The sequence below is a fragment of the Myxococcales bacterium genome, assembly GCA_012513515.1.
Classification (GTDB): Bacteria; UBA10199; UBA10199; order 2-02-FULL-44-16; family JAAZCA01; genus JAAZCA01.
The window spans coordinates 1-57,671 of the sequence record JAAZCA010000019.1; the positions used below are offsets into that span (position 1 = coordinate 1).

Annotated in this window: 48 protein-coding genes, 2 tRNA genes and 1 pseudogene (1 of these 51 running past the window's edge); 23 read left to right on the forward strand and 28 right to left on the reverse strand. The window is 51.6% G+C overall.

Going from position 1 to position 57,671, the window contains the following annotated elements; genetic code table 11:
• The first annotated feature begins 297 nt into the window (after window positions 1-297).
• Entirely contained in the window at window positions 298-981 is a 684-nt protein-coding gene (locus GX659_03765) for a hypothetical protein (GenBank protein NLD27906.1), read from the forward strand.
• Window positions 982-1,526: 545 nt separating this feature from the next.
• On the opposite strand, the pseudogene GX659_03770 reads toward GX659_03765, so the two are convergent.
• The 3 genes and pseudogenes from GX659_03770 to GX659_03780 form a co-directional block, all read right to left on the reverse strand.
• A pseudogene (locus tag GX659_03770) lies at window positions 1,527-1,953 on the reverse strand (hypothetical protein).
• A 328-nt stretch (window positions 1,954-2,281) separates the two neighbouring features.
• Window positions 2,282-2,356: transfer RNA gene (locus GX659_03775), tRNA-Pro, on the reverse strand.
• A gap of 114 nt (window positions 2,357-2,470) precedes the next feature.
• Entirely contained in the window at window positions 2,471-3,079 is a 609-nt protein-coding gene (locus GX659_03780; GenBank protein ID NLD27907.1) for an XTP/dITP diphosphatase, read from the reverse strand.
• A gap of 101 nt (window positions 3,080-3,180) precedes the next feature.
• Here GX659_03780 and GX659_03785 point away from each other — a divergent pair, with 101 nt between their 5' ends.
• Window positions 3,181-3,828, forward strand: a complete 648-nt coding sequence (locus tag GX659_03785; GenBank protein ID NLD27908.1) for a hypothetical protein — start codon at window positions 3,181-3,183, stop codon at window positions 3,826-3,828.
• Window positions 3,829-4,108: 280 nt separating this feature from the next.
• On the opposite strand, the gene GX659_03790 is transcribed toward GX659_03785, so the two are convergent.
• The 12 genes from GX659_03790 to GX659_03845 form a co-directional block, all read right to left on the reverse strand.
• Window positions 4,109-4,945, reverse strand: a complete 837-nt coding sequence (locus tag GX659_03790; GenBank protein ID NLD27909.1) for a glycosyltransferase — start codon at window positions 4,943-4,945, stop codon at window positions 4,109-4,111.
• A 6-nt stretch (window positions 4,946-4,951) separates the two neighbouring features.
• Window positions 4,952-6,361: a replicative DNA helicase gene (gene dnaB / locus GX659_03795; GenBank protein ID NLD27910.1), complete on the reverse strand. Its 1,410-nt coding sequence runs from the start codon at window positions 6,359-6,361 to the stop codon at window positions 4,952-4,954.
• Window positions 6,362-6,373: 12 nt separating this feature from the next.
• Window positions 6,374-6,817, reverse strand: a complete 444-nt coding sequence (locus GX659_03800; protein ID NLD27911.1) for a 50S ribosomal protein L9 — start codon at window positions 6,815-6,817, stop codon at window positions 6,374-6,376.
• 34 nt (window positions 6,818-6,851) lie between these two features.
• Window positions 6,852-7,880 carry a DUF2232 domain-containing protein gene (locus tag GX659_03805; GenBank protein ID NLD27912.1) on the reverse strand — a complete coding sequence of 343 codons (1,029 nt, stop codon included), beginning with the start codon at window positions 7,878-7,880 and terminating at the stop codon, window positions 6,852-6,854.
• A gap of 12 nt (window positions 7,881-7,892) precedes the next feature.
• Window positions 7,893-8,192 carry a 30S ribosomal protein S18 gene (locus GX659_03810; protein ID NLD27913.1) on the reverse strand — a complete coding sequence of 100 codons (300 nt, stop codon included), beginning with the start codon at window positions 8,190-8,192 and terminating at the stop codon, window positions 7,893-7,895.
• Between the two features lie 2 nt (window positions 8,193-8,194).
• Entirely contained in the window at window positions 8,195-8,638 is a 444-nt protein-coding gene (gene rpsF / locus GX659_03815) for a 30S ribosomal protein S6 (protein ID NLD27914.1), read from the reverse strand.
• A gap of 71 nt (window positions 8,639-8,709) precedes the next feature.
• A complete protein-coding gene (locus GX659_03820; GenBank protein ID NLD27915.1) occupies window positions 8,710-9,273 on the reverse strand; it encodes an aminoacyl-tRNA hydrolase in 564 nt (187 codons plus the stop codon).
• Window positions 9,270-9,959 (reverse strand): 50S ribosomal protein L25, encoded by a 690-nt coding sequence (locus GX659_03825; GenBank protein ID NLD27916.1) that lies wholly within the window; start codon window positions 9,957-9,959, stop codon window positions 9,270-9,272. Before GX659_03825 ends, GX659_03820 begins: the two co-directional genes overlap by 4 nt.
• A 68-nt stretch (window positions 9,960-10,027) precedes the next feature.
• Complete coding sequence (locus GX659_03830) at window positions 10,028-10,978, reverse strand: ribose-phosphate pyrophosphokinase (protein ID NLD27917.1); 951 nt, start codon at window positions 10,976-10,978, stop codon at window positions 10,028-10,030.
• 114 nt (window positions 10,979-11,092) lie between these two features.
• A tRNA-Gln gene (locus GX659_03835) sits at window positions 11,093-11,164 on the reverse strand.
• Window positions 11,165-11,195: 31 nt separating this feature from the next.
• The gene (gene spoVG, locus GX659_03840; GenBank protein ID NLD27918.1) at window positions 11,196-11,495 is read right to left on the reverse strand and encodes a septation regulator SpoVG; all 300 of its coding nucleotides are present in this window, start codon (window positions 11,493-11,495) and stop codon (window positions 11,196-11,198) included.
• 9 nt (window positions 11,496-11,504) lie between these two features.
• Window positions 11,505-12,368 (reverse strand): 4-(cytidine 5'-diphospho)-2-C-methyl-D-erythritol kinase, encoded by an 864-nt coding sequence (locus GX659_03845; protein ID NLD27919.1) that lies wholly within the window; start codon window positions 12,366-12,368, stop codon window positions 11,505-11,507.
• A 329-nt stretch (window positions 12,369-12,697) separates the two neighbouring features.
• On the opposite strand from GX659_03845, the gene GX659_03850 reads away from it, so the two are divergent.
• The 10 genes from GX659_03850 to ftsY all read left to right on the forward strand — a co-directional run bounded on the left by GX659_03850 (window position 12,698) and on the right by ftsY (window position 30,374).
• Complete coding sequence (locus GX659_03850) at window positions 12,698-13,165, forward strand: hypothetical protein (protein ID NLD27920.1); 468 nt, start codon at window positions 12,698-12,700, stop codon at window positions 13,163-13,165.
• 138 nt (window positions 13,166-13,303) lie between these two features.
• Window positions 13,304-15,649 (forward strand): hypothetical protein, encoded by a 2,346-nt coding sequence (locus GX659_03855; GenBank protein ID NLD27921.1) that lies wholly within the window; start codon window positions 13,304-13,306, stop codon window positions 15,647-15,649.
• A gap of 101 nt (window positions 15,650-15,750) precedes the next feature.
• The gene (locus GX659_03860) at window positions 15,751-18,708 is read left to right on the forward strand and encodes a hypothetical protein (GenBank protein NLD27922.1); all 2,958 of its coding nucleotides are present in this window, start codon (window positions 15,751-15,753) and stop codon (window positions 18,706-18,708) included.
• 17 nt (window positions 18,709-18,725) lie between these two features.
• Window positions 18,726-19,913, forward strand: coding sequence for a hypothetical protein (locus GX659_03865; GenBank protein NLD27923.1), 1,188 nt, complete (start codon window positions 18,726-18,728; stop codon window positions 19,911-19,913).
• A gap of 265 nt (window positions 19,914-20,178) precedes the next feature.
• The gene (locus tag GX659_03870; GenBank protein ID NLD27924.1) at window positions 20,179-21,657 is read left to right on the forward strand and encodes a hypothetical protein; all 1,479 of its coding nucleotides are present in this window, start codon (window positions 20,179-20,181) and stop codon (window positions 21,655-21,657) included.
• 167 nt (window positions 21,658-21,824) lie between these two features.
• Window positions 21,825-23,267, forward strand: a complete 1,443-nt coding sequence (locus tag GX659_03875; GenBank protein NLD27925.1) for a hypothetical protein — start codon at window positions 21,825-21,827, stop codon at window positions 23,265-23,267.
• The gene (gene glgA / locus GX659_03880; GenBank protein ID NLD27926.1) at window positions 23,264-24,484 is read left to right on the forward strand and encodes a glycogen synthase; all 1,221 of its coding nucleotides are present in this window, start codon (window positions 23,264-23,266) and stop codon (window positions 24,482-24,484) included. The genes GX659_03875 and glgA overlap by 4 nt, the downstream gene beginning before the upstream one ends.
• A gap of 20 nt (window positions 24,485-24,504) precedes the next feature.
• A complete protein-coding gene (locus GX659_03885) occupies window positions 24,505-25,659 on the forward strand; it encodes a hypothetical protein (protein NLD27927.1) in 1,155 nt (384 codons plus the stop codon).
• A gap of 124 nt (window positions 25,660-25,783) precedes the next feature.
• The gene (gene smc, locus GX659_03890) at window positions 25,784-29,371 is read left to right on the forward strand and encodes a chromosome segregation protein SMC (GenBank protein ID NLD27928.1); all 3,588 of its coding nucleotides are present in this window, start codon (window positions 25,784-25,786) and stop codon (window positions 29,369-29,371) included.
• Between the two features lie 76 nt (window positions 29,372-29,447).
• Window positions 29,448-30,374, forward strand: coding sequence for a signal recognition particle-docking protein FtsY (ftsY, locus tag GX659_03895; protein NLD27929.1), 927 nt, complete (start codon window positions 29,448-29,450; stop codon window positions 30,372-30,374).
• Between the two features lie 103 nt (window positions 30,375-30,477).
• Here ftsY and GX659_03900 read toward each other — a convergent pair whose 3' ends face one another.
• Window positions 30,478-30,828, reverse strand: coding sequence for a hypothetical protein (locus GX659_03900; protein ID NLD27930.1), 351 nt, complete (start codon window positions 30,826-30,828; stop codon window positions 30,478-30,480).
• Window positions 30,829-30,973: 145 nt separating this feature from the next.
• Here GX659_03900 and GX659_03905 point away from each other — a divergent pair, with 145 nt between their 5' ends.
• Window positions 30,974-31,735 carry a type III pantothenate kinase gene (locus GX659_03905; GenBank protein ID NLD27931.1) on the forward strand — a complete coding sequence of 254 codons (762 nt, stop codon included), beginning with the start codon at window positions 30,974-30,976 and terminating at the stop codon, window positions 31,733-31,735.
• Between the two features lie 146 nt (window positions 31,736-31,881).
• On the opposite strand, the gene GX659_03910 is transcribed toward GX659_03905, so the two are convergent.
• Entirely contained in the window at window positions 31,882-33,639 is a 1,758-nt protein-coding gene (locus GX659_03910) for a hypothetical protein (protein ID NLD27932.1), read from the reverse strand.
• Window positions 33,640-33,892: 253 nt separating this feature from the next.
• Between GX659_03910 and GX659_03915 the strand changes: the two genes are divergently transcribed.
• The 4 genes from GX659_03915 to GX659_03930 all read left to right on the forward strand — a co-directional run bounded on the left by GX659_03915 (window position 33,893) and on the right by GX659_03930 (window position 40,150).
• Window positions 33,893-35,053, forward strand: coding sequence for an NAD(P) transhydrogenase subunit alpha (locus GX659_03915; GenBank protein ID NLD27933.1), 1,161 nt, complete (start codon window positions 33,893-33,895; stop codon window positions 35,051-35,053).
• A gap of 23 nt (window positions 35,054-35,076) precedes the next feature.
• Window positions 35,077-35,367: an NAD(P) transhydrogenase subunit alpha gene (locus tag GX659_03920; GenBank protein NLD27934.1), complete on the forward strand. Its 291-nt coding sequence runs from the start codon at window positions 35,077-35,079 to the stop codon at window positions 35,365-35,367.
• Entirely contained in the window at window positions 35,364-36,770 is a 1,407-nt protein-coding gene (locus tag GX659_03925; GenBank protein ID NLD27935.1) for an NAD(P)(+) transhydrogenase (Re/Si-specific) subunit beta, read from the forward strand. Before GX659_03920 ends, GX659_03925 begins: the two co-directional genes overlap by 4 nt.
• A 149-nt stretch (window positions 36,771-36,919) precedes the next feature.
• The gene (locus tag GX659_03930; protein ID NLD27936.1) at window positions 36,920-40,150 is read left to right on the forward strand and encodes a CehA/McbA family metallohydrolase; all 3,231 of its coding nucleotides are present in this window, start codon (window positions 36,920-36,922) and stop codon (window positions 40,148-40,150) included.
• A gap of 301 nt (window positions 40,151-40,451) precedes the next feature.
• On the opposite strand, the gene GX659_03935 is transcribed toward GX659_03930, so the two are convergent.
• On the reverse strand, window positions 40,452-41,195 hold the full coding sequence (locus GX659_03935; protein ID NLD27937.1) for a transposase: 744 nt from the start codon (window positions 41,193-41,195) through the stop codon (window positions 40,452-40,454).
• A gap of 271 nt (window positions 41,196-41,466) precedes the next feature.
• On the opposite strand from GX659_03935, the gene GX659_03940 reads away from it, so the two are divergent.
• From GX659_03940 to GX659_03965, 6 genes are read left to right on the forward strand one after another with little or no spacing between them, the layout of a single operon-like run.
• The gene (locus tag GX659_03940; GenBank protein NLD27938.1) at window positions 41,467-41,877 is read left to right on the forward strand and encodes a metal-dependent transcriptional regulator; all 411 of its coding nucleotides are present in this window, start codon (window positions 41,467-41,469) and stop codon (window positions 41,875-41,877) included.
• Window positions 41,874-42,101: a ferrous iron transport protein A gene (locus GX659_03945; GenBank protein NLD27939.1), complete on the forward strand. Its 228-nt coding sequence runs from the start codon at window positions 41,874-41,876 to the stop codon at window positions 42,099-42,101. Before GX659_03940 ends, GX659_03945 begins: the two co-directional genes overlap by 4 nt.
• 3 nt (window positions 42,102-42,104) lie before the next feature.
• On the forward strand, window positions 42,105-44,204 hold the full coding sequence (gene feoB / locus GX659_03950; protein ID NLD27940.1) for a ferrous iron transport protein B: 2,100 nt from the start codon (window positions 42,105-42,107) through the stop codon (window positions 44,202-44,204).
• Between the two features lie 9 nt (window positions 44,205-44,213).
• Window positions 44,214-44,375 carry a hypothetical protein gene (locus tag GX659_03955; protein ID NLD27941.1) on the forward strand — a complete coding sequence of 54 codons (162 nt, stop codon included), beginning with the start codon at window positions 44,214-44,216 and terminating at the stop codon, window positions 44,373-44,375.
• A 21-nt stretch (window positions 44,376-44,396) separates the two neighbouring features.
• Window positions 44,397-47,465, forward strand: coding sequence for a hypothetical protein (locus tag GX659_03960; GenBank protein ID NLD27942.1), 3,069 nt, complete (start codon window positions 44,397-44,399; stop codon window positions 47,463-47,465).
• A 14-nt stretch (window positions 47,466-47,479) separates the two neighbouring features.
• Window positions 47,480-49,648 carry a DUF3808 domain-containing protein gene (locus GX659_03965; GenBank protein NLD27943.1) on the forward strand — a complete coding sequence of 723 codons (2,169 nt, stop codon included), beginning with the start codon at window positions 47,480-47,482 and terminating at the stop codon, window positions 49,646-49,648.
• Window positions 49,649-49,658: 10 nt separating this feature from the next.
• Here GX659_03965 and GX659_03970 read toward each other — a convergent pair whose 3' ends face one another.
• From GX659_03970 to secF, 10 genes are all read right to left on the reverse strand, one after another.
• A complete protein-coding gene (locus GX659_03970) occupies window positions 49,659-50,285 on the reverse strand; it encodes a hypothetical protein (GenBank protein NLD27944.1) in 627 nt (208 codons plus the stop codon).
• 76 nt (window positions 50,286-50,361) lie between these two features.
• Entirely contained in the window at window positions 50,362-51,033 is a 672-nt protein-coding gene (locus GX659_03975; GenBank protein ID NLD27945.1) for a hypothetical protein, read from the reverse strand.
• A 20-nt stretch (window positions 51,034-51,053) separates the two neighbouring features.
• A complete protein-coding gene (locus tag GX659_03980) occupies window positions 51,054-52,214 on the reverse strand; it encodes a Na/Pi symporter (protein NLD27946.1) in 1,161 nt (386 codons plus the stop codon).
• A 130-nt stretch (window positions 52,215-52,344) separates the two neighbouring features.
• Window positions 52,345-52,548, reverse strand: a complete 204-nt coding sequence (locus GX659_03985) for a hypothetical protein (protein NLD27947.1) — start codon at window positions 52,546-52,548, stop codon at window positions 52,345-52,347.
• Between the two features lie 89 nt (window positions 52,549-52,637).
• Complete coding sequence (locus GX659_03990) at window positions 52,638-53,393, reverse strand: 7-carboxy-7-deazaguanine synthase QueE (GenBank protein ID NLD27948.1); 756 nt, start codon at window positions 53,391-53,393, stop codon at window positions 52,638-52,640.
• A gap of 55 nt (window positions 53,394-53,448) precedes the next feature.
• A complete protein-coding gene (locus tag GX659_03995) occupies window positions 53,449-54,009 on the reverse strand; it encodes a DUF366 family protein (protein NLD27949.1) in 561 nt (186 codons plus the stop codon).
• A complete protein-coding gene (gene queC, locus GX659_04000; GenBank protein ID NLD27950.1) occupies window positions 54,006-54,710 on the reverse strand; it encodes a 7-cyano-7-deazaguanine synthase QueC in 705 nt (234 codons plus the stop codon). The genes GX659_03995 and queC overlap by 4 nt, the downstream gene beginning before the upstream one ends.
• On the reverse strand, window positions 54,685-55,056 hold the full coding sequence (locus GX659_04005) for a 6-carboxytetrahydropterin synthase (GenBank protein ID NLD27951.1): 372 nt from the start codon (window positions 55,054-55,056) through the stop codon (window positions 54,685-54,687). Before GX659_04005 ends, queC begins: the two co-directional genes overlap by 26 nt.
• A 1-nt stretch (window position 55,057) precedes the next feature.
• Window positions 55,058-56,761, reverse strand: a complete 1,704-nt coding sequence (recJ, locus tag GX659_04010) for a single-stranded-DNA-specific exonuclease RecJ (GenBank protein NLD27952.1) — start codon at window positions 56,759-56,761, stop codon at window positions 55,058-55,060.
• A 5-nt stretch (window positions 56,762-56,766) separates the two neighbouring features.
• Window positions 56,767-57,671: the 3' portion of a protein translocase subunit SecF gene (secF, locus tag GX659_04015; protein ID NLD27953.1), read on the reverse strand. 4 nt of this gene lie beyond the right edge of the window; only the last 905 of its 909 coding nucleotides appear in the window; the start codon falls outside the window, past its right edge — the gene reads right to left on this strand; its stop codon occupies window positions 56,767-56,769.

Here is a 57,671-nt window from a genome sequence, read left to right on the forward strand (position 1 = left end):
CATTTTCGGAGCATTCCGGGGAGCCGCCGCCGTAATCGCAGCGTTCATCAAAAGATGCTCGCTGCTCAACGTCGGCGTCAACTACAGCCACCATAAATCTACCGCTGTCCCCTCCATGACCGCTCCTAAAAGAGCCGCGAATCCGACAACGGGCGCGATTAGCTACCCGATTAGGCCCTTTTTGTCCAATGATAATTTCAGCCCCTCTTTCGACGGAAGAGCCTCTGAAATCAAGCAGTTGACAGGGAAAAGCAAACGCAATAAGCGGCGTTAAACTATTTACACAAGGGGGCCTAGATGAAACAGTTCCTCGCAATAGCGTTAGCGACCGCGATTTTGGCTATCGGCAGCCAGGCATCGGCCGGAGGATCGGATTTTCCGGAGGAGGGATGGCACAAAGGCGTATATCTGCTTGCCACAGGTGGGATGATGCAGATGACGAATGACAAGAGCTTGCAGACGAACAGGAAGTTCAACGGAACTTTTGACCCCGCTTTCGGTCTCACCTTCGGCTGGGATATCGCCGACTGGATCGGGCCGATGCTTCAGATAACCTACGCTACGACTACTGCCGAAGTTGGTGATGGAGGGGCAACGTATCCAACCGAAACCGCTCGCCAGCATGCGATCAACATGGGGCTTTTCGCCAGGGCGACGCTCCCGTATTTTACGCAGGCCAGCTGGCAGCACAACACGGTCAAAATTCTTCCATATGCTAAGCTGGGCGGCGTGGGACATGCGATGTTCGTCAATGCTCCAAATGGTAACAATAAACAGGGGGCTTATGGCGTCGGCGTCGGCATGGGGCTCGGATGCGAATTCTTCATCTGGAAGGGGTTGGTGTTTGCTATCGACGCGACCGAGAATATCATATTACAGGGGTCACATAGCCGCGACATAGCCGGCGTGAGCACCAAGATCCTGGACGGCGGAACTAAATTCCAGTTCCAATTGCTTGGCATGCTCGGATGGCATTTCTAAAAAACGCGTCACGCCAACACAAAAACAGCGGGCACTGAAGGGATCCGCTGTTTTTTGTTTCTTCGATTGTCAGGCTAAGATCGAGGTTGAGTTTGAGCGCAAGAGCTTCTCAGCCCTAATCTGTCTTTTCAAAATTTTGCGCCAGCATTTCTTTAAATGCGAAAACCCGTGTATCGTATATCGTGACAAGTTTTGCTAGCGCAAAACTTTTGCGCGCCCACCAGGAATCACCCGCCATAAACGCTCGCCAAATAAACCCTTGGCTCGCACTCCGGGTACCCGCCGCTGTAATCACGGCGTCCGCATAATTCGCATCCGCCACTCAACAACGGCGTGCGAACCAGCCAGCTCCTCACCAGGATGAGCACAAAAAAGTGGGGCGGACAAATCGTCCACCCCACTTTTTGCGCGCCCACCAGGAATCGAACCTGGGACCCTCTGCTTAGCTTCCTACTCTTGGTTTCCCAAGCATCATCTTCATTGAATGACGACAACTTGTAGGCTGGACTAGATCTTCACCATTTCAGGTGCTGCACGTATAGTCTCTACGGAACCCTGCGATAATCGAAAGCCATTTTTACAAATTTCCTCCGGTTATTCTTGGGAGTTTTTACCCTCAAGCATGCTGTTCCTCGAAATTTTTTAGGATCTATATTCTATATAATAACACTCATCCGTGTCAGGACAGTAAATACAGTAAAGATCGACAGATTTTTTATCTACAATCTCTGTGTGGCTTCCTTTCCTGTCCGTCCAATTGCTGCGAAAATTGATTTCGAGTTTCCCTTCGGTATCAAGAGACTTGTAGTTTACCTGTACCATTTTGAACTTTCCATCTCTGTAAACAACTATGTCAAATGGGACATATTCTATAAGCGGTATCAGTACCTGATATCCCCGTTGATTTAAATCTGCTTGAGCCTTTAAAACTCCCAGGTCGCCCTTGTCCTCCGTATGATGCGTAGAAAACAACCTCCAAAGAAAGTCGCTATACAATACAAAAGGACAGGACAACCACAGGTTTCCTCGGGATTGCCATCAGCATTATCTGTTAAGGTTTCCCCGATACGGTGCAGTCCACTTTGCAGGTTGTGTTTCCCCACAAAGGCTCCTGTCGTTAAAGGCAGATGCTCTATCCCCTGAGCTACGGGCGCGAATTACATCTATTAATTCATATTTTCAAAGACCAGCGACTTCTCCCGACGACGGCTTGATTTTTCTAAAAGAAAAATCAACCGCCGCGTCGAGGGCCCCGCCGCTTTTTGGCGGGGTTGATTCCAAAGTCCCGAAAGAGGCCGGGTCGGGGTGACTGGATTCGAACCAGCGACTTCTTGCTCCCAAAGCAAGCGCTCTAGCCAAGCTGAGCTACACCCCGACCCGATGTCTTTCGGGGTGCTCGATTCGACATATGACTTTTTAATACAAAAAAGTCATGTCGAATCGGCACAAGCGCTCTAGCCAAGCTGAGCTACACCCCCGAAAACGGGGATTATCCATTCCCTTTTTCCGACAAAATTTCAATCAAAATCGCCCTTATTTGCTGCAGAGCGCGCCCCCTGTGGCTTATGCTGTTTTTCACCCGCAGATCCAGTTCTGCCATGGTTTTGCCGAATTCGGGGAGATAGAAGAGGGGGTCGAAGCCAAAGCCGCCGCTTCCAGCAAAATCGCGCGCTATAATCCCTTCACAAATCCCTTCACTCTCCCACGTTCTGCCGTCTGGAGAGATGAGCGCCATAAAGCAGACAAACCTCGCAGTGCGCCTGCCGCAGGGAATCGTTCGCATTTCATCGAGCAGCTTTGAGTTGTTGGCCGCATGATCCCCCTGCTTGCCGGCATAGCGCGCGGAATGAACGCCTGGGGCGCCTCCCAGCGCATCGACCATTAATCCTGAATCGTCGGCGAGGGATAAGATTCCGGTTGCAAGGGCCGCCTCGCGCCCTTTCTTCATCGCATTTTCGCGAAAGCTGTCACAGTCCTCGAGAGTTTCGGAAAGATCAGGGAAATCGTCATACGAAAAAATCTGCACATCGAGCCCCATCAGAAGATCCTCTATTTCTCTAAGTTTTCCCTTATTTCTCGTCGCAACGAAAAGTTTCATGACGGCGAAACTAACAGATAGAGAGTTTCAAGGCAAGGAGGGTGGAAAGGGCCAACAGCCCCTTCTTGCCTTTTGAAAAGTTCCTGATAAAAATGACACCGATGAAGAAGGTCCTCTCAATCGCGATAGTCGCAGTGTTATCGATGCTCCTGCAGACCGATTCTGTGCAAGCGCGCCCGGTAAAGAGGTTTCACACCGGCCCTTATCTCGTTTTCGAAGCCGGCGCAGTTCAGATGAACTATGATAAAAATGAGGCCGATGGCATAGATGTGGGAAGGGATTTCGAACCATCGATAGGGTTTCTCTTCGGATGGAACCTCAATGACGAATTTTCAGCCGAACTTCAGGGGCGCTATGCCACAAATGCCAACGGGGCGAGGCGTATCCACGCAGGAAGCGGAAACATATACGGGAAATACACCTTCATCTTTGACCCTCTCGTCGATTTCAATAGCTTGAAGATACTTCCGTTCGTAAAAGTCGGCGGGTCATTTCGGATCGCGTCGCTTCCGGGAGCATCCAGCGCTGGCAGCGGCAACGTAACACAATTTGGCGCGGGGCCATCTCCCGGTGCTGGAATAACATTCCTCATGTTCAAATATTTTTACTTCGGCATTGATCTCCAGTATGACCTACTCTTCTTCCGTGATGTCCGCCAAACTGTCGCTGGCATGCCAGGAACGACGATATACAGAGGTGGATTTCATCCATCCTTTGGTGGCTCAGCCATGCTCGGAGTTCATTACTAAGGGACAGCCGGGAAATTGGCCAACTCATTGTTTCCTGCACCAACCGGTAGTTTTCTGCCGAATTTTACGAATGGTGTTTTTAAAACTATCTATGATTGCCGCCTGCCTGGGAAAATTTTTAAGTCTGGAGTGAACCTCATTCATTCGATTTGCTATCGCTCGCTCATGACGGTGAGTTTGTCGAACCGCCGTGAAGATACGTGAATCTTCCGAGGCAGGTGGTATCATACAGAACGTTTTTCGAAGAGTCCTCTGTACAACTTTTTAAGATTGCTAAAAATTACGAACTGGGCGAGAGCGACTCATCGCAAAGTCGTGCGTATTTTTCGAACATCTCGAGGTTGCCGCGCTTCTTTGCACCATCGGCTAGGATCTTCGATCTGCGAACTATATCAGCGCGAACCAATTTTGCATATTCGTCGGTGAGAAGGGGATCTGAAAGTATCTTCTGTAGAGCGCTGACCCTGTGGATATCCAGCCCCCACTGTTTCGACAGTTGATCGCTGTGACCGCCGCGTTTTACGATGAGAGCCTCATCCATCGTGAATATCTGGTGGCGCAAGGAGGCGCGCAGCCAGAGGTCGTAATCTTCGCATGCCGGAAGATTTTCATCGAAACCGCCGAGGTCGTCGAATATCCTACGTTCCATCATGACGGCGGAAGGTGAAACGATACAAAGAGGAAGGCACTCCCTAAAAATCCAGCCGGAATGTTTTTTGTGATGGTTGCTGGGGTTCATCCTTCTTCCGTCGCGAATCCAGATTTCCTCAGTCTGGCATATCGAATCGGCTGGAAGCTCGTTCATGAAGGCCAGTTGTTTTTCGATTTTTTCCGGAAGCCATACATCGTCGGAATCGAGGAACGCGACAAACTTTCCCCTTGAATTTAAAACCCCCTCGTTTCGCGCGGAGGAAACGCCTGCGTGTTTCTGCCAAAGATAGATTATCCGGTCATCCTCTATCGCTGAAACGGCGCTTCTGGTCCCATCGTCGCTGCCATCGTCGACCACGATGATTTCGATATCGGAAAAACTCTGCGATACGACCGAACGGATTGCATCGCAAACAAAAATCCTCCTCTGATATGTTGGAATTATAACGCTGACCAGTGGCTTCATAACGAATTAAAAAGGATCATTTTCCCCCTCTGTCGGGGCTCCTGCAACTAGGGTGCACGGTTCCATGTAGTCATCCATGCCGCGGGCGAGGTCGTCGAAGCGTGTGATATTTCCCCTGAACGCGAGCATGGTCTTCCCGGTCGGGCCGTTTCTCTGTTTGCCGATCAGGATCTCTGCCTTGCCTGCGTCGGGGCTCTCTTTATTGTACATCTCATCGCGATAGACGAATGCGATTACGTCGGCATCCTGTTCGATGGCTCCAGATTCGCGAAGGTCAGATAGCTGAGGGCGTTTGTCCTGTCTGGCTTCGACGCCGCGATTTAGCTGCGACAGTGCAATTACCGGAACAGCGAGCTCCTTCGCGAGTGCTTTCAGCGCGCGAGAAATTTCGGAAATCTCGCGCTCACGGCTCTCTATTCGGCCGACGCCGCGCATGAGCTGGAGATAATCCACCACGATCATATCCAGCCCGTGATTTTTCTGCAGGCGCCTGGACTTGGCGCGAAGCTCCAGCACGTTTATGGCCGGGGTATCGTCGATGAATATCTGAGCCTCCGAAAGAAGTCCTGCTGCTCTGGTGAGCTTCGGCCAGTCGCTTTCGCTGAGAAAGCCGCCGCGTAGTTTCGAGGCATCGACTTCGGCGCGAGAACAGAGCATTCTCTGCACGAGCTGTTCCTTCGACATTTCGAGCGAGAAGATCGCGCATACGGCGCCGGAATTCAGTGCCGCATTTTCGCAGATATTTAGTGCAAATGCCGTCTTACCCATGCTGGGGCGACCGGCTATTATGATTAGATCGGATTTCTGGAAACCGCATGTAAGCCTGTCTAATTCTTTGAAGCCCGTCGGAACGCCTGTGATAAGTTCCTTGCGCTCGTAGAGCTGTTCGATAGCTTTGAAGCTGTCTTTGACGACTTCCTTGACGCTGGTAAAACCCTGTTTGAGCCTCTTTTGTGCGATGTCGAAAATTATCTTTTCGGCTGCGTCGACGCAATCGTCCACATTCCCTTCGTCCATATACCCGCGTTCGGCGATCGCCGATGCCCCCTCGATGAGTCGCCGCAAAACAGATTTCTCGCGAACTATGCGGGCATAAAAACCTACGTTGGCGGAACTCGGAACAGCATCGACAAGGGATGCGAGATAGGTCGCGCCGCCCACCTCTTCGAGCGAACCGGAATCCTTGAGTTTAGTGGTGACGGTGACGAGATCGGCGGGCTCGTTTTTCTGATAGAGCTCTACTATGGCCTCGTAGATTTTACGATTCGCAGGGCGGTAGAAGTCCTCCGGCATGACCTCCTCGACAACGCGGTTGATCGCATCGTTGTCGATGAGCATGGCTCCGATGACGGACTGCTCGGCTTCCTGGTTCTGAGGGGGAAGCTTGGGCCCCCTCTTTTCCGGGACGGATGACATCGCTTCCCCCGATTACTTTTTAACGACCCAAACCTTCACTGTTCCAGTGACCTCAGCGTGAAGCCTCACCGGGATATCGTATATGCCGATCTGTTTGATCGGAGCTTCGAGTTGAAGATCGCGCCTGTCGATGATGAAGCCCTCATTGCGCAAAGCAGCGATGATGTCCTTGGATGTGACCGAGCCGAAGAGTTTTTCCTCTTCGCCGGCCTCGCGGGCTATCGTGAGCGAAAGGTCCTTCATCTTGGACGCTATTTCCTCGGCGTGCTTTTTTAGTTTTGCCTGCTTCGCCGAAACTATGCGCTTCTGGTGTTCGAGCTCTTTGATATTGGCAGGGTTGGCTATTACAGCCAGCTTCCTGGGGACAAGATAATTCCTTCCGTATCCTTCTTTAACTTTTACGATCTCTCCCGCCCTGCCGAGATTCGGAACATCCTGATAAAGAATCACCTGCATATAAAACCTCCTTGATAGTTCAAGGCAGCTGTAACTACGCCGAGTCGGCGCTGCCTCTCAGTCTTTTTAATCTGAAGTTTATCCAAACGTCAGCCAAACCAACGCATACAATAGCTATGCTGACCGTCCTGAAAAAAAATATGATAAAAATGTAAACGATCATTCGCAATGCCGGTTTTTTGATACCCCTTAAAACAAATGCGATTACCGCTATCCCCTGCAGGAAGTACATCGCCAGAAGCGATATTATGCCGTTTACTGCTACCGTACCCGCCATGATGGAATCGGTCGTGTACTTGTTGGCAAAAAAGAGCGTGCCGTTGGCGATCACCGCCCAAACGAGCGCGTCGGGAAGGCGAAACTTGGCGAAGTCGCCAAATCCCCTCATTCCCCTCCTGATGAGAATCCTCCTTCCAAGGATCATATTGATCGCAACCACCGCAAGCCCATAGATGAAAAAGATCGACGGAACGATCGACAGGGCGAAGGAAGCGATCTCGGAACTCTTGTCCAAGAGTAGGTCTATCGGCGCACCGGATATTCCGGCCGAGCGATTGATCTCTGCGATGGAAACGACAGCCTGCTCAAAATAAGCCCTCACCTCGAGCAGCATCCCTGCCGGCGCCTTTGCGTAGCAATAGGCCGCAGCAACAACCATAGGCAGCGAACCGGCGATCATCGCCGAAAGGCCGGTTTTGAAGATGCCGACGCGCTTCTTAAAACCATCTCCGATACTCCCACCTATCATTATAAAGGATAGGAGGTAGAAAATGCCGAGAGCTATAAGGCAGTTAGGCGGAAGGAACTTGGCAAAGGCGATGATGGGAAGCGGAAGCACCATCGACGCGGCATCCAGTCCATATTTCATCACGGCTAACGAATAGAGGGAGCCGGCTGCGAGTATCGCGATGGCCCCCGCCTTCAATGCAGCCCTTCTCCCCAGCCTGGAAAAAACATAAAGGATTGGCAGCGGAGTAAGCACCGCCAGAAAACCGCTTAGATACAAAACCGCCGCGGCAAGCGCCGCCACTAAAACTATTCTTGTGCCGATCATATCGCCCATTTTCCAGTTACCTCATGCCATCGGGAGCTGTGTGGCAGTGAAGGGTATAAGAGCGATTATCCTCGCTCTCTTGATCGCAGTTGTAATTTCGCGCTGATGAATCGCGCAGTTGCCGGATATGCGACGGGCGACGATCTTGCCCCTCTCAGTGATGAATGGGGAAAGAAGGCGGACGTCCTTGTAGTCTATGGTGATCTTTCTGTCGGCGCAAAACCTGCAGACCTTGTTGCGTACGATCATATTCCGCTTCTTCTTCATCTTGTCTTTGTCTCTGCCTCTCTCCTTGCCTCTTCCAAATTCTTTTCTAGACATGATTATTCCTCCCTCTCTGCATCGTCACTGGAATCGCCTTCTGAAGAATCGCCTTCATCGAGATTCTTGACTATGGGAGCTGTTGCAGTTTCTTCCACTGCTGGAGAGATATCCTCGCCTTTGGCCACGATCTCGGCCGCCCTTGCTTCGATATCGACGTTTGTGTTTTTGACCACGGTCAAAAACCGCAAAACGTTTTCATCGATGCGAAGCGCGCGCTCGAAATCTTGGACGACATCTCCGGCCCCTGCATAATCGAAGCAGGTGTAGACGGCTTTGGTCTGCTTCTTGATCGGGTAAGCTAGCGTCTTTTGGCCCATATCCTTGGCATAGAAGAGCCTTCCGCTTCCCCTTTCGATCAGAGAAGAGAGCTTTGATGAGATCTTCGTGTGGTCGGACTCGGTTGTGTTGGGTTGTGTAACTACAACGGTTTCGTACTCGTTCATGCGACCTCCTTTCGGTTCGACTTCGAAGCTCCGAGACCATCCCGGAACTAAGGAGAGTACTGAAAAACGTATCAATGAAATTTTCGCTGAGCGGCTTCTAGCCCCTCGGCTATCAAAATTTTAATCGCATCGGTCGCCAGCTTTACTACATCGGCGGCCAACTTTTTTTCTTCAGGCGAAAACGGAGCGAGGACATAATCCGCCGTATCCCAGTGCTCAGGAGGACGGCCAACTCCCGCGCGGATCCGAAAAAAATCATTGTTGCCCAGATGATCTATTATGGAACGGACGCCGTTGTGCCCTCCGTGGCCTGCACCCATGGAGACCTTGATTCTCCCGAGTTCCAAATCGACATCGTCGTGGACGACTATCAGATCATTCCGGCTGATCTTGTAATACCCCATTATCGGAGCGACCGACTCGCCGGAAAGATTCATATAGCCCTGCGGCTTCGCCAGAAAAACTTTTTCAGAATTCAAAGAACCTTCGCCGAGCAGGGCGCCAAAAGATTTTTTCTCTATCGAAACGCCCATCTCGCCGGCCAAAAAATCCACCACATCGAAGCCTATGTTATGGCGATGCGATGAGTAGCTCCGGCCCGGATTTCCAAGCCCGACTATGAGCCTCACGGTTATTCCTTCTTCGCCTCAGCAGTGCCTTCCTTCGCAGGGGCGGCGGCGGGGGCGGCAGCAGCGGCACCCTCGGCAGGAGCGGCGGCAGCGCCCTCAACGGGAGCGGCAGCGGTGACAGCGGCGACCTCTTCGACCTTGGTTGGAGGCACGACTGCGACCACCGCATAGTTCATCTTGGAAGGATATTCGACGCCTTCCGGCAGCTTTATTTCATCCGCGTGTACGCTGTCTCCGATGTTGAGGTCGGTAATGTCGAGAGCGATGCTGGCAGGAATCCTGTCGGGAAGGGCTTTGACTAGAAGCGTTCTGCGCATCTGTTCGAGAACTCCGCCCTCCTTGACTCCTACGGACTTTCCGGTGATCTCGATAGGGACTTCCACTTCGATCTTGTCGGTGATGCTGATCGCTTGAAAATCCAGATGCAGGAACTCCCTCTTGAACGGATCGGCCTGGTAATCCCTGATTCTCGCAAGTCCGGACTCGCCACCCTTGATCGAAAGGTCGATCAGGATGTTGGTTCCCTGTGAGCCCTTCACGGCAGCCTCGACCTCTTTCCTGTTCACGACTATCGAGACAGGTTCTATTGACCTGCCGTAAAGCACGGCCGGGATTTGCCCGTCAGACCTGAGTTTTTTGGAAACCCCCTTGCCGGCCTCCCTGGTTTCTGCAGTTAAAGCTACCCTCTTCATAATTCCTCCTTAAAAAATACCGAGCATTCAAACGAGGCTTTATTCCAACCCGTCTGTCGCATTCATAATCACACAAACAAAAGTGAGACTGAATCAGCGCAATGAATCCTTCTTATGGCCTCGCCAAGAAGGCCTGCCACTGAGAGAACCTTTATCTTCCTGCACTGTCTTCCCTTCTCTGTAAGAGGGATCGAATCCGTCACTATGAGTTCGTCTATCACCGACTCGTTTATTCTATCTATCGCAGGACCGGAAAGAACCGGATGAGTTACGCAAGCGCAAACTCCCGTGGCTCCCTTGGCCACAAGAGCCTGGGCGGCTTTGACCATCGAGCCGCCGGTATCTATTATATCGTCTATTATCACGGCCCGGAAGCCTTCCACGGAACCGATTATATTCATCACTTCGCTTTCATTTGGCTTCGCTCGGCGTTTGTCTATCATCGCCATCGGGCTCTTGAGCATCTTGGCGAATGAGCGTGCTCTCTCCGCGCCGCCTGCGTCGGGGGAAACGACCACGATATTTTCACCCTTGAATCTCTCCGACAGGTACTCGAGCAGCACCGGCTTCGCGAACAGGTGATCCACCGGAATATCGAAGAAGCCCTGGATCTGACCGGCGTGGAGATCCATGGTGAGCACCCTGTCTGCGCCGGCTGCGGTCAGCAGATCTGCAACTAGCTTCGAACTTATCGGCGTGCGCGGACTGACCTTTCTATCCTGCCTCGCATAGCCGTAATACGGAAGTACCGCCGTGATCCTGTCGGCCGAAGCGCGCTTCAGAGCGTCGATTATTATCAGCAACTCCATGAGATGTTCATTGGCCGGAGAACAGGTTGGTTGAATCACAAAAACATCTGCGCCGCGGACGTTATCCTGAATTTCGACCCAGGTTTCGCCGTCGGAGAAATGCATGACGGTCGCCGCCGAAAGCTTTTGTCCTAACGATTGTGCGATGGCCTCAGCTAAGGGCCTGTTGGCATTCCCGGTAATGAGCTTTATGTTGTTGTTGCCGAACATCCGTACCTCGATTTGCTGCTACAAGTGAACTGTATGTACACGCAAAACTTCGCGCCGGCAATTTCCGTATATCCGCATATATCGGAGAAAATTTTGCCGGCGCAAAATCTCCTGCTGGGGCGGGAGGATTCGAACCTCCGGATACCAGATCCAAAATCTGGTGACTTACCGCTTGTCGACGCCCCAAAACGTCAACCTTGCGCGGAGACAAAAAGGATCAGAGATCCCCTTGCTCGGAATCCGCGGCCTGCGGCTTTGCTCCGCTTTCGGCAGCTGCGCGATACGCCTCGAGAACCTTGTTTTCGATGGCGTTGCGCATCTCGCTGTTGAGCGGATGGGCGACATCCCTGTATGTGCCGTCCTTTCTCTTTTTTGACGGCATCGCCACAAAGAGCCCGCTGGTGCCTGAAATGATCTTGAGATCACGGATGACGAAACAGTCGTCGAACGTGATCGTCGCGTAACCTTTCAGCTTCTCCTCCTCGACGGGGAAGACGCGAACATCGGTGATCTGCATAACTACCCCCTAACTCTTCGTCGGCACAACTCCCTCAGCAGCGAAGAGGCGCCAGCCATTTTCTGGCATCGCCGCAAGCGCGCTGTCTCTCGACTTACTATTTTCAAACACACCAAAGACGGTCGGACCGCTACCCGACATCATAGCGCCCGCCGCGCCCAACTCGACGAGAAGCCTTTTTATTTCGGCAATTTCAGAATGAGCTTTGATAGTTACCGATTCCAGATCGTTGTGGAGGTTGGCAACAACATCGCTAAATACCTGAAAATGCGGGCGGACCCTAGCATTCGACCCTTTTTCAGTCAACTGCAAATCATATTGCTGATAAACCCAGGGGGTCGAGATGGCGAAATTCGGATTTACCATTAAAATTGATATGTTAGGAAAGGAAGTATAAGGCGTTACTACATCTCCTATCCCCTCGACAAAGGCCGGTCCGCCATAACAGAAAAAAGGCACATCGGCTCCGAGCTTCGAACCGATAGCCGCCAGCTCCGAGTTTTCCAGGCCAAGCTGCCACATCTCATTGAGCCCCCTAAGCACCGCCGCTGCATCGGATGAGCCGCCGCCGAGCCCTGCAGCGACCGGAATCTTTTTCTGCAGCGATATCTTGAGCCCCGCCGATATGCTGAATATCTCCCTGATGGCGAGCGCGGCGCGGGAGGCGAGATTTTTTTCCCCCTGCATTCCGGGATCGCTCTGGCCGTCGATGACTATATCGACCCCTCCTGATGATTCCTCAAGTGTGAGCTCGTCGGCGAGGGAAAGGGGGAGCATCACCATCTCCAGATCGTGATAGCCATCAGCCCGCCTGCCGATGACGCGCAGGAGGGTGTTTACCTTCGCCGGAGCCCTAACCTCTATTCGCTTCATGAAAACCCCGCTAACCCAGCGGCGTGAAATCGTCAACGAAATGTGAGGAATGGCGGAAAATTAATCAAGGAGGGATTGCAAAGCCGATCAGGGCATATTCTGACGAATCAAAGTTAAGTCAAAAATCAGGTCGTTTTCCTGGTTTGGAGGCCGATAGCGAAGGAGACCAAGCAAGAGCTCGTTGATAATAATGAACAGTAATATCAAAGAGTTAAATGACAGCCCAAAAGCCCCTGTCTTTCACGCGCCAGCATTTTTTTTATCGACACGCAACTTTTTCTGTGCGCTCACGATAACCTTTCCGTAACTTATGAAAAAGGAGGGTTGATATGGCGGATGGACCCGTTAAGGTCGTTGGCAAAGGATGTTTCCCGAATTCACCGATGGCTAGGAGGAACTCTCTGGATAAAGCCGGGAGAGATGCCAGAGATGCTATAGAAAAGCTTTGCCCTGGGGAAAAGCCGGAGGCGGCAGGTTTTATCTGGGATCTCGAGATTGGGGATGATCAGGTATGCGCCACTGTGGAAGTGGGTATCATCTGTAGATCCCTACCTCCTGATGTCATTGAGGAAGAGCCTTCGGAGGCGGAGGCTGCTATCCCATCAAGAGAGGAAGTTAAAAGGCACCTCCCGGAGATGGGAGTGAGACCTGACACAAGTGTGCTAAGGTTCATGGAGGAGGTTGGTGAAGCGGTAGAACAGTGGAGAAAAGGTAAACTGTCCGCGGCAGAGGGTATTGAGGAAGATGCTGAAAGGGCCTTTGACGAGTTACATGAAGGGATGAAATCAGAGTTTTAATTTTGGCGAATGGAGCTATTCAAGTGGGAACACGCTGTGTGTGTGTTCCCATTTTTTTTGCCTTCTTGACAGGTTTATCCGACGCCCGGTATAAGGGGTGCAGCGTTTCGGCCTGTGATATCGATCTGGAGCCAGCTGATGCCAATAGCCGGTGCAGGATTAGTTGCTTTCAACCCTTCTGCGAACCTTCGCTTCGACGCCTTTCTCGCCAAAAATTTTCTTTCACCTGCGACCAGTTTTGCCGCCCTTCAGACTTCGTATTCTTTTCAGGGACAGGCTGTTTCACCTGTGGCGCTTCCTGCCGGCAGCAGGTTTTACATTCCCGCACATCACCGCTTTGGTGAAGAAACTCTTTCCGCTAATCCTTACGTCGATAGCTGGATGCGCAGCGCAGATAAATTCATCAGGAATGGTGAGCTCGAACGGGCTGTTGCTATGGCAAATTGTCCGTGGGAATTTGCATCGACGGGGATCGACCCTCTTCTGGCCCAATACGGCTGGGCGGTATCGACCGCGCTTTTCAATTCGATATTGCCGGAAGGTGCGCGCATGATCGGTGGCAGAGGGGTATTTAGGATATGGGCCCCATATGCGGAGGCGCTGGATCTTATCGTCAACGAAGGAAAGTCGGGCCGCCTCCGGTCCCTAAAGCGCGACGCCCTCGGGAATTACCTCGCCAGCTTCATGGATATAGGGCCGGGGACCGATTATATGTACAGGATTCGCTATGCAGATGGTCGCGTTGAAAATCTCCCCGATCCTTTTTCCAGATATCAGCCGTGCAAGGATCTTGGAATAAACGGGTGGTCGCGCCTCACGGATCTCGGCCGTTTCGACTGGGGGGATGCAAAACATCTCTATCGAAGCTTCGAGGATATGCGGATCTACGAGATGCACGTCGGCCTCTGGACGAAAGAGGGGAGCTTCAATGCGATTCAGAATCCTTCCGACTGGGATTACCTGGTGAGGAGGCTTCGTGATGAATTGAAAATCAACACCGTCGAGATTATGCCGGTGCATGAGTCGCCCGGCGAGTTCAACTGGGGATATGACGTAGTCCTTCCGTTCGGAGTGTACAGATCTTACGGCACCCCCGAAGAGTTGCAGATGCTCGTGAAAAAACTTCATGAGGCGGGGATCTCCGTTATCTTCGATGTGGTCCTTAACCATTTGGGCAAGGTTATGATGAAGGATGGAAGGTGGGAGACCTTCTTCGGATATTTCGGCGACAGGAACTCCGAGCCTACCGAATGGGGACCTTCTCTGCGTTTCACAGTCGATGAGGATCTTTCACGGGGGCATTCCGTCGGTGCGGAAGGTTCGATGCACAACCTGTCGCTCGCCACAGAGCTCGTTCGCATGTACGTCGAGGATTTCGGTGCGGACGGAATCAGGTTCGATATGACCCCATTCATCGGAGATCAGACCGGATGGAGGAATAAGGAAAATAATTACGCCGTTTTGAAATTTCTGAAGGAGATGATGGGGCGAATAGATCCGCGTGTGATCTTTATAGCCGAGGATTTTCGCCCGAAGAATGGCGATCTTTCATTTTATGCAAAGACCGGAATCGAGCACTCCTGGAACTTTGCGCTCACTGGCGCGCTTCACAATATGCTCTTTCCGGGACGCGGCGAGATCGGCGGATATCTTTCGATGGACGATCTGTTCAACGTTGCGATGTATGGAACTTTTCGAAGATTTGGTTATGGCGAAGAAATTCCGCCGCCGATGCTCAACTATTTCGTTTCGCACGATACGAAGGGAAATCACGAGCACGATCCGGTTCCTCTTGCGGCCGACCGGGAGAGGGCGATGATGGCCTACGCGATATCGGTGCTGGCTAGAGGGGCTGTGATGTTTTTCATGGGGGATGAATATGGGGCAGGGCTCGCGCCGGCCCCCGGCGATGCGGATTATTTCAGGAAAAACGAGGTGAGGGCGCTCGAGAATTTTCATTTCTTCGCGAAGTATCCGATTTTTCCTGAGGAGGATTTTCTGATCAGGCGGGGGTATTCGAGCATCGAGGAACAGAACGAGAAGGAACCGAAGAGATTTGCCAGCATGAAGCTTCTCAAAGAACTTTCGCCCGCATGGGATGTCAGGATCTTCGAGATGTGGAGGTCGCTCATGGAGGCGAGGGCTTTGAGCGCCGCGCTCAACTCGGACGAGCTTTTGAGGCGCGATCCGCTCTACGTCCGCAACGACCGCGGAATTTTGATATTCGAGAGGCGTTTGGGGGATGATGTTGCGGTCGTCGGAATCAACATGAGCGATGTCGATTATCGCGAGCCCGGTTCCGCTCCCCCCCGCGTCGCCCTTTCAACCGGGGATTACCGTCTGGCTTTCAACTCTCAGGATCCGAAATTCGGCGGGAGGTATCCCCTTGAGCTATCTCAGGGGGATATGACCGTTCATGGTGCCTTCATCTATCTCGATGTGCGCATGCCTCCGCGCTCCGTCCTCCTATTCCGCAACGCATAGTCATTCCTGCGAAGGCGGGCTAAGCGGCTTGACTTCGACACTCCTCTATATTATGCGACATCGCGACCGGGGGCCTGTCTGCGGCCTTTTTGGAGGATGAGATGCGGATATACGGCGGTTTTGAAAGACCACTTACGATGCCGATGCAGCCCCCTTTTGTCCGGTGGGTCGGGTGGAATTCCCCTCCCCCTGCCGTTCCGAATTCGCTTATTTCCCAGCCGTACAATTTGCACCTCATAAATTCATTCCGCGATGCCGCAGCCTTTCGATCGATTTCAGCATTTGAATCCACCCCGAGCGATCTCTTACAGGAAAAAATCCCCGAGCGAAGAATTGCCGAGGCGCTGGTGGTCCTGGCGGATGGAAAAACCGAGGCGGCTGGCGCTCTTTTCAGAAGCGCGCGTGAGGCTCTCGAGCTCGGGTTTGTTACGGCAAATCTGGATGCGGAGCTTTTTATCGGCTCTGCGATGGGGGAGGCTTTCTGGTTTAAGGAGGCCGACGATTCCACCTATCGGGCTCTGGATATCGCCGAAAACTCTCTAGCATATACATCGGGGGGGGACCTCGAAGCTTTTATCCAACTGGCCTTTGCCCGTGCCACGCTCGTTTCACGGACCTCCGGCGATTACGGCGCTGCGATCGAATCTCTTAACTGCGTATTATACGCTCTCATCGAAAAGGGCAAGGATGCTTCCGTAGATGAATCCATAGATGATTTGGCCATCCAGGTGAATCTGGGGGTGATCGATCTGTCTCTGAAAACAGCATCGATCTCCCATGGAACGGATCGTGCGAGTCTGCTCGTATCTGCAGCGAAGGTAATAGCCGAACTTGAAAAATTCATCCTTTCGCCGATATCGAGAAGAATCGATCCGAACCATGCTCTGGCTCGGACTCATTCATCCGGTGAAGAGGGTGATTATTCATATTTCACAGAGATAGCGCTCAGGGCGGGCGCATCGCGTGAGGATGGAATCGCTATCCCGAAGGACAAGCTTGAGCTGATAACCGGCCTATACGAACTTCTGATCTCTCTGGCAGCGGAGATGAAGTATTTTTACATCGCACATGAAAACGCCAGGACTCTTATGACGCGTTATCCGCGCAGCGCGGCTGCGGCGCGGATCGGAGGTGAGAATTCACCCATCAAACAATTTTTGCACAGCAACGGCACTTTGATGGATTTTGAGCGAACGCTCACACTCTCCAAGAGATTCACTGCCAGCGCGAAGGAATTTTTGCACCATGCGGTGATGCCGGATAGCAAAAGCTATCTCAAACTTACAGCGCTTGGTTCGATGGCAGGCATCGGGATCTCCCTCCTGTCAGGATCGACGGATTTTCAGTCGATGCTCTTCTGGATATCCGGCGGAGCCACAGCCGCCCATGCGGCGGGGAAAGTCTTTCACGGACTCTCTGCACCGGAGACGGCCGAGGCGTTTTCAGCCGGCTACTCCCAGTCGGACCATCTGACGGACGCCTCAAAACGAATTCTCGAGCTGGGCGGTACGTTCGCCCTTTTCGGCGGCGTGATTCCGGGCGCCGGTCTCCTGGAGGACCTCGGTCTGCTCAGCCATCTGCTCGCAAATTCCGACGGGTATCGCGGAAGTTTCAACGGACTTGGAAGTCTTTACGCCTCCCTTTCATCGTTCGCCGCCAGCAATGTTTCGGATGCCATCGGGATGATTTCAAATCACGGGTTTTCGGAAGGGCTCATATCCTTTTGGAATGATTTTTCAAGCAGAAGCGTCTTTGGTTCGGCCCTTGAATCCGGAGCAAAATTTTGGAGCGGCCACGGAGTCAGCGGCGATTTCAGCGGACTCTTTGCGATGAATGACTGGTGGAGCTTATACCGCAGCGCATCTGTCACGTGGTCGGCTTCGACGATGGCTTTTCCGTCGCTGCGCGAGAGGGCGATGAAATTAGCTCCCATGCTGGTCCCGCTCGTGGAACTTGGAATGCTTCCGGGAATATTCGATTTCGCTGTAGATTTAGGCACTGCGCTCGATGTCGATCTCTATCACGCGAAGAGGATCGCTCTCATAGGAATGGGGATGCAGGTTCTGTTCCATACGATGAGCGGCGGCTCAATAAAAAATATCGACGTCGCCAACATGGGACGCGGCGCCCTCGTGGAGCAGCTCTATGCTGGAGTCGGCGGGAAGATTTCCCCCGCCCTGATGCCCGAAGGTTTCAGCGGACTCTTCGCCGCTTCCATGGGAGTGCAGATCATGCTCGCGCCTATTATGGCGGCACATGGAATACTGGCTAAGTTCAATCAGCACAGGATGTGGCAGAATAAACTTTTGCGCTCTTTTTCCGCGGAATCGATCGGAAACTTCATGAGGCTGGCCCTCGGTTGGAATACTTGGCAGGGGACCCTTGCGAGCGGACTGATGCAGGCTTTCGTTCAGTGCCCGTGGATGACTCGCGTCGCACAGGAGCCTGCCGGTTCATCGCCTCAGCGTGGCGCATTTCTGAGCGCGATCAAGCCCCCCGTGAAAACTTCAGGCGCAGGGCAGGCCGAGCGGGATGCTGAAATATTGAAGTCGGCCGATGATCTTCTGAAACAGGCTCAGGTGGCTGGTCGTAGGTGGCCTTTTCTTCTTCCTCTTACGGGCAAAACCCTCGTAGAAAGATTTCCGATGTTTCTTGCGCTGTACTTCACCTGGGCTAAGAAACCCGAGCCGTTCGATACGTATCCGGAGGAAAAATATTACAGGATGATATATCGCGCCCTTGATGCCGACAATAAAAATGCCCTGAGCGCCGAGCATGTGAAATGGTATCTCTCTATGCTCGATGTCATTACCAGAGATTTGGACCCCGAACTCCGCGACGTTCGTGCCAATTTGCTGGTGGCGACCTATGCCGCTATCAAAGGGCCACATCGCGAGGCCATAGAGGATTTCTTTAAAAATCGGGAGTGGCTCTTCGATCACTACGGAATAAGCTGGCTCGACGAGAATGACCTTCCTACTAAAGGCGGGATTTTAGCCGGGCATCATCAGTCCAAATGGTTTCGTGAAAACCTTATTTCGAAGTCTAGTAAATTTTAGTTCCTCACGGGGAGAATATGTCTGAATCTCGGCCCAAGATATCATCTGCAGAAATAGATGGCTGGCCAAAGACGGTCAACATGGACAACTCCGTTGCAGGTATCTGCGTTTCGCCTGAGGCCGGCAGAATAATTTCCTATTCTTTTCACTGCGGCGAAAACCTCCTTTTTGTAAACAGATCCGAGCTTGGTAAAATTCCCGAGAAGGATTCTGCGGAGTGGATAAACTTCGGCGGCATCCGCCTGGATCTGGCTCCACAGAGCTTTTGGGCAAAGAGTCCCTGGGGGAAGAGTTGGCCTCCTCCGCCCATTCTCAACTCGGAGCCATGGTCGCTGTCCTGCTACGATCATGTTATTGAGATGTTAAGCGTTCCAGATTTGAAGTTTTTGGGAATCCAGATCGCGGTCCGCATCGGACTGATTAAATCATCGAGCATCGTTTGCATTGACTCGACTATAAAAAACATTACAGAGGTCCCACTTACGCTTGCAAACTGGATAGTGGTCCAGCTGGCGGCGATCTCTGGTGAAAGCGAAATTTACCTTCCTGCACCTTCCGGTGATTCGCGTTTTTCGAAAGGGTACTCCCTGCAGATGGGCAGCCAGTCGGTAAAGCCTGCAATCTCATCGGATATCTCGACTCTGCCGGTATCGATCGTCTATTGCGCCCTCGAGCGCAAGTTCGGCTTCGACCTGCGCGAGTGGATCGTCTTTCGAAAATCCGGGGAGAGCGAAATATGTTTTGCGCTCTGGGGAGATTTCGACGCCGCCGGATCGTATCCCGACGACAACTCGCATATCGAGCTCTATTTTTCAGAGGGGATGCCATATGTCGAGCTGGAGATGCTCGGGCTCATGCGTTCCGTGGAGGCGGGTGGATCGATATCCGATAACTTTAAATTTGCAGCGGCGACTTGCTCTGGAAAGGTGGTCGAGTTGGGTGAGTGGGGAGTCGCCTGTGAACCAATCCGCATAGATAAAAACTCAGTGAAAGGGCGCTTAGGCTTGTTTTACGAGGGTTTCCTGGTCTTGTCCGAACTCGATAATAACGGAGATAAAGTAGAAATTGCGAGACTGCCCGTTTCGCCGAGGGAGGAGTGCTCTCTCGATTTTCAACTTTCGGATGATATTTCTTTGGGATCGATTCTCGTCGAGATAGAGCAGAAATCAGATCTGGCAAAAAGAATTTTTGTCAAAAAACTGTAAATCTGCTGATTTTGCCAATGATACAGTTGACTTCTGCGTCTGAGATGAATTAACACCTCTGGGTGAGGTAGCTTTGAAAGCTGTTGGCCAGCGTGGAGGATCCGGAACTATGACCTTTATGAGGCTGAAGCGAATCGGCGTTCCCCGTAAGGGGCTTTGTGGAAGGGTTTGCAAGAGGCAGCATCACAAAAAGATCAAGGGTTAACAAATTGAGACGAGCGAGGTGGATGCCCCGCTCGTTTTATTTTATCCCGAGGAGGTGAGGATGTCCCCGCATTCAGCTGTGTTTGCGAGAGCCGCTCCCGTGATGGGAACCATCCCCTTACAATTCATCTCCCCGCTTCCAGTTGTCATGGCGCAGATGATCCCCCACAGCACCTTTGAAAAGGTCGGGGAAGCCGCTCGATGGTTTAGCGCGATAGGTTGTGATGCGATTCACATATCTCCGATCCATCCCCCCAGCCAGATCAACGTCGAAGGAAAGCGCGGCTCCGTGTATGCGGCGCAGGATCATATGCGCGTTGCCCCGTACCTCTATGATCACTCCCTGAATCCTCACAGATGGTTGGATGGGGATTACGTCGATAAATACCAGGACCCGGAGGAGGGTTGGCAGGCGCTTGCGGCGCTGGTCAGTGTCGTCAAAGCTTCCAGAATGAAGCTCGTCGGCGATCTCGTTTTTTGCCACACGGCGCGCGATCCGCAAGTAGTCAGGCACCACCTTTCCCTTTTGGGAGAGGATTTTTACAAGCGAAGCGCGGATGGCACGATCGCCTACGAAGGGGCGATGAACGACGGCCGTTTCGATGCGTGGAAGGACACCGCGGCGATAAATTTTTCGAGCCCTGGCGTTGTTAGCTATTTTACCGACGTAGTGAACAAACATATTGATGCCGGGATTTCCGTTTTTCGCGCGGACTCCGCTGGGAAGATTTCTCCGGACGTGTGGCGGCAGATCATCGCAGGCGCGAAGAGCTATGCCAGCGCGAAGGGGCTCGAAACTCCACATTTCTACGCGGAGGTTTTTGAAAACCAGGCCGCCTACATACGGGCCGGCTTCGAAGGGTCGATCAGCCTCTACAGGTGGGGGCTCACGAAGTATCATCAGGAAAATTACGAGGGCGTCAGGCGCGCCGGGGGGTCGGAGGTCCTCTATCCCGACAATCACGACGTGGACAGGGCCTCTCTCACTCATCCTACGAGACAGGAGATGTACACATACTTGGCGCAGATGGCATTTCTCACCTCCTCTTTCATGTTCATGGAGGGGACGACTCATTTCGAAAAGAGCAAACCCAGCGTATTCCTCGACAGGGTCGGGAGCGAGTATAACACATTCAGCGATCCGGAGCAGAGAGATGCTTCCATGCTGGATCTGCTACGGAAACTGGCGAATCTGAAAAAACAGTTTCCAGTTTTTCATTCCGACGCATACACCAGGCTCGAGATCGACGGCTCGGGGCTCATTCAGGTGAGGCGGGTCGTTCCCCTAGAGGGGGCCGGCGCACAGGCGCAGGAGGCTCTGATTATTTTCAACTCGACCTCCGCCGACCTGAACTTCAGCGTTCCGCTTGAATATCAGTACGGCGGGCACATCTTCTGGACCAACCGCAATAAATTCGGAACTTCCAACGAGGAGCTAAAAACTGTGGACTATCTGCTCCCTGCGCATGGCCTTTCCCTCTTCGTCCGCTCGGTCGCGGATATCGACACTCTCGGCTACAGGATTCCGGGGTACAATTGAGTTATTGTTAAGATGTAACTTCTTGATATGGCTGAATAATTTATCTAGGATCCCCCGAATTTCTTGTCTTGCAATAAAGGCTTCTTTCAGTTAACCGCTGACTTCGTTCCAGCGCAGATTTCCAAGGGTTTTTCAGGGAAATCAGCCTACATAGTATGGAGGATAAATTGAGTTTAAGCGAACTTCGACTTGATGAAAAAAACGTGTCGTTTCTGAGCCAGGCGAGATGGTTTCAACAGAAGGGCTCCCGCATACTCGCGCTGCGCATCCGCGACGAGGTAGTTTTACATGGCGGGGTGAATCTCTGTTTCGTCGATGTGAAGACCTCCGGGCGCGATTCGGAACTCTACCTCATGCTCGTGGACGAATTAGGCGAGCTCCGGGACATCGACCATGAGGCCTTCATTGAATTTTTTACTGCCAATCTCGACATATGTTCCTCCGTGATGACTCGTGGAGGAAGGATTATGTTCACCAAGCATCAGGACTGGAATCTTGGAAAAGGATGCTGCTTCGAGCCGATGCCGCTCTCTTCGAGCAATACGCTGATGAGGATCAAACCGAAAGCGGGCCACGACCTCATGGCGAAGTTCATCAGAAGACTGCAGGCGGGCGACAACGTGGAGGCAAGCATTAATCGGCACATATTCGGTGAAGGGAAATTTTCCGCGGCTCCGATGTTTAAGGGTTCGGTTGAATATGTGGATTCAACTTCCAGAAGATATCATATCGCCAGCCTCTTCGAATATGTCGAGAACCAGGGGAGCGCCTGGGATGTATCGCTGAGAAATCTTTCCTCGTTGATAAGTGAGGCCTCCAGCTCCAAATTTCGGGGGACTCCTGTAAAAGCCGGCATCGCCCGCGAGGCGGATTTCGCCCGGAGGATAGGCGGGGTTCTCGCTTCCCTGCACCTCTCACTGGCGCGTGACGGAGATGGCAGCTTCGGAGTCAGGGAAGTGCTCGATGACGACCTTAGAATCTGGCATGACAACTGGATCATGCAATTTGACAGGGCCTTCGCGCTGCTCGAGGCTTCTTCGGTTCGCAGTCCGAATATGGAAAAAGTGATTTCGATGAAAGCCGATGTACGAAAGTTGCTGGATTCCGGAATCTTCGATCTTAAGTCCATAGGGCACAAGATCAGACAGCATGGCGATTTTCATCTCGGTCAGCTGCTTGTTTGTGATGGGGATCTTCGCATCATAGATTTTGAGGGGGAGCCTCTGAAAGATTATGCGGAACGGGCGATTCATTACCCGGCTCTCAAGGATGTTGCCGGGATAGTGCGCTCTTTTAGCTATGCTGCTTTTGCGGCCTACTTCGATGCTGTCAAGGGAGAGCGTAAAGAATATGACGTGAGCGCTGTTTCCGATCTCTGTTTTGAATGGGAAAGAGTTTCCTGCAGATCTTTTCTGGACGCATACTTCGATTCGTTGCATTCCGGGGGGGCTACCTTTCTGCCCTCCGAAAACAGGGCGCTCACCGAGAGGGCCCTCAACCTCTTCGTTTTGGATAAGGCTTTGTACGAGATCGAATATGAAATCAACAACAGGCCGGATTGGGTGGAGATACCCATAAGCGGCATCATGAAAATAATGGAGGTGAGATGAAAGCAGTTTTTTTTACCAATGAATTTCCGCCTAATGTCTACGGCGGAGCCGGCGTTCATGTCGAATACTTGAGCAGGGAGCTTTCAAAATTGATCGATGTGGAAGTCCATTGTTTCGGAAACCAACGGCTCGACACGAAAAATCTCAGGGCGCGCGGGCATGACTCCAAAGTTTCGCATGATTGTTCTAACCCGAAATTCGAAAAGGTACTCGACGCCTTTACGCGCAACATCAGCATGGCGGCATGTCTCAAAGGGGTCGATATCGTGCACTGCCACACGTGGTATTCGCATCTGGCCGGCCTCATCGCACGGCAGCTTCATCAGGTTCCTATGGTGCTTTCCACTCACAGCTTCGAACCTTCGCGTCCCTGGAAGATGGAACAGTTGGGAAACGCGTATCACTTAAGCAGCTGGGTCGAGCGCTGCGCGATGGAACAGTCCGATGGAATAATCGCCGTGTCGGATGGGATGAAGAAGGACGCCGTAAAATTCTTCGATGTGGATCCGAAAAAAATAGAAGTCATCTATAACGGCATAGATCCTGATGAATACAGATTCAAGGAGAACAAGGATGCGCTCGAGAAATACGGAATAGATAAAAATATTCCTTATGTTCTTTTCGTCGGCAGGATTACCAGACAAAAAGGGATCATCCACCTGGTAAACGCGATAGAGCACATGAACAGGGATGTTCAGATAGTGCTTTGCGCCGGGGCTCCCGATACCCCGGAGATTTCCAAGGAGATGCGCGATGCGGTCGAGAAAGCGAAGCAGAGACATCCGAGGATTCTCTGGATAGAGGAGATGGTCCCCAAAAAGGACGTCATAGAGCTCTATGGGCATGCCGCCGTTTTTTGCTGTCCCTCGGTCTATGAGCCCTTCGGCATCATCAACCTCGAGGCGATGTCCTGCGAGACGGCGGTTGTGGCAAGCGCGGTCGGTGGAATTCCTGAAATCGTCGTGAACGGCGAAACAGGATATCTCGTTCCTTTTGTTCCGGCAGCAGCCTCCTCGGGCGAGCCCGCCGATCCTGCGAAGTTTTCGCGCGACCTTGCCGTGAAGGTCAACGAGCTGCTGGCCGATGAGGATAAGAGGGATCGTTTCGGGAAGGCCGGCCGCAAGCGCGTTGAGGATGTCTTCAGTTGGAGATCCATCGCGAAGACCACCGCGGATTACTACGAAGGCGTCGTGAAAAAATTCAGATCGAAGAAATGAACCGGTCGAGGGGGAAGAAGATGAACCGTGTTTTTATGGCCATATGTGCTGCCGCCGTTGTCCTTGCTGGCTGTGCCAAATCGCAGGATGTCTTTGAAGATGTCGGCGAGGATGTTGCCGGTCCTTCCGCTATGCTGGTGGATGCCGATTCCGGACGCCTGTATCTCGTTAATTCCAACAGTCGAGTGCTCTACGACTGGCATCAGGGAAATTTTCAGGTGCTGGATATCAGCGATCCCACTGCGCCGGAACTGATCAAGAGCGTGCCTACCAGAGGTTTCTCCGGCGGGATCTATTTCGACAAGGCGGCATCCAAGATCTATATGCCCAACAGATACAGCGCCGACGAAAGCGACGAGACGGGGGAGCTGTACCTGTTTTCGACGGATGAGAGCGATCCGGACAAGCTCCTTGAATATACGATTTCCGACATAGGAAAGGACGCCTTTTCCATAGCATGCTGCCATCCCGCTGGGAGGATGTGGCTAACTACGAGTCAGAACAAGATACAGTACATCGATATCGGAGGCGATCTTGCTCCGCGAGATATTTCACTTCTGACGACGTTCGATGATGGTTCATCGCTGGGATGGGCGGAAACCTATCACATGGTGATAAACGCCAACCAAGGCTTCCTCACAAGGCGCGGCTCCGGCGTTATGATAATGAACCTTGATGAAGCGGGGGTCGCCGATGCCTATCCGATGGATTATTTCATTCAGGACCTTCAGAATCCTCTTGGCGTAGCCTATCGTGAAGGGATCCTCTACGTCGTAGGAATGGGCGACGAGGACGGCGAGTGGCGCAAGTACCTGGCTCTCCTGGATGTCTCCGCCTTGACGCCGGTATCTGGCAACAAGCGGACCAAAAAACTGGATAAGGACGATGAGGGGATCCTCCTCGCGATGATAGATGTAGGCGAGAATCCCCAGGAGGTTCTTCTCTCCACCGACTATGCCTTTGTGACCAATATCGATGACGATACGGTCTCGGTTATCGACCTCTCCAAAAGAAAGGTGGTAAAGACCATAGAGGTCGGTGAGGAACCCTTTTCCCTTGGCCTATGTACCTATGGGGGAGAGGAGGACAGCTATCTCTACGTCGGCAACGTCCAGTCCAATACCCTCTCGATAATAGATCTGGTGACCTTGGAAGTTGTCGCCACCTATCCATGAGATGTTTTGGGTCATATAAATCGTTTTTCGATTGTCAGCGTGGGTTCTGTGTGCTAAAGTCCCAGCAATTTTAATGGGTTGAACCGCCTCAGAACCTGTTGCTGGTAAAGCAAAGAGAGAAGATATGAGAATAAAAACCCTCGAAATGAGCGGATTTAAGTCATTCGTGGATCGCACAGTCATAAATTTTGAGGACGGAATTACCGGGGTGGTCGGTCCCAATGGCTGCGGAAAATCCAACATCGTGGATTCGATACGCTGGGTCATGGGCGAGATGAGCGCCAAGCATCTGCGCGGTTCGGCGATGGAAGACGTCATCTTCAACGGCTGCGAAAGCCGCCCGCCGGTTGGAATGGCTCAGGTATTTCTCACCTTCGATAACTCGGACGGCAGGGCGCCTGCAGAATATTCCCAGTACAGCGAAATTCAGGTCGGCAGAAGGCTCTACCGTTCCGGCGAGAGCGAATATTTCATCAACAAGACCCCGTGCAGGCTGAAAGACATAGTTGATCTCTTCCTGGGAACCGGCGTTGGAACCAAAGCATATTCGATAGTCGAGCAGGGGATGGTCGGAAATATTGTTTCGTCGAAACCAGAAGACAGGAGAATTCTCGTCGAGGAAGCCGCCGGCATATCCAAGTTCAAGTCGCGCAAGGAGGCCGCGCTTCGTAAGATGGAGTCAACCCGCCAGAATTTAGCGCGCCTTACCGATGTCCTGGGTGAGTTGGAACGCCAGATGAACTCTTTAAATCGTCAGGCCAAAAAGGCGGAGAGGTTCAAAAAAATTTCCGACGAGCTGCGCGATCGCGAACTCGTGTTTTTTGCCAGCAAATATCGTTCCGCCAGGACCGAGTTAGAGTCGATTCAGAACGAGCACGTGGCCCTTCATCAGGACGAGGTTTCGGCTTTGGCCGAGCTCTCCGGTTTTGAAAGCGGGATGGAGGAGATGCGACTGGCGATATCCGAACTCGAACGAGAGCTGGATGGAGCTTCGCAGCAGCTCTACGGCGTGAAAAACTCCATCAAGCTTTACGAGGCCGAGATAGTTCATAAGCAGAACGAGACTGCTTCGATACAGCAGCAAAACAGGGCATATGCCGACGAGCTCGAGTCTCTTCGCAGTAGGCTGCTGGAGCTCTCCTCTCGCATCGAGGACGCCAACGCTGCCATGGTGGATGCCGACATAAAGCTGGCGGGCTCCTCCAATTTCGTTGAAACCGCCGAGAAGGGGGCCGACGAGATCAGGTCTAAGTTCAGCGATATGAAACGCCAGTGCGATGCGGCCGGAACTTCTGTAATGGAGCTCGCCAAAGAGATTGCGAATCTCACCGCTTCCATGGATCACCTCGAGCGCAGGCGGATAGAGGTCAACGGACGCATCGCTAAAAATCAGGCGGAGCTAGACGGCATAGATTCACGCCGTCAGCAGATAGAATCCGATTTGCACAAGAAGGATGCGGAGCTTTTGGGCCTTCGTCAGATGAAATTCGCAATCGCCGGCGAATCCGAATCCGCGGCCACGACGCTTGAGCAGCAGAAACGCGAGTTCGATGAGGCGGAGAAGAGGGTGCGCGAACTTAGGGATCTTGTTTCAGACAGAAGGTCGCGCCTAGACTCCATAGTTGAACTCAGAAAAAATCTGGAAGGATATCGCGATGGAGTCAGGGCCGTTCTTTCCAGAACCGACTCAGAGGGGAAGAAACTCGAGGGCTTCGTTGGCACGGTCGGGGAAATATTCGAAACGGAGAGCGATTACGAACCTGCGCTTGGTGCCGTCCTTGGGGAAAAACTTCAGTATGTGGTTGTCAAGTCGCACGAGGAAGGCGTAGATGCGATAGACTATCTTCGCACTGCGACGAGCGGCAGGAGTTCGTTCATACCCGTCGGCGTCAGGGCCTCTGAAGAAGCCACGTCGGAGCCTGAAGGGGAAGGGGTTATCGGTCCGATCAAAAATTTTGTGAGATTCAGCGACGAATACAAACAGATCTGCAATCATCTTCTGGGTGATGTGGTGCTCGTCAACGATCTGAAGCTGGCGTTGTCGCTTTGGGAGTCAGGCTCATACAAAAAAACCTTCGTTACGGTCGATGGCTGCGTAGTCGATCCGTACGGCGTCGTTACGGGTGGCTCGGGCGGAGGCGTCGAGGAGCAGCTCGTGGCGCAGAAACGTCGCGAACGCGAATTGTCCGAGGAGCTCGCTAAGTATAAGGGAGAGCTTACCAGAGCCGAAGGGGAAGCGCAGAAGTTCAAGGATCACGTTTCTTCGATGGAACTGAGGGTCGATCAGCTTGGGCGCGATGTGCACAACGAAGAACTGAAACTGATCGGCTACGAGCGCGATATCGAACGCATCAAGGATGAAATATCGAGATACGATCGCGAGCGCGACAAGCTTTCAGTCGAAACTGCCGCTCTCGTGGAGGAGCTGGCCGAGACCGATGCGGAACGCGAGCAGAACGCAAGGAGGCTCGCCGAATGCAACGAACAGCACACCACGCATGAGGAGAGGCTCTCGATCATGCGCAGCGAGCTGGAATCCCTTTCATCCCTTCTAACGGGAAGGGAAAAGGAGCTCATGGACTTAAAGGTCCAGTTTGCGCAGGCAGGCGAGAGGGCCTCTCTGGTAGCCAGGGAGCTCGATGGATTGGTGAGGGACAAATCATCTGTTGTAGCCTCTATCGGAAGGCGACTTGGAGAGATCAACTCGGCCAACCAGAGGTCGGTCGTGCTCTCCCGTGAAATAGATGACTTGAGGTGTGATCTGGATCTTGCGATCAGCGCGTCGACGAACCTGGAAAAAGTCCAGAGGGAGCTGCGCGAAAAGTACGAGGCGGAATCGACCTCGATGCGCAACCGCGAACTTGATATCCGCGAAATCAGGAAACGCCATGATGAGGTCCTTGCGAAGTATCATGATGCGGACATAAAGCTGACCGAGTATAGAGCTAAGGTTCAGTTCATGATCGACGGAATAAGGGAACGCTACCATCTGGATCTCCCTTCCATCGAGGGTCAGTACGCGAAGGACGATCTCGACCTTGATGCCGAAGAGGCGATCGTCGCCGACTTGAAAGATAAGATAGAAAAAATAGGTTCAGTGAATGTCGATGCGATAGGGGAATACAACGAGCTGACCGAGCGCTTTACGTTCATGTCCAAGCAGCATCAGGATCTCGCATCTTCGCTGGATAACCTCTCGAGGGCGATCGCCAAGATCAACAGGACCAGCCGCCAGAGGTTCAGACGCGCCTTCGACGCGGTGGATGCCCAGTTCCAGGAGCTCTTCCCCAAGCTTTTCAAGGGTGGGAAGGCTCGCCTGCTGCTCACCGACGAGGAGAATATCCTCGAGAGCGGCATAGAGATCGTCGCGCAGCCCCCTGGAAAGAAGCTCCAGTCCATCACGCTGCTTTCTGGCGGAGAGAAGGCGCTTACTGCGGTCGCGCTTATATTCTCGATATTCCTCATCAAGCCGTCGCCGTTCTGTCTGCTGGACGAAGTCGACGCGCCGCTCGACGACGTCAACATCGATCGCTTCAACGACCTGATCCGCTCCATGGTTCCTTACTCACAGTTCATTCTCATCACGCACAACAAGCGCACGATGGAGCTGGCGGATATCCTCTACGGCGTCACGATGGAAGAGGCCGGAGTTTCCAAGATGGTCTCGGTGAAGCTGGCCGCCGACAAGGCGCAGGAACCCCAAGTAGCCTAAAATAAAAGACGCTATTATTATGAACGATATCTCATTTCTGGCTGTTGCCGTACCTTCGATATCCATCCTCGTCCTGATGCTAGTTCTGTTTTTGCCGAGGCTAAGGCGGAGGCGTGCTAAAACCCAAGGGATGATCACCTCCACCTCGGATGCGTCGCTCTCCGATAAAATTTTAATGCGCATGTGGTCGCTTTTTGGAGATGGGGATGCTGATGAAAAGCTATTTGCCTCTCTCGAGGAAGCCCTTATCTTTGCGGATGCCGGAATACCATTCACATCGGATGCGATGGCCAACGTCAGGGGAGAAAAATCGGCTCACGATGTCAGAAAAAAATTGGCGGCCTACATGTCATCCGTCTTCCCGAATCGTATCTCTTCGGACCTCGCCTCTCCAGAGGTGGTGATAGTGGTCGGTGTCAACGGCGTCGGGAAAACGACCACCATTGCGAAGCTCGCCGCCTCCAAAATAGCGTCTGGGAAAAAAGTTTTGCTGGTTGCCGCCGACACTTTCAGAGCGGCTGCGGTTGAACAACTGAAAACTTGGGCGGCAAGGCTTTCGTGCGACATTCTCTCTCAGGACAGCGGAGCCGATCCTGCATCGGTCGTCTTCGATGGAGTGGAAAAGGCGAGGGCGAAGGGTTACGATGCGGTTATTATAGATACCGCCGGACGCTTACACACCAAGCAAAACCTGATGGAAGAGCTCAAGAAGATCTGCAGAGTAGCTGGCAAGGCGATGCCGGGGGCGCCTCACGAAAAGCTCATAGTTCTCGATGCTACGGTTGGGACTAACGGTCTTTCGCAGGCCAGACAGTTCCATGATGCGATAGGTCTCACCGGCGCAATAGTGACCAAGATGGATGGGACGGCGAAGGGCGGAATTGTCTTCGCGGTCGCAAAAGAGCTGAGAATTCCCATTTCACATATCGGCGTTGGTGAAGGGATGAATGACCTTCGTCCCTTTGATTCCATAAAATTCGTCGAATCGATTTTGGAAGGATGAGGCTTAGTTCCTATCTTTTGACAGGTCTTGTTTCTGATCAAAAACAATAAAAACGCCGGACTTGAATTGCAAGCCCGGCGCAATTACTTCAATTCATAGACTATTACTTGAAATTCTTTTGAAGCGTCTTGCTGCGTTCGATCAACCTTGCGTTTCGGGCTATTGCCGCATCCATCGCGCCGATCTTGCGGAGTGCGATAGCCGTCTTTGCCGTATTTCCGGATTTTCTGTATTCGGCTGACTTGGCGATAAGCGCCTTTTTCTTTTCGACAGTCTTCGAAACTATCTTCGCCGTTTTTTCTTCCCGCTCCGAGAGATATTTCTTTACGAAGGTCTTGTAGGCCGCTTCGAAAGCCTTCCTCCCCTCGGCGCTGGTCCTTTTGGTCTTCTTCTCCCTGTGCTCCGGATGTTCCTTCAGGAAGTCCTGCCATGTGTATTTCTGATTCAGTGACATCTTAACCATCCTTTCTTGCGTGATGACGAGGTCGCGCTGTTATATATTTTTCCCTTTAAAGTCAAGGATTTAGTTCTAAAAAACAGGCGAGCAGCCAAAGAAGGTTGTTGCTTAACCTCATGATATTACTTAGAAACCTCTCACCATGAAGCTTCTAGCGGTGAATATAGGGAACACGAGCTTTTCCGCGGCTATGATTTCAGACCGCAGGATAGTTGCGCGAGCCGGCATTCCTACCGGCTATGTCAGCTCCAAACGCGGGGTGAGGGCCCTTCTGAAATCGCTCAAGGACGAAGCAAGATTTTTGCCGGATGCGATATGCGTTTCGAGCGTCGTTCCTTCAGTGGAGGGGAAATGCAGGGCCGCTTGCGTCGGGCTTTTTTCACTGAAGCCGCTTTTTGCCTCACATGAAAATATCGGGATGAAGATCCGCGGCTATGATACGAAAAATATCGGTCCCGATCGCCTGCTTTGTTCGATGGCGGCGTATGATAAGTACCGAGATGCGCTGATAGTCATCGATGCCGGGAGCTGTATAACTATCGACGCGGTTTCCAAACGCGGGGAATTTTTGGGCGGCGCGATTCTTCCCGGTATAGAGATCTCCCTGTCGGCGCTGCAGGGCAGGACGGAACGCCTTCCGCGCGTGAAATTCAAAAAATCACGCTCGCCGGTGGGAAAGGATACAGAAGGGTGCATCCTATCGGGGATCAATTTTGGGATCGCCGGTGCGATTGAAAATATAATCTCAAAAATTTCCACTAAGATGGAAGCCGCCCCTCTCATCGTAGTAACCGGAGGGGATGCCGAAGCGATATTCACGCTTTATTCCGGATCAGCTTTTCTGGAGAGGGACCTCATTTTCGAAGGCCTGGTCACCTTCGCCAGAAGGACTTGCACAGTTTGAATTCGGCAATTTTCATGTTGAAGTCCCGAAGAGTGATCGAAGTGAGGATGAAATCCGATCGTAAATAAAATAAAAATAAAAATAAAAATAAAAATAAAAACCGCCGGGGTTGCCGGCGGTTTTTGTAATCAAGATCAAATCCTGTTTCAGAACTGTTTGATCTGCTGTGTCACTACCACGCCCGTGTCGGCGTTGACGTAAAACCTCACGTGTCCGAACGCGAACCTCCAGTAGAGGTCTTCAGCGGATTGTTTAGGGCCGACGCCCTTTGGCAGCACGACCAGTTCCGTTATGTCGCTGGCGGAGGTGATGCTCTCGGCGACCCTGAGCGCGTCCACAAATACCTCTCTCTCGATGACCTGTATGTCGCGCTGAGCTCCCTTTTCGAGTTCATCGTATTCGCTGAGAGAAGGCCTCTCCTCTATTTGAGCCAGGACCCTGTCGTGATTATCGAGGATTGCGCGCGCGGTCTCGCGGGCCTTTTCCAGCGCTTGTCTAGGCTCGACCTTTACGGTCGGGTTTATTTTGATGTTTAAGCGTGCATCGCTTGAGGAATATGCGCGTGAGTCGCCATTTGCATCCTTGAAGACGATCAGCCCCGACCCCAAAACCCTCGCAACCTTGCCGCCTTCGGCGAAGGCGTATTGGAGCATGTGGGTTCTTGAGAGGTGCGGGCCATAAGCGGTAGGCTGCGGTATGAAGAGGAATGTGTCGGAGTGGTCGGCTATTATCCTTGCGAATTCGACTCCGAATTTGGTTCTTTTCCCGGTTGGCTTTTTATCCTTGCCGAACAGATCCCTGTTCATAGCCGCGGTCTTTATGATCTCCGCCAGTTTTGCGTAGTCCAAGCCATACTTCGAATTTCCTTCGACGAGCACTTTAGCACCAGCTAAGACTGCATCGACGAAGTCGGCAGGGCCCGGTTTATTCGTGGCGTAATGGAACCCATGTTCTAGCAACAAGGCGGCTCCGAGATCCATGGCTGCGCGCGTGTCGCGAAGGAGATCCTCCATCGCCAGCTTGGTGCTCCACCAGAATCCGCCGTAGATCTGTCCTCTGTCATGGACCTCGGAGGATACGTCAGCGTATTTGAGTGAGTGAGCCACGGTCCTCAAACCCAGCGTCGGTCCATAGTTCCTTCCGATGTTGGGAGGAAAATCTTCAGAGAGTTCCGGGTCGTTGCGCATTAGCGCGACGATGCTGTCGGCAAACCCTTCATGTATGGCGCCGCCGTCCCCTGAATACCACTGGCTGAGGGCTGGGATTATTCTGTCGAAAGCCAGATGCCCACCTTCGTGTCCAACGATATCATGATCGCTGGCAAGATGCCACTCGCCCACGCTTGACCTTCTGCCGGTTCCGAATGTGAGATCGACAGCTGAAGGATTGTACCATGCGTTAACATCGTCGACCGCATTCACATTGATGAGGATCGGGAAGACGTTGGGGGCTATCTTCGCCATATCGTAGCCGAGTGTACCCATGTATATCATGAGGCTGGTGAAGGCGTAGTAGGCTTGCACCTGATCGAAGCCGTCCGTGGTCACCAGGTTTTGCAAATACCCTCTGCTGTTCTTAGGCGGTTCCGGCGTGAAAGGACTCTGCATGAAATTTCCATTTAGCTGCGTTCGCCCCTTTACGCGAGCCCACTGGCCGATGAGTTCCTGCGATCCTTCGGGGAGGCCGGGGAGCGCGACCATCATCGTGCGCCCGTAGCTTGAGACGAGATTCGCATTTGTCCAGACCTGAGCGTTGTATGGAGTCGTTCGCGGAACGTTGGTCGGCAAATACCACCTGTGCTCGGGGCTGCATCCTATCGGCCTTGCTACTTGGATATATCCGAACGGAAATGCGATGCCAGCAGACAGACCTGCCTCGGGGATACCTACGGCTGCGGATATCATAACGAACTCCTTTTCTCTCCCCCGATATCTGGAACTCTAGTATGACGCAGGGTTCCAAGTCAATCCATCTTATTTCTTTTTATGGGGAGAATAGGGCTTCGATGGTGTTGACAATGCGCCCCCCCGGTAGTAGCAGAACGCTGTTTGCCTCAAGGGGTGTCCCCTTTTGATCTTTGTAAATAGTGTAATTGATAGCCGTATTTCAAATTGACTGTCGCCTCGCAATGAGGCGGCCATGGGAGAGAGGGATATCATGCTGATCGGTATACCGAAGGAGATTCTTCATCACGAAAATCGTGTCGCGGCCACGCCGGAGACGGTTAAAAAGTACAGGGAGATGGGTTTTGAGGTCCTGGTAGAGGGCGATGCCGGAAAGGGGGTTTATGTTTCCGATGAACAATATCGCGAGGCCGGCGCCAGGGTCCTTACCGATGCGGTCGAGCTCTTTCAACAGTCAGACATAATCCTGAAGGTCAAACAACCGTGTCCTAACGAGCGCTATGGAAAGCACGAAGCTGAGATGATAAAAGAGGGAGGGACCTTGATCACCTTCCTTCATCCGGCCGCCCCTTCCAACCACTCGATGATAAAGACATTGAGAGATCGCAGAATTCTCTCTTTCACGATGGACAGCATACCACGTACCTCCCGCGCCCAAAAGATGGATGCCCTTACCTCAATGAGCACGATAACCGGTTATAAATCCGTACTGGTCGCCGCAGGGCATCTGCCGCAATTTATTCCGATGGTCGGAACAGCCATAGGGATGACAAAACCGGCGAAGGTTTTAGTCATAGGTGCTGGGGTGGTGGGACTTCAGGCCCTTGCGACTGCAAAGCGTCTTGGTGGAATAACTACCTGCGTAGATATTCGACCGGAGGCTAGGGAAGAGGCCAAGAGCCTCGGAGCGAAGGTCGGCGAGTTCGAAGTTCCCGTCGAACTTGCAAAAGGGGAGGGAGGTTACGCAAAGGCGCTTCCCAAGGAATGGATTGAGAAGGAACGCGCATTTTTGGCTCCGATTGTGGCGGATTCGGACATCATAATACTCAGCGCTCTGGTCCCCGGGGAGGTCGCCCCGGTCCTGATTACCGAAAAGATGATAGCCGGTATGCGTCCGGGCTCCGTCATCGTGGATGTTTCTGTCGATCAGGGCGGTAATTGCGAGGCCACTAAACCGGGCGAAGAGGTAAGGGTCCACGATGTGATGGTCAGCGGAGTACAGAACATACCTGGAAGCGTGCCCGTGCATGCGAGTTGGCTCTATGCGAACAACATGGTTCAGTATCTGTCAAATCTGTACAAGCAGGGCCCTGGACAGATCGACTGGAATGACGATATAGTGAAAGCCACCCTTGTCACCAAGAACGGCGAGATAGTTCACGATGGCGCGAGAAAGGCGATGGGGTTGGCATAAACTCAGGAAAGGTAGAATAAATCATGACTGATCTTTACGTTCTGCTGGGCGTGTTCGGAGGATCTCTTCTGGTCAGCTATTTCCTGGTCTCAAAGGTCCCGCCGCTTCTCCATACTCCGCTTATGTCCATGACTAATGCGATTTCGGGCGTGACTATCATCGGTGCGCTGATTCTATTTTCTACATCGATGAATGTTATCGAAAAGATCATAGGCTCTGTCGCTCTGCTCATGGCGACCTTCAACGTCATCGGGGGCTTTGCGATAACCGATCGCATGCTCGGTCTTTTCAAAAAGCGCAAGGAGGAGGCGTGAATTCATCAGTTTCGATTATAGTTGATGCCCTGATAGTCCTGATACTCTTTGTGGGGCTCGCTCAGTTTCGGAATCCCAAGGGGGCGAGAAAGGGAAACGCCATGGCCGCAATCGCTATGATGTGCGGCATACTGGTTGTATTTTTTCACGATGGCCTTGCCTATCCCGCACTCGTTTTGCCCTTGCTTATCATAGGTGCCGTAGTCGGATGGGCTGTCGCGGCTAAGGTCACGATGATACACATTCCGGGAATGGTAGCTTTCCAAAATGGGGCCGGTGGGGCTGCGGCGCTTCTGGTCTCTTTCATAGAACTCTGGAGAGGCGGGGGGGGCGAGGGTTTGATGGTGATCTCTAAGGTCTCGGGGCTTTTGGGGGTGATAGTGGGTGCCGGAACGTTCAGCGGCAGCATGGTCGCAAGCGCAAAGCTCATGGGAATGATGAATCCAAAACCGTCGGTTCTCAAGTTCCATGATTCAATCATGGCCTTTCTTACAATTGCGATAGTTATCCTTTCATTTTTTGTAGGGAGTTCCAATCCTGTAGCTGTGATCGCTGTTCCTGCTGCGCTGGCTGTTTTAGGATGTGCGTTGGGAATCATATTTTCCATCCGCATAGGCGGTGCTGATATGCCAGTGCTCATTTCTTTTCTAAATACGACTTCAGGTGTAGCTGCTGCGTTTTGTGGAATCATAGTCAGCAATCGCCTTTTGATTTCCGCAGGCGCGATCGTCGCGGCTTCCGGTTCGATACTTACGTACATGATGTGCAAGGCTATGAACCGGAGCATGCTCAAGGTGTTCTGGGGAGGTTCTCTTTCAGATGGCATGGCGGCTGCTACTGAGCCGGTTTTAAACGAAATTTCCGGTGCCGCTTCCGGCGATCCGCTGGAAAGGGCGGTGGAGGCGCTTGGTTCCGCAAAGAGCGTCGTAATAGTTCCCGGATACGGCATGGCGATAGGTCAGGCGCAATTCAGAGTGAATGAATTAGCGCAGCTCCTTGAAAAGGCCGGCAAGGAGGTTCGCTTTGCGATTCATCCGGTGGCGGGGCGAATGCCGGGGCACATGAACGTCCTTCTTGCTGAAGCCGATGTCCCCTATGACAAACTTTTCGAGATGGATGCGATAAATCCATCATTTCCGGAGACGGATGTAGCGATGGTCGTCGGCGCCTGCGATGTCGTCAATCCCTCTGCTATAGATAAACCAGGAACTCCTATAACTGGAATGCCTATCTTGAAGGTCTACGAGGCGAAAAGCGTCATAGTGTGCAATCTCGACGAAAAGCCGGGCTACTCCGGGGTTCCCAACTCACTGTATGAACAGCCGCACGCAATCTTGCTCTTTGGGAATGCGCTGGAAACGGTCGGCAGCATCATAGATGGGATGTCAGTCAATCCGGCTTAAGTATAATGTTCTTATAAATCAACACGTTAACCATGACGCGGCGGGGTGATGTCGATGCTGCACCCCGCCTTTTCTATTCTGCAAAATCCGTCTAAAAAATCTTCATCAAATTTCGCAACAAAATCTTCATAGGGGCGATAAGGTTGCAAATGCCAAACAAAATCTCATTTAGATTTTTGTGTATCTTTGCCCTCCTGCTTTTTACCTCGTGCAGCGGGAGCAAGGGAGGGCATTTATTCAATTCAGATGGATCGCTGTATCCTGTGACGCCTTTTACGATCACGGATGATTCGCAGCTGATAGGTGGACCTGTGGCCCAGGGGCGCGTCGGCGATGTTCTTCTGCAGAACGATCGGATCAGGGTAATAATACAGAAACCTAGAAAAAATGCCGGTGTAAATTCCTTCGGTGGACACATAATCGATGCGGATATAGTCAGAAAAGAGGGGGGGGCCGGACAGGATAACCTTGGTTCGCTCTTTCCGCTGGTGAATATCGAGTGGACGGTCAACAACCGCAACTACGAGGTGATCTCGGATGGCTCCGACGGGTCGAATAAGATACTTCGTGCCTACGGAATAATAGACGTGTACGATTATCTCGATCTGGATTTTATAGGCGATGTTGCAGAGGCCGTTGCAGGGCAGCGCATAAGTTTTCCAAACAGGTTTGACGACAGGCGTAATCCATTCAATATCTACGAAGACTTGAGAAAAATCAGCAGGGAGGTTGTGACCGATTTTATTCTCGAGCCCGGCAAGAACTACGTCAGAATAGAGATGACTTTCAGAAACGATGGCGACCGCGATGTGAAGCTTCCTATTGGTCAGTTCATAAATGATTCGGGGCAGATTTCGATGTTGATACCGGGGGTTGGCTTTACGCCGGATCTCATGACCCAGCTGGGCAGCAACACTCCCGCTATGATCTTCGCCGGATTCGAAGGGGTCGACGTCTCCTACGGATTTTTCTTCGACCCATCGCAGTTCGTAAATTCCGAGACCGGCGACTATCTGACGACAACTTCAGTCAGCTATTCAGGTGTGAACGGAATAATCTTCGGAGAAGAATTTCTCAAGCTCACCCCGCTCGGCGGTGGTGATCCGGCGATAAATTTTACCATCCCGGCTGGGGAGTCCAGGACGGTGAAGAGCATCTTCGTCGTGGGCGACGGCTCGGCAGGCTCGGTGTTCGATGCAGGGCTTGCTGCGATAGGCGTAGCGGCGCGACCGATAACCGGTTCGGTTGTGGACTCAGATGGGAATCCCGTCGAAGGGGCTACTGTCGCAGTTATGCACAAAGGATCGACTCTTATCACCTATCGTACGAATTCCTCCGGAGGTTTTGGAGGGCTTCTTCCAACAGGTGGCGATTCAAAATCCCGTCTGTTCGGCAGAGGTAAGTACAGCATCATCGTGGAATACCCCGGGTATCACCTCAACGGGACATCCGATGCGGGTGAATGTTCGCCCGGAGATATCGATCTCTTTGCAGAGGCGAAGGCACACGTCGTTTGCACGCTCGGCGAGACGGGGACTGTTGAAATGACAGGCCCGGTGATTGACGATGAGACTGGAGATGCCATCCCTGCGAGGCTTACGATAGTCGGCGAGGACCCGAGCCCGAACAAGGTAGGTTCGGCCGGGCGCTTCAGGTCTACGATATACTGGGAGCTGACGTTTGGGATTTCTGGCTTTAAATACATCGGCGTCGACGGCAGCTTCGATCTTACGGGCGAGAAGTCTTTCAATATAGAGCCTGGGATTTACAGATTCGTGATAACCCATGGTCCGGAATATACTTCGCATGAACAGGTAGTCGAAGTTTCGGCCGGCTCGAAGATATCGCTTTCGAATATCGTTCTTTCGCGTGCTACAAGAACCCCAGGTTATATAGGGGCGGACTTGCACGTTCACTCTATCGTCAGCCCTGATTCAAATATGCCTCTGGAGCTCAGAGTTTTATCCGCAGCCGCCGAAGGCATCGACGTGCTTCAATCTACGGACCACGATTTTCTTTTGGATTATTCGGATGCCCTTTCGAACGCTGTCAAAATGGGAATCGTCAGGGCCGATTCAATAAAGGTTTCAGTGGGGGATGAAGTCACCCCCAATCATTACGGGCATCTTAATGTTTTTCCCCTGCTTGCGGATCCTCTCGATCCCGAGGGGGGCGCGGTTGATTGGAGCGCGTCGGATCGCGATGAGGTTTCACCCTCTCCCGACTACGGCCTTTCCTTAGACGATCTTATCTCGCGCCTCAGGGAGGACCCTGGTGAGGAGGTAATTCAGATCAATCACATCATGGATAACCCCACAGGCCTTCCTCTCGCCAGCGGCTGGGTGACGACGCCATTTTATATGGATACGCATGGAGTCGCGCCCCTGGCTAGTTATGCCGATCCGGTTGAAAGAAGGATGGAGCCGCGTTCGAGCGGTACATCTTTTCCGTTGGAGTTTGGTACGAGTGCCCTGGTGACGACAGATTTCGATGCCATGGAACTGACGATCGGCCCTCATCAGCATGACGGTGACATATTTTTCAAGTCCGCGCTGCCGACATGGTTCAACATGCTCAATTTGGGTTTTCAGGTCACCGCTACTGCGTCATCCGACAGCCATAGGTCTGCGGCCAATCCCATGGGGCTGCCGAGGAATTACATAGCGAGCAGCGTCGATCCGCGCGACGCCATCGGAGGCGGATATTCCGATATCGATCTCGAAGAATATGCGATCTCCATCAAGGGTGGAAGGGTAACCGTATCCTGCGGGCCGGTTGTGATGATGTTTGCAAAAAATGAATCCGGCGAAAAGGTTTCGATAGGAGAAAAAATATCGGGCCGCGATATAGAAATCACAGTATCGGTTAGCGCCCCCTCTTGGGCGTGGTTCGACACTGTGGAAATTTACGCGAACTCCGAGCCGATTCCAGTCGACGACGATACAGGAATTCCGATGCAGGGCTCCGCAGCGGACCCCGCCGACTTCTACAAACCGTATCATCTTCCAAAATATACATACAATACCTCGCGGGTTTTCAGGCTTTCCGACGGCACTCTTGAGAATTGGAGCGAAGAAGGGGGGGTCATAAATGCCAGCCTTTCGTTCAAGATGAACTTTAGCGAGGATTCATGGGTGGTCGCGCTCGCTCGCGGGACGAGGAAGACAGACGGGTATAGGTCCCTCTTTCCGGTGGTGACCAATGTGCTTGTCAAAAGCGGCAATGAGCCGGAGGAATTCGATCCTGCCGACCTTTCATCCTTTCATGTTGACAAGAAGGTCGGCGCTGTGGCGTGGGGACTTAGCAATCCTATCTATGTGGATGTCGACGGCGATGGCTTTCAGGCAAAATGGAAGAAATACTCTCCGGTTTCGAAATAAACTCTATGGGAGTGGCGAAGACTTGTTCCTGTTGTGATGTCTGGGCTTGAACTGGTGCATGCCTGTCCCTGTCCCTGCCTGCCTGTCAGACGGAGCAAAACGATCCAAATCAATCCAGGTTGACATGGGCTATCCTTAAAATCGATTATTAGATTATTTTTATGGAGAGATCGTACCTGTAAAAAGGGTGATTCAGAGTTCGAAGTTCTTTGTAGCTACTAATGAATAAAATTTGTAAATGTAAATGGATATGGAATTGCACGTTTTTCAAGTTAGAGAAAAATATTTTTTAAATTCTGTTCTATTCCTCTGCTTCTGGTCCCGGAGGACTAGTCAGCCTTAGAAATATCGCCTCGTTTATTTTTCGTCCAAGCCTTGTGCATAACTCTCGATATTTTCCAAGCACCCAGTCCGGGTTTCCTATGAAATACGTGTGGGAGATGTTCAGCTCTTTTCGATGTTCTATGATGGATTCAACGATGGCACGATATTCCCGTCGTCGTTCGATTGGATCTTCACTTAGGGCGAGATATGAAGGGGATGGTGTTATTAAGGGATCTTCTCTGCCATAGGCGTAATATCCATAGGATGACCAGTCGTTATCCCTCGGATGCCTCACCTTTTTGGCCCTGTGTTGGTTGAGGTCGATGTATGCCATGACGGTCAGCATTTGGTGGTCGGACTCGATTATCGGAGATTTGAAACGATCCATTACCACCTGCCCGCGTCTTTTGAGCTGCTTGTTGACGATCCTCGCGAATCTGCTGTTCACGAGGCGGAAAAATGCGGAAAACTGTTCTTTGCTATCCAGTTTTCCCGCAAGATGCGGATGGTTGTCCATGAAATTGTATGAATATATTTCTACGCCGTATCTGTTTTTGTATTTCAGGAGGAGATCATAGTACGCGCGTTTTGCCCATTCCCATTGCAGCAACCAGTCCCTGTTGTGACACTGCCAGGTGACATGGAAGAAAGCGCCATCATAAATGATTTCATATCTAGGCAGATAGGCCATGGTAAATGGTGAAAGCAAATCGGATGCCATTTGGAACTCTCATAAAATAGCTCTAAACGTGTGTTTGGGTGGAATCGCTTAGGCAGGAGTGACCGATTTTACTCCAGTTGGCTGTTTTTGCTCCGTCCGACGTGCTCCGTCCGACGTGCGTCCGACCTGGACTGACGGTGGATGGAAGGTGAGTGGCTGTTGCTCCGTCTGATTGAATTTGATTGAATTATGATTGAATTGATTGAATTCCCTTGACCTTTAGTTCTGCCTTATATAGTTAGCCACGCCTAACATTTTAAAGGAGCGAGAGATGACGGAACAGCTCTCCCAGAGCATGGAGGACTACCTCGAGGCGATACTCAGGATCTCCGCCGATAAGAAGGTCGTGCGGGTGCGGGATCTCGCCTCCGAGCAGGGAGTTTCGATGGCATCGGTCAGCGGTGCTATGAAAAAACTGGAAAAGCAGAATCTGGTAACCCACGGCAAATACGATTTCATCAGACTCACACCTTCAGGAATAAAGGCCGCTACGGAGGTGGCGAGGCGTCATTACATACTGAAAAATTTTTTCATCAACGTCGTAGGGGTCGATCCGAAAACTGCGGATGACGACGCCTGTGCGATCGAACATCATATAAGCCGAAAGAGCATCAAGGGAATTTCCGACCTGCTTGCATCCGCAGGAGAAGCCTTCGACGACAAGGGGGAGCCCTCTATATGACTACGCTCAACATGATCAAGCCCGGAGAGCACGCCGTCGTATGCGGCGTGTCAGGCCCCATAAGAAGGCGCCTTACGGAGATGGGGTTCGTCAGAGGAGCCTGCGTATACGTGAGGAGGGTGGCGCCGCTGGGCGACCCCATGGAAATCAGATTTTCCGGCTATAGCCTTTCGATCAGGAAACACGAGGCCGCAGATATCAGCGTTGAGAGGGTTTCGCCATAATCTATGAAAAAGAGAATTCTGAAGGTAGCTATAGCGGGAAATCCCAACTCGGGGAAGACCACGATATTCAATTCACTGACCGGGACTCGGCAAAAGGTTGCGAACTATCCTGGTGTGACCGTCGAGAAGAAAGAGGGGAAGTTCAACTGCTCGGGCTATGAATTCCACGCAGTAGATCTTCCGGGTACGTATAGCCTTACGGTCAGTTCGGAGGACGAGCGCGTCGCGAGGGATTTTCTTCTGGAAGAAAATCCGGACGTCATAGTCGATGTGGTCGACGCATCTAATTTTGAAAGAAACGCCTATCTCACTTCCCAGCTTTTGGAGCTGGGGAGGCCTCTCGTTCTTGTTCTGAACATGAGCGATCGCGCTGCGTCGATGGGACAGAAGCTCGATCTCGCCATGATATCCGAGCTGCTCGGGTGCGAGGTGGTGGAAACTGTCGGGTCCAGAGGGTGTGGGATATCAGCGCTGAAAGAGGCCATACTCAGGGCCTCTTTCTCATCGAGGATTCCAAACGCAGTGGATTACGGCCAGGAAATAGGCGACGCTGTTTCGACAATAGCGTCGAAGATAGATGCTGCCTCCGAAAAATCTTCATCAGTGCGGCACAAGTCGAGATGGTTTGCGGTAAAACTTCTGGAGGCCGAACGCGGAATCGACGAAAAGCTCGCGGGTTTTACGGGAAGCGCGGCAAAGGGGATCTACGAGGAGGCGCGCCGAATGGCCGATGGGATAGAGGGACATCACGGCGCACCGATGGATATTTTGATAGCGGAGCGTCGGCACGGATTTGCCGCAGGGCTCTACCGCGAAGTTCAGATCAGCGCCCCTGCCTATGTAAAAGGAGGATTTTCTGAAAGCATAGACGATATACTCACGCACAGAATTTTTGGGATCCCGCTTTTTTTCGCGATCATGTACGCTGTTTTCTATATCACCTTCACATTGAGCGAATTTCCGATGCGGCTGATAGAGGGTGGAATAGGCTGGATTGCCGAAAGCATCGAAATCCTCTGGCCGGCTGAAAGCATGCTCAAATCCCTCGTTATCGACGGAATGATATCCGGCGTCGGCGGGGTGATGGTCTTTCTTCCCAATATAGCCCTCCTGTTCATGTGCATATCGATCCTGGAGGACAGCGGCTACATGGCGCGCGTAGCGTTTATCATGGACAAACTAATGCACAAGATAGGGCTGCATGGAAAGAGCTTCATACCCATGGTGATCGGCTTCGGATGTTCAGTGCCGGCCATCGTGGCGACCCGTACCCTCGAGAACAGGCGCGACAGACTTGCGACTATTTTTGTCATACCCCTGATGAGCTGCGGCGCGCGGCTGCCCATATACACCCTCATCATCCCGGCATTTTTTCCGGAAAGCTGGAGGCCGAAGGTTTTGTGGATCATCTACTTTGTGGGGATCGTTCTGGCTGTCGCCGTGATAAAACTCCTCAGGGTTTCGGTTCTAAAGGGGGATTCCTCTCCATTCGTGATGGAGCTTCCTCCTTACAGGATGCCGACCTTGTCCGGCATATTGATTCATATGTGGGAACGCTCCAAGCTGTACCTGAAAAAAGCAGGCACGCTCATATTGGCAGTCTCAATCATAATGTGGTTTCTTACATCGTATCCACGCCCCGTTTTCAATCCCGCCATGGAGGCGGGTTCCCGCCAAGATAGTGAGGTCATCTTGCAGGCTGTCGCTCTCAAGAGCTCCATAGCCGGAAAGATTGGCGCTGCCATCGAACCGGCCATAAAACCCCTCGGCTTCGATTGGAGAATCGGGACGGCTCTGATAGGGGCCTTTGCCGCGAAAGAGGTTTTTGTCTCACAGATGTCGATCATATTTTCACTCGAAGGCGAAGGCGTATCCTCTATGACCGAAGTCCTGCAGCGCTTTTACAGCCCTTTGGTAGGGGTATGTGTCATGTTGTTCTGCCTGATAGGGTTTCCCTGTTTCGCAACGCTTGTGATGACGCGCAAGGAGACCGGTTCGACGAAATGGGCAATCTTTCAAGCCGTGGGGCTTACCGCGCTTGCCTATGTGGTGACTTTTGCGGTATATCAGTTCGGCCAGGCCTTTGGGATAGGCCTGATTTAGGAGGAAATCGTGGAAAAAATCGTTTTGGGTCTGCTCGTAGTTGCTGCGGTGGCATATCTGGTCTGTAAATTCAAGAATTCCTCTAAAGGTTGTTCTTCGGGAGGTTGCTGCTGTGGAAGCGCTGGCGATAAGGAGGAAACCGACGACAAAAAGGATTGTGATCACCGCTGAAATTAGGTAAATTCGCACGCGATGCGAACTCTAAAATTATCTGATTTTAAAGGATTTTCAGTAGTCATCCTTCTTCTTGTGGCCGTATTTTCGGCGAGTTTCGCCGATGCGGCCGTTTTCAATCCAAAGCTCAATTGGAGGACGATCCGAACCGAGCATTTCAAGATAAACTTTCCGGAGAAGATAGAGCCCGTTGCGAAAAAGGCGGCGCAGATTCTCGAAGAGGCTTATCCTCAGGTCACTGAGAGATGGGACTGGCGTCCGTGGGGCCAGACCGAAGTTGTGCTGGTCGATAACACCGATGATTCAAATGGGATGGCGACCGTTCTTCCCTATAACTGGATGCTCATATATGTGGTTCCTCCCGATCCGGATTCGCCCCTCGCGCATTACGACGACTGGCTCAAGATGCTCCTCATTCACGAGTTCACACACATCGTCCAGATAGATGCCTATGGCGGCATCTGGTATCCGGTGAGGGTTTTGCTCGGCAAGACGGTATCCCCAACCGGAATAAACCCGACCTGGCTGAGGGAAGGCATTGCTCAGTATGACGAGACGACGCTCACCGAAGGCGGAAGGGGACGCGGCAGCAGCAGCGAGATGATCGTCAGAACTTCAGTTCTTGAAAATAAATTTCCTGCAATAGATCAGGCCGACGGTCTGTCGTGGAAGTGGCCTGGATACAGGGCCGCTTATGCCTACGGAATCATGTTTGTGCACTGGCTCGTCGATAACTATGGAGAGGAAAAATTCCTGGAATTCGACAAGCGCGTCAGAAAGTCGGTTTTGCTGGGCATGATTAATCATCAAGCGAGAAATGTCTATGGCAAGACCTTCTACGAGCTCTGGCGCGAATGGTATCAGTCTCTCAAAGACAAGTACGAAAAGGAATGTGCTCCTCTCGTGGCAGCAGGGCTGACCGAGTTTTCGATAATGATCTCAAGCGCGAGAGATGAACAACTCTCCGCACCAGAGATTTCTCCAGATGGGAAAAAGATCGCTTACACAGCGACATCTCCTCATCATTCCCCGCGTGTTCTTGTGAAGGATCTGGAGAGTGGAAAAATTGAAACGATCGCCAAGAAGGCCAACGCCAGCCAGATTTCCTGGAGTTCCGACGGAAGAAAGCTGGCATATTCGGCTATGGCGCGTTACAAGAGGTATGACTACTTCTACGACATTTCTGTCTATGATTTTGACATCGAAAAGAAAAACAAACGCATCAAAAAAATAACGAATGGCAAGAGGGCGCGCGACCCCGATTTTTCGTCTGACGGAAAGTTTTTGGTCTATGTCGCAGGCAGCATGGGAAGCGACTCCTTGATGCGCTACGATTTTGAGGGGAAAAAGAGTTCGATCTTAGCCAAGGGCGAAAGCCAGTTTGTCCAATTTGCAAACCCGCGCGTTTCGAATGACGGAAAATACATAGCCGTGTCGGTTTGGAAGAAAGGGGACGGCTGGCGCGTGTACAGGTATGACATAGACGGAAAAAATCCTCGCAGGCTCACGTCGGGAAGCGGACTCATCATAGAGGCGCGCCCGTCGTGGAGTTCTGACGACAAGTTCGTATTGTTCGCTTCAGACGAGAGCGGCATCAGCAATATCTACAGGGTTAATTCCTTCGGCGGCAAAAAGGAGATGCTCACCAATGTTCTGACCGGGGTGTTTCAGCCCGTCTTTGTTCATGGCGTCGGCATCATCGCTCAAATGTACGGGGTGAAGGGATTTGAGATAGCGAGCATGGTGGTTCATCCCGACGCCAAGGAGCCAGTTTCCTCTTTGAAAAAACAGGAGAGCTCAGGTTCGTACTATTTAAAAAGTAAGAGCGGGAATCTCACTGGCGTCGGCATCGGTGAATCCGGTGAAGAGAGTTCCCTGCCAAAAGGACTTTCACTGGTCGGCGCAAATCCATTTGCTGGTGAGCAGGAGATAAAATCTGAAAAGTACGTGGCGTTCGGTAAATCGCTGTTTCTTCCGAGGTTTGTGATTCCAGGGGCGGCCTACGGCGATGATGCCTTCTTTGCCACGATATTCACAGGCGGAACCGACCCTCTTAACTGGCACAGATGGATTCTTTCAGGAACGTATAGGTCCGATGCTAATTATTTTGGGTCTGCTTTCAGCTATAGCTACAACAGATTCAGACCGAGCCTTGGTTTTGGTTTCAGAGATTACGCCGTTGATTTTGGAGAGGTGCTTTTTGCAGCTACCGGCAGGCAGATGCATCTTTATGAAAAGAGACGCGGTTTTTTTACTTACTTATCGGTCCCTGTTCAGAGGCATGCATTTTCTTTTGGGTACTATTATGAAGACCATAAGGCAAAAAATTCTCTGATGCCGATAGAAGCTGCAGGTCTCAACCTCGGTAAATTTGCGGGGCTGCGGGGGCAGTATCGCTATGGCGATGCAGAGGAATATCCGGCGTCGATAAGCCCTGAAAATGGCAGGACGATAAATCTCCATATTACCGGAACGAATAAAATTTTTGGCAGCGGCGATAGAAATGAACAGATAATATTCGCAGGGGATTGGCGAGAGTATGTAAGGCTATGGCATCATCACGTCCTGGCGCTCCGAGCCAGCGGCGGTATTACGTGGGGAGATATCCTGGTTCAGGGAACCTTCGGAATGGGAGGCGCGATAGGGGAAGGGACGCTCGCTAGCGGCGGTTCCTATAACTATTTCCCGTTCAGGGGGCTTCCAGTTTCGGCGTTGTCGAGAACGAGAGCCATGCTCTTTTCAGCTGAGTACAGATTTCCAATAGTGGACGTGCTGCGCGGCCCCGGGACAGTTCCTTTCTTCCTCAAGGATATCAGCGGGGCGCTGCTCGCAGATTATGGAAACGCATGGAACGCTCATGAAGGCGGTTCGGACAGCATTTCCACATTCTTTGATGATTTTCTGCTGAGCGTAGGCGCCGAGCTGAGAGCAAATTTTATAATAGGCCACGGGCTTCCTATACACGGAAGGCTTGGCTATGCAGTGGTGGTTGTCAACAGAGACAGGCTCGGCAATCTCATAGATCCTCTGCTCAAGACCAACGTCAAAGACGGCATGCTCATCATCGCGATAGGAACCGCATTCTGATTCAAAATATCCACATGAAAAGATTTTTATCGTTCATCTCATTTGCCGTGTGCATATCGATAGCTATGCTGCCCGATTCTTCCTATGCGAAGAAGGGGGAGAGACAAAAACCGGCTGGGGATCGCAGGGTTTCCGAATTGCTGGAGCAGATTTCTGAGCTTGGTAAGATATCGAACAGGTACGAAAGGGATTTTCTCTTCGGTTATTCAGCTATGCAAGTGGGCAAATTGAAGGAGGCCGATGCCCTGATTTCAGGGGCCATGCCAGGCGTAGAAGTGGTGAAAGACTACGCCCTTTATTACAGGGCTGTGATCGCAAACGCTGAAAAGAGATTTTCTGAAGCGCAAAAATTTATCGAAGAGCTTTTTGAAAAACATCCTTCGAGCGTGCTTTATAACCAAGGCAGATTTGAGATGGCGAAGGCCAGGTCAGGGCTGGGGTTCTACGAAGAGGCCGTCAGAATTCTTTCGGAATACAAAAAAAGAGCAGACTCCCAAGGGGCGCGCGAAGCCGACCTCATGATTCTTTCCGTAAGCATAGAGATGGGAGATTCATCCGCGCCATCCCTTGCCAGGAATATGATTCTGCATTCCGGCGGCGAGGTCTCTCTGAAGGAAGTTCTTCCATACTTCGATTCGATAAAGAAAAAATTCGGCGTCGACATCTCTCAGTGGATGGATGGCCCCTCCATTCAATATCAGATAGCATCATCGTTCGGAGATATGTCGCAGTGGGACGAGGCTGCGGTAAGGCTTGAGAAAATAATTTCGTCGAAAAAATTAGATGAAGAGTTGAATATAAAATCCAAATGGCTGCTCGCTCGCGCCTACAGATGGCTGCACCGCTACGACGAGTCGATCGCACTGATGAACGAACTGATTTCTACCAAAGGCGCGCTTACCTACGCTCCTGGTCTTCGTTCTACGCTGGCGATGGTCTATGCGAAGAAGGACGAATACGCCAAGGCGATAGAAATAAGGTATCAGCTTCTCGAGGACGCCCCTCCGAGATCGCGCATGGCTTTCAATATCGCTTTTCAGATTGCATACCTGCTCATGGACGAGGGGAAGTATGACGAGGCCCTTTCCGTATGGAGGAAGATCATCAATGCACATGTCGGCGTAAAACAGAAGGCGATGGTTGAGTGGAATATCGCATGGTGTCATTACATGCTTGCGCAATACGACAGGGCGCTTTCGGATCTCGATCACCTGATGGGAACCGTGGCTAAAAAGGCAAAGATCCACGACAGGGTACTTTACTGGAAAGGGAGGACGCTGGAAAAGATGGGGCGAACCGAGAGCTCTCACGCTTCTTACCAAGAGGTGATCTCGAAATATCCGAAGGGGTACTACGCATTTTTGGCAAAAAAGAGGCTTTCAGGTCCGGCGAAGGGCGGTTTTATGGGGCTCTCTCCTCTGGAAAAAGGAAAGCCCCATCTTTCGAAATGGGAGCCTTCAGATAGGGACTCTTTCAGCTGTTCGGATCATCTCCGGAAAGCTGATTTTTTTGCAAGGATAGGGATGAATGAAAACGTCGCCAGTGAGCTTTCGGCTGTGGATCTGAAACAGTGCTCTGATTCTATGGAAACGGTCTTGTGGCTCGCAAGAAAAAACAGCGCCTACAATCTCGCGATAAGAATTGCCAAGTCACATTTTAAAAGCGCGCTTGATTCACCTCCGAATTCCTCCCAGCTCACCAGGTTTATATGGGAGACCGACTATCCGAGGGCTTACGAGAAGACGCTTTTTTCCGCTGCCTCCGCTGATGGCGTGGATGAGCTTCTTGCCTGGTCGATAATGAAAAATGAATCGGCTTTCCGGCCTGCCGTGATATCTCCGGCTGGTGCCGTGGGCCTGCTGCAACTGATGCCATCCACTGCCAACAGAATGGCGCGAAGCTTAGGCGGCGACAGCGTGGATAGAAGGGACTTGGCCAAACCAGCGGTTAATATCAAACTGGGGGTAAGGTATCTGTCCGAGCTAGGCAGGCTTTTTCCGAATAACCCGGTGGCTGTAATCGCATCCTATAATGCGGGTGAAGAGGCTGTAGCGAGATGGATCAAAAACGGTTCGGCGAACCAGGATATCGAAGAATGGATAGAGGAGATTCCCTATTCTGAGACGAATCTCTACGTTAAAAAAGTCATGACGAGTTACTGGAATTACAAAGCGCTCTATTGATTTTCAAGTTTTACTTTCCAAACTTTTTCAGTTTTGCGCCAAGCTCGATGACGACGGCTCTGCCGGCCAAATTTGCGGAATAGTCTGGGTCTTCCATGGACGGCAGCTCGGTTTTTCCAACTAGATATATCTGCATATTTTTCAAATCGACGAAGCCCCGCGCCTGGTAGCCATTTACGGATATCTTTTCGGTTGAGAGCTCCATGGCGGGCAATGAAAATTCTACAAATGGAGCATAGCGATCTATTTCCTCAGGAAGGCATTCGAAGGCCCTTATATGCAGGCTTAAACCGGCAAGTTTTACCCTGGGGAACTCTTTCCAAGAGGCCTTGGCCGAAGTTCCAAGCGTACCCGTTATTTCAATGGTCAGGGCCTCGAACCCTTCCGGAGGATCGTCCATTGAAAAAACCAGCTTTGGTATGCTCGACGCCGGTATCTCCACGCCTCCCTCGAGGGAGGTGTAAGAAAGGGATGCGTCGGCGATTGTCGAATAACGTCTTGAGTCATCGCCATCAGGTATAACCATTGCCAGTTCTATCTCCCCTTCGACGACGCTGGGCGAAGGAGCTCCTTTCGCTGTGAAATTTAAAAACAAGGAGGCTGTCAGTAAAAACAAAAAGAGATATTTTTTCATCATGCGGCGAAATAGACAGGAAAAAATTGCTACGAACAATACGCATCGCGTCGGTTATGCGCGGTGAGTCAATCCTGTTTTATTCAGCTGGGGGTTTCTGGAAATAGTCGAGCTTGTCCAGGGGCTGGCTGACGCTGGTGCAAATATTACCGAGGTGTGCAGCTGTTCTTTTGAAAAAGCGAACCAGCACTGCCATGGAAACGGCATTTCTACCTTGGTTGTCCTCCGAGAGGCTCCAGACGATTTTGTCGCATTCCTTTTCCATAAAATAGGACTCTTCGCGCGTTGCCCTGGCGAGGCTCGCATCCATCTTGTCGAAAGCTTTTTTAGTTTGGTCGAACCAGATGAGTATCTTGTTTCGCATTTCGAGGGCTTTTGGGATAAGGGGATCCTGCGGTAGCTTGGGGCTCCTCTGTAGTATTTCCAGGATATTTTTGCAGTAGTCCCCGATCCTTTCCGCATCTTTGGTCAGGCTCATCAACTGAAGGCAGGGGATCAGGTCGCCGGTTCCCTGAACCGATATGTGCGTAACTATTCCGCGGCGTATCTGTTGCTGGAGCTTGTTCAAATCACGATCCATCGTTTTAAGAAGGGACTCATCCGACTGCAACGGCATCCCTTGGTCAAGTTTTGACGTGCAAAGAGAGAACATCTCCTTCGCCTTAATCAGCATATCGTCGAATTCACCGAGAAGCTCCGTCATGGCGGAATCATCATCATGCCAAAGGCTTAGCAATTCTTTCCAGACCATTTAGATATCTCCTTTCAACCTCATTTAGAGCGGGTGGCGAACATAAGCACCAAAGGCAGTGCGTAAAATACAACGAGCAGATATGCTATGGCAAGCTTCTTCCTCTTGATGATAAAACCTGCCAGGGCCCTCGCTATAGTTATGGGAATTTTTCGCGTCCACGGGGGGACAAAGAAGATTAGAGTACCGCAGATGTTAAAAAGCAGATGTACGAAGGCTATCGTCAGCCCCGCCTGATTTCCGGCCAGCGATGCCATAAGGGCTGTGATCGTCGTGCCTATGTTGGCTCCGACCGTAACCGGGAAGGCCTGTTCCAGAGATATGATGCCCGCCCCTATGATCGGGATCATTATAGATGTCGTTATGGAGCTGGATTGGACGAACATCGTCACCGCCGCCCCTATCATGAATACCACGTAGGGATTGGCAGAAAATACCTTATTGATGGACTTTTCCAGGCGTGATGCGGTGATGGCCCGCATGCATTTTACCATGTATGTAAGCGCCGCGAAGATCAGCAGAAGGGATATTATCACGCTCAAAATTCCGGCGGCTTTATCTGAAAAACCTAGAGGACCCATCAACGAGGCATGTATTTCGTGAACCACGGGGTCCACCGCTATTTTTAGGGGGCTGTTGAAGCTCTGCGACTGCGATCCGTAGAATATTCCAGCGAGAAAGGATGAAGCTTTTTCCAGAAATCCGGTAGCAACCTGGAGAGGGAAGAGGAGCAGCACTGTCAGGACGTTGAAGGCATCGTGCATATTGGCGCCAGCAAATGCCCTTTCGAATTCGTCGTTTCTGGAAAAGTGGCCCAACGAAACGAGCAGGCAGGTTACCGTCGTTCCGATATTTGCCCCCATGATGATGGGGATCGCATTATGTATGGATATCGCTCCGCCTGATACGAGAGCCACGGTGATGGATGTCGTAACCGATGAGCTCTGCACTATGGATGTTGTCAGAATTCCTATGAAAAGCCCAGCAAATGGGTTGGCCGTGGTGACAAGCAAGGCCTCTGCTATTCCCTTTCCCAGCATCTTGAAGGAACCGCCGAGCAGGCCTATCCCGAGCAGAAAGAGATAGAGGAGCATTAAAAAAAGCGAGGCCTTGACTATGTTCGCCGCGAGGGTGTTTGGCCTTGCCCTCTTCCTGACCGCTACGAGGTCGTCGTTCTTCATTTCGGTCCCTCCGGCTCTGGTTTTTGGCAACGGAATTGAAAGTGTGTTTTGAGCATCCATGGGCGGATGAATATTTTATGGGAGTATTTTTTACAACAGATGAAGTGTTAGAAGTTTGTTAAGAGGATTGCTACTTTCTGGTGAGAAGTGGATTTCCCTGCGATCTTCTATCCCTGCCCCCTGTTAAATCGTTGAGCGAGGTGCACCCTGCGAACTTATTTGTCTCGTTGGTCGCTCTATCGCCCGAGTCATCGGCGTGGCTGACTATTTTGGGTGTATAGGGGGTCTTAGTCCCTTGTATCGGCCTCAAATTTCCAGAAACCTCTCTTACCATATGTATGCCTCCAATGATCCCTACGGATACAGTATCGTCCGCAGGATATGGCAGAGTTGCTTTAGCCAGGGCCGAATTTAAAAATAAATCTACAGGATGCCCCAATGCTTGTGCATTTGGGGCTGGACGCGGACATCCCTCAAATAGGCGCTGCAGAGCCTCTGCAGGGATTTTATCCTGCCGTGCTGAATTTCCTTGTGAAATCGAAGCGTTGGACTAGCAGGCTGTATGAAGGTCGGTATGTATTTATTTATAGAGGTGATTATTCGGATTACCTTTTCGATGTCGTGGTCGGTTGTTTCCGGGGTTACCACTATCTTTATGTAGATCTCTTTTCCGGAGGCGACGGAATTTTGGAGGAAAATGGAGTGTTCTTCCCAGAACTCCTTTTCGCCGGTGGAGGAGGGGAGTTTGAAATCCATGCTTATTATGTCGATATTGGGCAGGAGGATTTTAAGTTCCTCATGGAGCACCCCGTTTGTCTCCAAAAGAATGGTTCTGTTTGGGCGTTGGCTGGGAAGCCACTGTTCGAGAAAGGCGGCCTGTTTCAGAGGTTCTCCACCGGTTATGCTCAGGATACTGTCATCGAATCTTGACATCATTTCGCATAGCTGTGCAGCCGAAACCGGGTTGGATATTTTGTCGAACTTGGCTGAGCCGGGAACCTTTTCAATCAGGCAATGATCCCTGGTGCACATCCCCTGAGGTGTATCGCAGAACCTGCATTTAAGGTTGCAGCTGCCAAACCTCACGAAAGTCATCTTCCGGCCTACGTAGGCCCCCTCGCCCTGAAGCGAGCTGAAGATCTCTACCAAGCTTGCGGTATGTGAATTAGACTCCCTCATCGCCCAGCCGCTCTATAACATTTTTTTGTAAGATTAAAGTTGAAAAAAACTTTTTTTAGTCGACGAAACGGACTTTTTCCACGGCATGTTGCATAGTGTGAATTTCATTGGCATATTTCGTCAATATTGATTCTCCGATTTTTTTTGGATCCACCGAATAATCGGCAAGTCCCCGCGTCTTTACGGGAGTACCAACGCTTATTATGTTCATCGCGAAATGTATCAACGATGAGGATGGTGAAAGCGTTGCTATAGAAACCGATATTTTGTATTCGCCGTCCATTATATCATCTCCTACTCGCTCTATCGGATATCCTTTGGTCATTGCGCGAAGCTCATCAGCTGCTATCGAGACGAGAAGCCGCTGCCTTGCCACCGCAAGTGCCAGATCGCGGCTGGAATGTGCAACTATGAAGTGGAGCATGGAGCGGGAAAAGATGGGGGCATTGGTGGCGACATCCTCAAGGTCCACCATATGTTCTATGGGCACATCCGCCGGTCCGATGAATGCGACTATGGCGTCCCCCTCTATCCCGGTTTCATTTCTTATGAATGAGGAGCATAGCTGAAGCCCGTCGTATTTCAGTTCCCGATCTATCCATTTTGTTTTTATCATCTCTCGGCAAACCTCTTCTTTATCACCTTCCAAATTGGAGTTTTTCGGAAGGCTCTTATGGTTCGTGCGCACGATTCGCAGCGTCCGCAGAGGAGCTTCTTTCCAAAGTAGCAGCACCAGATTTTTTCGGGATCGAGTTTGAGATTGCAGAATTCGTTCGCTATTTCAGCCTTGGTCATCTTCGATGTAGGGCTCAAAAGCTTTACTCCGCTCATCGTCGACATCGACAGGGAGAGATTGGATGCCTTTATGAATTTTTCAGAGTTGTCGGGAAATGTCATGGCTTCCTCCGCGTTGAAGCCGGCTATCACCGATCCTATCCCCCTTGCTTCAGAAAAGGCGGCTGCTATAGAAATAAAAACGCCATTTCTGTTCGGCACCCATACTGCGGCGGCGTTCTCTGCAGCCTTTGCATCCACGCGCCTGGCGTCGGTGGAGGGAATTTTTTTGTGCAGATCCACCAGCGCAGTCCTGGTCTCGTCGCGCATCCATCCGATCTCTATGACTTTGTGTTCAGCGTTAAATTCCGATGCTATCCTTGCCGCCGTATCTATTTCTTTTTTGGCCGCGCGCTGGCCGTAGTCGAAGGTTATGGCGAGGTTGAACTTCATCCTCGATGCTGCCATCCTGACTGCGACGTAGCTGTCGAGTCCTCCTGAGAGGAGGGCAACAAAATCATTCCCTGATGAACGATGCTGCATGATCGGGATCCTCTGAAATGGTTACGCGAACGAGTTTTGCGCCGTGGTTTTCTATTTTCGATTCAAGTTTCTTAAAAATGAAAAACGCCATATTTTCCGCCGAAGGGCTTTTACCATTAAAAAATGGGTGTGCGTTTACATCCGACCCCTCTATCTCTGAAGTGATTTTTGAAAGTGCTTCGTCGACTTTAATGAAATCGACAGCACATCCGGCTTCGTCGAGATTCTCTGATCTTATGAATGCCTCGCAGAGCCATTCATGGTTGTGGCTTTTTTCCGTTGCGCCCCTATAGTTGGTAAGGGCATGGCGCGCTATGAATTTGTGTTTTACGCGTATCTCGAACATCTCATTCCTCGACAATTAAATCCCTTATCTTGAGCTGGAGATTGACCGAACCGTTCCAGTCATTGAGCCGTGGCACGAATGCCAGCGATATGTTCTTAGCCTCTTGCGGCAGCCTTTCGCCGAGTTCGAAACCTATGGAATCGAAGTTGCCAGCCGGTGTTTTCAGGAGCATCTTCAGGTGATTTAAGCCGACTATTCTTCTGTTTACGATGCTGGCGTTTTCCAGCTTTAAAACCGGCTCCGGGTTTCCGCAGCCAAAAGGTTTTAAAAGGTCGAGTTCTTCAACAAGTCTCGTGCTTATCTCGCTGGGATCTGCAACTGCGTCGATGGATATCTCGCTCTGTCGCCTACCCAACATGGCCTCCGAGCATATCTCGGAGATTTTATTTTTGAACTTGGGTATCTCCTCCTTTTTTATTGTGATGCCGGCCGCCATCGGATGGCCGCCATATCCAATCAGGTCGTCGCTGCACCTTGAGAGTAGATCCACAAGGTTTATTCCCTCGATGCTTCTGGCAGAGCCTCGCGCAGGCTCGGAGGACGTAGATATTATGAAGGCTGGAACGCCGAATTTCTCGGCGATTCTCGTGGCTATTATCCCTATGACGCCGACATGCCATCTGTCCGAATGGAGCACCGCGACATCTCCGGATATGATTTCAGGATCGGCGTTTATTGCGGATTCAATTTCCTCGAGAATTTCCTTTTCCATCGATTGTCTGGCCTTGTTGGCGGCATCGAGTTCCACCGCAAGCGATGCGGCTTCAACCTCGTCTTCAGTGGTGAGAATCTCCAGCGCCTTCATCGCATCGCCGATTCGGCCGGCCGCATTGAGCCGCGGGGCGAGGCGAAAGCCTATGCTCCCCGGGCTTATGTCGTTTCTCGGAGTTGCGCTGATATCAAGAAGGGCTGCGACCCCCGGCCTCGGCGCGCGCGTGATTTCCTGAAGGCCGTACTTCACAAGTGTTCTGTTCGTTCCGGTGAGCGGAACGACGTCTGCCACCGTTCCCATGGCGACCAGATCGAGATACTTTTTCAGGTTTGGCTCTTCAGAGGGGAAGAGGTTGTGATCCCTCATGCGCTTTCTAAGTGCCAAAAGCAGCATGAAGGCGACCCCGCATCCGCAGAGATTTGCGAAAGGCGACCCGGATCCGTCTATATGGGGATTTAAAGTTGCACAGGTTTTTGGAACGGATTCGCCAAGTTCGTGATGGTCGGTTATTATCAGGTCGATGCCAAGTCTTTCGGCGAGTTCAGCCTCTTCGACTGCTCTGATTCCGTTGTCGACGGTTATTAGCAGTTCTGTGCCGGCTTCCTTAAACTTTTGAATGTGGGATTTGAGCAGGCCGTAGCCTTCGTTTCGTTTCGGCAGTATCGTCAACGCCTCGATGCCAGATTCGCGAAGAAAGTTTGTAAGCAGCGCCGCACCGGTCACTCCGTCTACGTCATAGTCTCCGAATACGCCGATCTTCTCTCTATTTTTGATGGCGGAAGCTATTTTTGAAACCGCCTCCTCCATGCCGTTCATGAGAAATGGGTCGGGGAGCGAAGCTAGGTCTGGATGGAGAAAGGCATCAGCTTCTTCCGCGCTGTCGAGGCCGCGGGAAACTAGTATCGAGGAGACGAGATTCGTCAGGCCGAGCGACGACGCAAGCCTTGAGACCTTCTCCCCGTCAGGCCTTTTTATGTGCCATTTTTTTTTCACGGTCCTTAGCCCTTGGATAGCATCTTCCGCATCTTGGGCATGTTTTTATAGAAGAAGATGTATATGGGAGATGCGACGAAGACCGATGAGTAGGTTCCAACGATGATTCCGACCGTCAGCACGAGTGCGAAGTCATGAAGCGTGGCTCCGCCTTTCAGCAATAGGACCACAACGACCATGAGAGTTGTCAGGGATGTTATCATCGTCCGCGATAGCGTCGAATTGATGCTGTCATTTACCACATCGTATATTGTCGTTGCGTTTATTCGGGCCTTGTTTTCCCTGATCCTGTCGAAAATCACGATAGTGTCGTTGATCGAGTAGCCTATCAGCGTGAGTATGGCTGCTAGTATTGTGAGGTCGATATCCTTCCCCAGAAACGCAAAGACTCCAAGGGTTATTACGACGTCGTGCATCAGCGCAAGGACCGCTCCGGGGGCGAACATGTAGTCGAACCTGTAGCCGATGTAGATGAGCATGAGCGCCCACGAAAAGAATATCGTCAGCAAGGCTCTTCTACGCAGTTCTTCGCCTACCTTCGGGCCAACGGTCCCTTCCTGTTCGAGCTTAACGCCATCTTCTCCAAATGTTTTTTCAAGAGCCGGGCTTATTATCCCCGAGATTTGAGCGTGTTCTTTGGGCAGCTCGACCTTGATGCTCATCATGTTGTCAGAGGGTTGTCCGAATCTAACGACCGATAGATTGGCGAGTTCCAAATCTTCCAGCGCGCTTCTGACTTCGTCTTCGGCGACATGCCTGCTGAATTTATATTCGAGTTTGGCGCCCCCCTGAAAATCGATGCCGTAGTTGAAGCCCTTGGTGGATATCACGAAGATGGATGCTGCAACTGCGATAGCGGAAATCAGCACGAAGATGCCACGATACTTGACAAATGGAAAATTGAATTTTT

What these genes read in the sequence shown, in the direction of transcription:
- GX659_03905 (NLD27931.1), top strand. Translation starts at nt 30,974, where the DNA reads ATGAAGCTTCTAGCGGTGAATATAGGGAACACGAGCTTTTCCGCGGCT.
- GX659_03960 (NLD27942.1), top strand. Translation starts at nt 44,397, where the DNA reads ATGCGAACTCTAAAATTATCTGATTTTAAAGGATTTTCAGTAGTCATC.
- GX659_03900 (NLD27930.1), bottom strand. Translation starts at nt 30,828, where the DNA reads ATGTCACTGAATCAGAAATACACATGGCAGGACTTCCTGAAGGAACAT.
- ftsY (NLD27929.1), top strand. Translation starts at nt 29,448, where the DNA reads ATGCTAGTTCTGTTTTTGCCGAGGCTAAGGCGGAGGCGTGCTAAAACC.
- GX659_03810 (NLD27913.1), bottom strand. Translation starts at nt 8,192, where the DNA reads ATGTCTAGAAAAGAATTTGGAAGAGGCAAGGAGAGAGGCAGAGACAAA.
- GX659_03975 (NLD27945.1), bottom strand. Translation starts at nt 51,033, where the DNA reads ATGGTCTGGAAAGAATTGCTAAGCCTTTGGCATGATGATGATTCCGCC.
- GX659_03765 (NLD27906.1), top strand. Translation starts at nt 298, where the DNA reads ATGAAACAGTTCCTCGCAATAGCGTTAGCGACCGCGATTTTGGCTATC.
- GX659_03985 (NLD27947.1), bottom strand. Translation starts at nt 52,548, where the DNA reads ATGGTAAGAGAGGTTTCTGGAAATTTGAGGCCGATACAAGGGACTAAG.
- GX659_03885 (NLD27927.1), top strand. Translation starts at nt 24,505, where the DNA reads ATGAACCGTGTTTTTATGGCCATATGTGCTGCCGCCGTTGTCCTTGCT.
- GX659_03920 (NLD27934.1), top strand. Translation starts at nt 35,077, where the DNA reads ATGACTGATCTTTACGTTCTGCTGGGCGTGTTCGGAGGATCTCTTCTG.
- GX659_03800 (NLD27911.1), bottom strand. Translation starts at nt 6,817, where the DNA reads ATGCAGGTGATTCTTTATCAGGATGTTCCGAATCTCGGCAGGGCGGGA.
- feoB (NLD27940.1), top strand. Translation starts at nt 42,105, where the DNA reads ATGAAAAAGAGAATTCTGAAGGTAGCTATAGCGGGAAATCCCAACTCG.
- GX659_03995 (NLD27949.1), bottom strand. Translation starts at nt 54,009, where the DNA reads ATGATAAAAACAAAATGGATAGATCGGGAACTGAAATACGACGGGCTT.
- GX659_03805 (NLD27912.1), bottom strand. Translation starts at nt 7,880, where the DNA reads ATGGGCGATATGATCGGCACAAGAATAGTTTTAGTGGCGGCGCTTGCC.
- GX659_03830 (NLD27917.1), bottom strand. Translation starts at nt 10,978, where the DNA reads ATGTTCGGCAACAACAACATAAAGCTCATTACCGGGAATGCCAACAGG.
- GX659_03930 (NLD27936.1), top strand. Translation starts at nt 36,920, where the DNA reads ATGCCAAACAAAATCTCATTTAGATTTTTGTGTATCTTTGCCCTCCTG.
- GX659_03860 (NLD27922.1), top strand. Translation starts at nt 15,751, where the DNA reads ATGCGGATATACGGCGGTTTTGAAAGACCACTTACGATGCCGATGCAG.
- GX659_03945 (NLD27939.1), top strand. Translation starts at nt 41,874, where the DNA reads ATGACTACGCTCAACATGATCAAGCCCGGAGAGCACGCCGTCGTATGC.
- glgA (NLD27926.1), top strand. Translation starts at nt 23,264, where the DNA reads ATGAAAGCAGTTTTTTTTACCAATGAATTTCCGCCTAATGTCTACGGC.
- GX659_03870 (NLD27924.1), top strand. Translation starts at nt 20,179, where the DNA reads ATGTCCCCGCATTCAGCTGTGTTTGCGAGAGCCGCTCCCGTGATGGGA.
- rpsF (NLD27914.1), bottom strand. Translation starts at nt 8,638, where the DNA reads ATGAACGAGTACGAAACCGTTGTAGTTACACAACCCAACACAACCGAG.
- GX659_03990 (NLD27948.1), bottom strand. Translation starts at nt 53,393, where the DNA reads ATGAGGGAGTCTAATTCACATACCGCAAGCTTGGTAGAGATCTTCAGC.
- GX659_03980 (NLD27946.1), bottom strand. Translation starts at nt 52,214, where the DNA reads ATGAAGAACGACGACCTCGTAGCGGTCAGGAAGAGGGCAAGGCCAAAC.
- smc (NLD27928.1), top strand. Translation starts at nt 25,784, where the DNA reads ATGAGAATAAAAACCCTCGAAATGAGCGGATTTAAGTCATTCGTGGAT.
- GX659_03855 (NLD27921.1), top strand. Translation starts at nt 13,304, where the DNA reads ATGCCAATAGCCGGTGCAGGATTAGTTGCTTTCAACCCTTCTGCGAAC.
- GX659_04005 (NLD27951.1), bottom strand. Translation starts at nt 55,056, where the DNA reads ATGTTCGAGATACGCGTAAAACACAAATTCATAGCGCGCCATGCCCTT.
- GX659_03825 (NLD27916.1), bottom strand. Translation starts at nt 9,959, where the DNA reads ATGAAGAGGGTAGCTTTAACTGCAGAAACCAGGGAGGCCGGCAAGGGG.
- dnaB (NLD27910.1), bottom strand. Translation starts at nt 6,361, where the DNA reads ATGTCATCCGTCCCGGAAAAGAGGGGGCCCAAGCTTCCCCCTCAGAAC.
- spoVG (NLD27918.1), bottom strand. Translation starts at nt 11,495, where the DNA reads ATGCAGATCACCGATGTTCGCGTCTTCCCCGTCGAGGAGGAGAAGCTG.
- GX659_03915 (NLD27933.1), top strand. Translation starts at nt 33,893, where the DNA reads ATGCTGATCGGTATACCGAAGGAGATTCTTCATCACGAAAATCGTGTC.
- GX659_03790 (NLD27909.1), bottom strand. Translation starts at nt 4,945, where the DNA reads ATGAAGCCACTGGTCAGCGTTATAATTCCAACATATCAGAGGAGGATT.
- GX659_03970 (NLD27944.1), bottom strand. Translation starts at nt 50,285, where the DNA reads ATGATGAAAAAATATCTCTTTTTGTTTTTACTGACAGCCTCCTTGTTT.
- GX659_03865 (NLD27923.1), top strand. Translation starts at nt 18,726, where the DNA reads ATGTCTGAATCTCGGCCCAAGATATCATCTGCAGAAATAGATGGCTGG.
- GX659_03850 (NLD27920.1), top strand. Translation starts at nt 12,698, where the DNA reads ATGGCGGATGGACCCGTTAAGGTCGTTGGCAAAGGATGTTTCCCGAAT.
- GX659_03965 (NLD27943.1), top strand. Translation starts at nt 47,480, where the DNA reads ATGAAAAGATTTTTATCGTTCATCTCATTTGCCGTGTGCATATCGATA.
- queC (NLD27950.1), bottom strand. Translation starts at nt 54,710, where the DNA reads ATGCAGCATCGTTCATCAGGGAATGATTTTGTTGCCCTCCTCTCAGGA.
- GX659_03845 (NLD27919.1), bottom strand. Translation starts at nt 12,368, where the DNA reads ATGAAGCGAATAGAGGTTAGGGCTCCGGCGAAGGTAAACACCCTCCTG.
- GX659_03785 (NLD27908.1), top strand. Translation starts at nt 3,181, where the DNA reads ATGAAGAAGGTCCTCTCAATCGCGATAGTCGCAGTGTTATCGATGCTC.
- GX659_03935 (NLD27937.1), bottom strand. Translation starts at nt 41,195, where the DNA reads ATGGCATCCGATTTGCTTTCACCATTTACCATGGCCTATCTGCCTAGA.
- GX659_03910 (NLD27932.1), bottom strand. Translation starts at nt 33,639, where the DNA reads ATGATATCCGCAGCCGTAGGTATCCCCGAGGCAGGTCTGTCTGCTGGC.
- GX659_03780 (NLD27907.1), bottom strand. Translation starts at nt 3,079, where the DNA reads ATGAAACTTTTCGTTGCGACGAGAAATAAGGGAAAACTTAGAGAAATA.
- GX659_03940 (NLD27938.1), top strand. Translation starts at nt 41,467, where the DNA reads ATGACGGAACAGCTCTCCCAGAGCATGGAGGACTACCTCGAGGCGATA.